A 57671-nucleotide genomic window follows, 5' to 3' on the forward strand; every position below is an offset into this window, starting at 1 on the left:
CGTCGTCATCGGTCGAGGCCCGACGACCGCGCCTGAACTCGGTGGTGTGGCGGATCCTGCCACAGCTCATCGCCCAGCCGGCGGTCACGGTCCCCTGGGTCGGCGAGCGGGGGGTGTCTCGCAGGCTGCGGCGCAGCGGGCCATCGACCAGCCGGTGCAGGCCAGCCTCCTCACGCCCGTGAACTCCCACCGCCACAACCGCGTCTCGATCGCGGCAGGGACCAATCAGGCCATGGACGGTGTCATGCCGGCGGCGCGCAGGCGGAGGGGCATCCGGGCCTGATGTTCCAGCGACACACCCTTCTTTCGCACCTTTCCTTGCATCGGCTCGAATATCTGGTTGTGAACGCTCTGACAAGGGAAGAACCTGGGCAACATGCCTCCCGGATTCCCATAGCAGACGAAACCTGATCACCGTGGTATCGAACGTTGAGGGACCACGAGCGTCGCCCAAGACATGACTGAACAAGTCGTCTGGCAGCGGCACCAACGTCGAGTGCCCCACGGCAATCGTCAGCGGCAACACCGTGGACGATGCAGCGAGCAGCGGCATCAACTTCCATAACGAGGCCGACCGCCCGGGGCGGATCACGATCACTGGCAATGTCGGGCGCCGCAGCGCCAGCCACGGCATCCAGGCTCGCACCGGAGGTCGCGGCGCGACCTACCCCACCGAGTCAATGATCATCACCAGCAACCGGGTGGAGGACTCGGGCGGCAACGGCATCCAAGCCGGGTGGTGGCTGACCGCCGCCGGATGGGCCGCCTACGCGCTCGCGGTGATCTTCGTGTTCCCAGGCTCGGTGATCTCGTGGGGGTCGTCGCTGATGCTCACCATGGTGGGCCTAACCCGGATCGTGACACTGACGCTGATCGAGCAGGACGCGTTGCGGCTGCGGGATCAGGTGCACACGGGGCAGGTGGAGGTGGTCTCCCATGAGTGAGGAGTCGATCGTCACCCTGATCGGCATGATCCTCTCCGCTGGTGTGCTGGCCCCGGGCATCGGCTGGCTGAACCGCCGCCTCGGTGACGGCGAGGCCAAGCCTGCCCCGGTGACTACGGCCGACGCTGATGCTGTGCACGCCCACCAGTCCCAGCAGCTCGTCCTCGCCTCCCTCAACGCCATGGGCGCCGCCCTGGCATCCACGCAGGGGGACCTCGAGGACACCCGGGGTGATCTCGCGCAGGAGCAGGAGCGCACCTCCTGCCTCGAGCGCACCGTGGAATCCCTGCGGCGATCCCAGGGGCAGGACGGCGCGCTGATCCGCACGCTCACGGCGTGGGCGCGGGATGTGCACACGCGCTGGCCGGCGCTGCGCCTTACCCGGCGGGGCCGCACCCATGAGAGGAGTCACCGCATGGTGATGCTCACCGGACTCGCGGACGGGCTGCGCAAGCACGGCCTGACCGTGATCGAGATCGACGGGTGGAAGACCCGCGGCTGGGCCGGGCGTGGGTTCTACGGCACACCCAAGGGCGGGCTGCACCACCACACGGCCACGACCAGCGCTCGCCGCTACAGCACCGGGTCGCCGACGCTGAACATGCTGATCAGCGGCCGCTCCGACCTCCCCGGCCCGTTGTGCAACCTCGCCTTCGGGCGCGGCGGCGCCGTGGCCTTGACCGCCTACTCAAGCGCGACCCGGCCCGAGGCCCCCTGCCCCCGCAGGTCAACGCACTGGCCGACACCGGGGAGTACGCCTCGAACCTCGCGCCCCCCGAGCAGATCCCCTCCGATGGCCTCGTCCTCGCTGAGGACCAGGCCATCACCGACGAACCCGCTCCCAGCTCCACAGACCTCGACGACCCGGTCGCCCGCCTGCGCTCGCAGGTCGGCGGGTCCTGACCCCGGCACGAACACGGCCCCCCTCTCGCTGCTCAGCGGGAGGGAACCGTTTCGTCGTGTCCGGAGGCACAGAGCGGGCTCACTGGACGGCCGTGACTACGATGAACTTGCCCTTCCCCTGGTGCCCCCCGTCCCGAAGGCCCCCCAATGAACCTTGATCCCAGTCGCCTCGATCTCGCTGCTGCGGCGCGGCAAGCTGCCGGCAAGGCCTACGCGCGCCCAGTGGATCTGGCGCAGCGTCTGGAGACCCATCGTGCTGGCGTGCTGCGGTTGCCGCCGCATCCTGACTGGTCCGGTGACGTGCTGGACTGGGCGGCTGATCCGTTCAGCGATCGGAACTGGCAATTCCAGCACCACACGTTGCGCTGGCTCGCGCCCGTGCTGTGGGCTGCGCTGGATGGGGACGAGCAGGCGCGCGCCGAGTGGCTGGCAACAGCCCAGTCCTGGTTCGAGGCCAATGTGCCCGCGTCGAAGGCGGCGTCGTCCTTCGCCTGGAAGGACATGGCAGACGGGAATCGGGCGATCAACCTGTCTCTTGGTGCCGCGCTGGTCGGCCAGGAGGATGCCTGGTTCGTGGAGCTGTTGGAGGCCCATCGGGATTGGCTGATGGACGAGTCCCACATCGTGGGCAAGAACCATGGCCTGCACCAGCATGCGGGGCTGTTCGTGGTCGGAGCCGTCCTGCGTGATGGTGCCGCGATGGATACGGCGGTGGAGCGGATGACGGCGCAGTTCACCACGACGTTCGACGAGCAGGGGTGCAATGACGAGGGGTCGGCGGCGTACCACCAGATGAATCTGGCGTGGTGGTCGCAGGCTTGGGATCGTGTGGCGCTTGAGGGACGGCCTATCCCTGAGGCGGTGCGGGCCAGCATGGCCGCCGCTGAGGACGTCTTGGTGCACCTGGCTCAGCCTGATGGTCGGATTCCTCAGATCGGGGACTCTGCTCGCGGGCCTCTGCGCCCCGGGCATGGGCCGCTTGCCGAGTTCGTGGCGAGTCAGGGCAGGCGAGGCACCCGCCCGGAGGGCACGGTGCGGGTCCTCGACGGAGGGTACGTCCTGTCCCGTAGCGGGTGGGGCGAGTCTCGGCCGATCGCTGATGAGTCCCACATGGTGCTGCGTCACGGGCGAGACGTTCGGGCGCATGCGCACCACGATTTGGGCAGCGTGCACCTCTACTCGCAGGGCACGCCGTGGCTGGTCGATGGGGGGGTTCCATAGCTATCAGCCGAAGGATCCCACCCGGAAGTACCTGCATTCGCGCGCGGCCCACAACGTGGCCGTGATCCCTGGCCTCGAGCACGACGACAGCGCCGATGTGCGACTGGAGCGCGCTGAGGTCACGGGCGAGGCGCACGACTTCGTTCTGGCGGACCTCGGCTATTCCGAGGTCTCTCTGCGCAGACGTGTGACGTATCTCGTCGAGCTCGACTGCTGGATCGTGTGGGACTCCGCGGACAGCCCCGAGCGTCGCTTGGTTCAGCAGTGGCAGGTCGAGCCGGGGGTCACCGTGCAGCTGCGAGATCGCGGGTTCAGGCTCCGGTCGTCGCGCAGCGCGCTGAACATGACGTGGCTCGGTGCCGCGCCGCGACTGCGTCGTCATCAGGCTGTCGAAGGCGATCAGCACGGGTGGATCGGGACCCGATGGAAGACCTCGGTGCCGAGCAATCTCCTCACGGCAGAGGCCGTAGCTGGCCCTCGAGGTGCTGCGGTGCTGGTCGCCCCTGCTGGGCGGGAGCCTCTGGGGGTCGTGGACTCCTATGTCACGTCTCAGGGCGCCCTGACGGCAAGCCTCATCCGTGGCAGGCACGTCTGGGCCCTGAGCATCGACGAAGATGTCTCGGTCCGCGAGTCCTGACCGGGCCTAGTCCAGCTAGGCCGCCGCCAGGGCGTCGGGGTCGTCGGCGAGGTGGCCGTAGCGGTCGCTGGTGGTCTTGATGGACTCGTGCCCCAGTCGTCGCTGGATCACGGTCAGCGGCACCTCGGCGGCGATCAGCCATGAGGCGTGCGTGTGCCGCCGGTCGTGGATCCTCGGCCGCGCCCGCAGCTGGTCGCCGAGCTCGTCCAGCGCTGGCCCCCGGGCACGGTGCAGCTCCTGGATGGACAGCCGCCCGCCGTGCACGGATGGGAAGACCAGGCCCCTGGGCCCGATCTCGTGGTGCTCGAGGTGCTCGGCCAGCCGCTGGGCGAGCCGGGACGGCAGAGTCACGGTGCGGCGGCCGCGCTGGGTCTTGGGCGCACCGACGACGAACCGCCCGTCGGCGGCCGGGTCGGTCTTCCATGCCTTCGACACCGACACCACTCCCCTGCCACCGCCATCCCCTGCGCCGGCGCTCGCGGCGTCGGGCAGGGTGAGGTCGGCGCCGCGCAGTGCGGTGGCCTCGCCGAAGCGCAGCCCGATGCCGGCCAGGAAATCGACCAGCGTGGCCGTGCATGGCGGCAGCGCCGCGGTCATCTGCTCGAGCTCGGCACGGGTGAGGAACACGGGCTCGCGCACGACCTCGCCGCGGGGTGGCTGCACGCCCTTGGCGACGTTGCCGGGGATCAGGCCGTCGACCACAGCGGTGCTCAGCGCCGCGGAGAGCAGCGCCTGGATGTTCTTCTTGGTTCTTGGCCGCCCCGGCCATCCCGTTGAGCCAGGCGGCGACGTCGCGCCGCGTGAGGGTATCCACGGGCACGGCCCCGAGCACGGGCACGATGTGCCGGGCGGCCATGGCCCTGTAGCGGGCCCGGGTGTCGGGACCGATCGCCGTGAGCTGGTCGATGTGCGCGGTGAGCACCGCGTCCACGGTCGGCGAGCTCGGGCGCAGCCGTGAGGCGGCCTGGGCGGCCAGCGCGAAGCTGTTCCCGTTGGCGTTGAGGAAGTCCGACAGCTCTTCGGCGTCGCGGCGGGTGGCCAGCGTCCTGGTCGTCCGCTTGACCGTCTTGGGCTCGACCCACCGGACGACGAACGCGGTCGTGCCGTCCTTGCGCGGACGCTCTCTGACGAAGGCCACGGCACCAGAACCTGGACGCCGTGCCAGTGAAAAAGCCCCTCGTGCCAACTGGCACGAGGGGCTTCCTGCCCTGACTAGGGCGAACACTGTGCGCGGAGGGGGACTTGAACCCCCACCCTCTAATACGAGGACTAGCACCTCAAGCTAGCGCGTCTGCCTATTCCGCCACCCGCGCGGGTGACTCACGATCCTGCCGGGAACCGGCCGGTCGCTGAGCAACGCGGACTACTTTAGCACAGCCTGGGGCTCTCCAGAGACGCGAACGGGCCGCCGGCTCCCCCGAGGGGAATCGGCGGCCCGCGAGCCGGAAGCGATCAGTTCCGCTCGATCGCGGCCCGGTAGACCTCCAGGGTGCGCTCAGCGATGGCCTCCCAGGCGAAGTGCTCCTCGGCGCGCTTGCGCCCGGCGCGGCCCATCTCCCGCGCCCGCTCGGGATCGGAGAGGACGTCGGTCAGCGCGGCGGCGAAGTCCGAGACGAACTTCTCGGGATCCAGCGGGGTGCCGGAGCCGTCGTCGACCTGCTCGATCTCGACCAGGCGGCCGGTCTCGCCGTCCACGACCACCTCGGGGATGCCGCCGGTGGCGGTGGCCACCACGGCGGAGCCGCAGGCCATGGCCTCGAGATTCACGATGCCCAGCGGCTCGTAGATCGACGGGCAGGCGAAGGCGGTGGCGTGGGAGAGGATCTGGATGACCTCCCGGCGCGGGAGCATCTTCTCGATCAGGACCACGCCGTCGCGGGTGGACTTGAGCTCGTCGATCAGCTGGTTGACCTCGGCACCGAGCTCGGGGGTGTCGGCGGCACCGGCGCACAGCACGAGCTGGACGGACGGATCGAGCTGCTTCATGGCACGCAGCAGGAAGGGCACGCCCTTCTGCCGGGTCACGCGCCCCACGAACGCCACGGACGGCCGGGACGGGTCGATCCCGTAGGTCTCCAGGACATCGGTGGACTCGTCGCGGTCCCACTGCTCGACGTCGATCCCGTTGTGGACGGTGTGCACCTTCTCGGGGTCGACCTCCGGGTAGGAGCGCAGGATGTCGCGACGCATGCCGTCCGACACGGCGATGATCGCGGAGGCGCCCATGTACGCGGTCTTCTCCACGAACGACGACAGCGCGTACCCGCCGGCCAGCTGCTCGGCCTTCCACGGGCGCAGCGGCTCGAGCGAGTGGGCGGAGACCACGTGCGGGATGCCGTGCATGAGCCCGGCCAGGTGCCCGGCGAAGTTGGCGTACCAGGTGTGGGAGTGGACCAGGTCGGCGCCGGCGATGTCGTCGACCATGGTCAGGTCCGTGCCCAGCGTCTCGAGCGCGGCATTGGCGCCCTCGAGGTCGGCGGGCACGGGGTAGGCCTTCACGGTCGCGCCGTGGAAGTCCGGCTCGCGAGGCTCGCCGAAGCAGCGGACGTTCAGGTCCACCAGCGGGGCCAGGACCCGGGACAGCTCGGCCACGTGGACGCCGGCGCCTCCGTAGATGGCGGGCGGGAACTCTTTGGAGATGATGTCGATGCGCACGTGATCGACACTACAGTCCCCCGCCCGCACTGCCCATATGCGGACGCCGGATTCACCCACGTCGCACCGTCACGGAGACCTTCGCGCGTCCAGCCGTCGACCGACGCGAGAATGCGCGTGCAAATTGCGGCAAGGCGGCTTCCCATCGGCCCCGATTCAAGGTTGAGTAACCCCGGGTGCGCGGACGTGATCTGCGCCTCCTCTGGGGGCGGGGCCCCTGGGACGACGACGTCTTCCACACGAGAGGTTCCATCATGGTGCGACCGAATGTCCTTGCCATCGTTCTGGCTGGCGGCGAGGGCAAGCGCCTGATGCCGCTGACGGAGGACCGGGCCAAGCCCGCGGTCCCGTTCGGCGGCTCGTACCGGCTGATCGACTTCGCGCTGTCCAACCTGGTGAACTCCGGCTATCTGCAGGTGGTCGTGCTCACCCAGTACAAGTCGCACTCCATGGACCGCCACCTCTCGGAGACCTGGCGCCTGTCCACCCTGCTGGGCAACTACATCGCCTCGGTCCCGGCCCAGCAGCGCTCCGGCAAGGACTGGTTCCTGGGCTCGGCCAACGCGATCTTCCAGTCCATGAACCTGATCGACGACGCCCGCCCCGACTACGTGGTGGTCGTGGGCGCGGATCACGTCTACCGCATGGACTTCTCCCAGATGCTCGACTTCCACATCGAGAAGGGCGCCAAGGCCACGGTGGCCGGCGTGCGGCAGCCGATGTCGCTCGTGCAGTCCTTCGGCGTGATCGAGACGGATCAGCAGGACTCCTCCCGCATCACCCAGTTCGTGGAGAAGCCCGAGACCACGCAGCCGCTGGCCGATGACCCGGGCCAGTTCCTGGCCTCCATGGGCAACTACATCTTCACCGCCGACGCCCTGGTGGAGGCCCTGCGCGAGGACGACCAGCGCGAGGACTCCAAGCACGACATGGGCGGCGACATCATGCCGTACTTCGCCGATCGAGGAGAGGCCGCCGTCTATGACTTCACGTTCAACGACGTCCCCGGATCGACCGATCGCGACCGCCAGTACTGGCGCGATGTCGGCACCCTGGACTCCTACTACGACGCCCACATGGACCTGCTGCGGCCCATGCCGATCTTCAACCTCTACAACGAGCAGTGGCGGATCTTCACCCACCAGGTCGTCGCACCGCCGGCCAAGCTGGTGCGCGGGCCGTACCACGAGGGCGGCGTGGCCACGGACTCGATCCTCTCTCCCGGCGTCATCGTGGCCGGCGGACGGGTGCAGGAGTCGATCCTCTCGCCGCGCGTGCAGGTGAGCAATCACGCCCGCGTGGCCGAGTCGGTGCTGATGCACAACGTCAAGGTCGAGGACGACGCCGTCGTGGAGCGCTGCATCGTGGACAAGAACGTCGTGATCCCTCAGGGCGTGCGCGTGGGCGTGAACCTGCAGGAGGACCGCGAGCGCGGCCTCACCGTCACGGAGTCCGGGATCACGGTGATCCCCAAGAACTTCACGTTCTGATCCGCAGGACGGCCTGGCCCGGCCGCTGACGACGAAGGCGCCGACCCCTCGGGGCCGGCGCCTTCGCGCATCCGCGATGGATCCCTCAGGAGACCCGGGTGATCTCCACCGTGACCTCGAGGGACTCGGTGGACGAGCCGCCGGTGAGCATGCCCTTCAGCGGGGGGACGTCGCGGTAGTCGCGGCCGTGGCCGACCTTGACGTGGCTGTCGTCCAGCGCCTTGTGGTTGGTGGGGTCATAGGCCCGCCAGTCGCCGTCCCACCATTCGAGCCAGGCGTGGGACTCCCCCGCCACGGTCTGCCCGATCCCGGCGTCCTCGTCCGGGTGGATGTAACCGGAGACGTAGCGTGCCGGGATCCCGAGCTCCCGCAGCAGCGCGATGGCCACGTGGGAGAGGTCCTGGCACACGCCCTTGGCGTCGCTCCACACGGCGTCGGCGTCGGTGTGCACGCCGGTGACGCCCGATTCGTAGGCGACCCGTTCGGCGATCCGGCGCAGGATCTCCCGGGCTGCGGCATCGGGCGTCTCGGCGGTCTCGCGCACCTGCTCGGCCACGGCCTTGAGCTCCTCGCCGGCCGCGGTCAGCGAGGTCGGCGCGATGTACTCGGCCTGTGTATCCAGCAGGTGCGGGTCCCGCAGCTGCTCCCAGCCCACCTTCTCGACGTCGGTCTCCGCAGCCGCGGAGCGGTCCACGTCCACAGTGGCCGAGGAGCGCACCTCGAGCACAGTATGGCGATGCGGGATGTCGAAGTCCGCCACGCGCGTGCCGAAGTAGTCGACGTAGTTGTGGATCGACGCCGACGACGGCTTCACCGCCAGCTCTGCGGTGATCACGTGCTGCTCGTCGTCGCTGACCGGGGTCATCCGGGCCTCGTTGTGGGAGCGCGAGACGGTGCTTTCGTAGGTGTAGCGGGTGATGTGATCGATCTTGAGCCTGCTCACAGGACACCTCCGAACCAGGACGCCTCCTGGGCGTGGATGAAGTACTTCTCGCTCACGGCCTGGGAGGCCCGGCTGATGGCGGACTGGACGCCGTTGAGCTGCCGCGGCAGGTCCCGCACGATGTCCTCGGCGCTGTCGTACTCGAGCTCCATGAGGGTTTTGCCGATGATGCGGCGGGCCTCGCTGGAGACACCCAGTCGCCCTCCCCCGGGATCGAGGTCCGAGAGCACCTTCTCGGCCCGGCGCAGCGAGTAGATGATCGTGCGCGGGAAGAGACGGTCGAGGACCAGGAAGCGGGTCGCCGACTCGTCGTTGAAGGAGCCGCCGCGCGAGCGCAGGAAGGCCTCATAGGCCCCCGCGCACTCGAGGATCTCGGCCCACGTGGCCTCCCCGGAGCCGCCGCGGGAGGAGGCCCGGGTCCACAGCAGGCGGGCGGTCATGTCTGCGCGCTCGAGCGTGACGCCCAGGGTCAGGAACTGCCAGGACTGGTCGTGGGCCATGGTCATATCTGCCAGGCCGCGGGTCATGGAGATCCGCTCGGAAGTCCACTGGCACATGCGGAAGGTGCCCACGGTGTCCTTGCTGTGATCGGACAGCCCGTAGTTGGTGGCGTTGAGGGTCTGCCACATGGACGAGGAGACGATCTCGCGGGCGCGTCGTGCGTTCTCGCGCGCGGCTCCCACGGAGCCTGCGATCGAGGTGGTGGTCTGCGAGTTCCAGGCCAGTTCGAAGATCATCTCCTGCACGCCGGCATCCGCCTGGGGCTCCACCCCCATGATGGCCATGATCCTGCGGGCCTCCTGGCCCTGCTCGTGGACCGGCAGCTGGGTGATGCGCTCCAGGTGGACCTCGAGGATCCGGGCGACGCCGTCGGCGCGCTCCATGTAGCGACCGATCCAGAACAGCGACTCTGCGATGCGGCTGAGCATCAGCGCTTCCCCTCTCCCGTGGTGCGGACCGCCCCGGCCGGGGCCGCCTGCTGCTGCTGCTCCTGCTGGCGGCGCAGCGCGGAGTCGTCGAAGTCCCCGCCGTGGGCCGGTGCGGTGGCCTCCATGTCGGCCACGGTCTCCGTTGCCTCCGGATCGGCGGCCGGCTCCGGGCGGTGCTGACCGACCACCCAGGTGTCCTTGGAGCCGCCGCCCTGCGACGAGTTCACGATCAGCGATCCCTTCTGCATGGCCACGCGCGTGAGTCCGCCGGGCAGGACGTACATGTCATCGCCGGAGTTCACGCAGAACGGGCGCAGGTCGACGTGGCGCGGCGAGAAGCCCTCGCCATCGAAGGTGGGCACAGTGGACAGCTGCAGCACGGGCTGGGCGATCCAGCCGCGCGGGTCCTCGAGGATCTTGGCGCGCACGTCGTCGATCTCCTCAGCGCTGGCCAGAGGGCCGATCACGATGCCCTTGCCGCCGGAGCCGTCGACCGGCTTGACCACGAGCTCCTCCAGGTGCGCCAGGACGTACTCGCGCGCCTCGTCCTCCTCGAGCCGGTAGGTGTCCACGTTGGACAGGATCGGCTCCTCGTCCAGGTAGTACCGGATGAGATCCGGGACGTAGGAGTAGACGAGCTTGTCATCGGCCACGCCGTTGCCGATCGCGTTGGCGATGGTGACGTTGCCGTGACGCGCCGCATTGACCAGCCCGGGGCAGCCCAGCACGGAGTCGGGGCGCAGCTGCAGCGGGTCGGTGAAGTCGTCGTCGATGCGCTTGTAGATCACGTCCACTCGCTGCTCGCCCTCGGTGGTGCGCATGAACACGCGGTCGCCGCGCACCACCAGGTCGCGGCCCTCCACGAGCTCCACGCCCATCAGCCCGGCCAGCAGGGTGTGCTCGAAGTACGCCGAGTTGAACACGCCGGGGGTCAGCACGACCACGACGGCGTCCTCGCCGGGCTCCGGGGCCGTGCTCTGCAGCGCGTGCAGCAGCTGGCGGGGGTACGAGTCCACGCCCAGGATCGGGGTGGAGACGAAGGCCTCGGGCAGGCCCTTCATCATGGCGCGGCGGTTCTCGATCACGTAGGAGACGCCCGAGGGCACGCGCACGTTGTCCTCGAGGACCCGGAAGGTCCCGGCGTCGTCGCGCACCAGGTCGATGCCTGCCACGTGGATGCGCACCCCGCCCACGGGCTGGAAGCCCCACACGCAGCGGTGGAAGTGCGACGACGAGGTGATCAGCGACCGCGGCACGATGCCATCGGCGATCACCCGCTGCTCTCCGTAGACGTCGTCCAGGAAGTGCTCGAGCGCCTTCACGCGCTGCTTGACGCCGCGCTCGACGACCTCCCATTCCTCCTGCGGGATGACCCGCGGGACGATGTCGAGCGGAAAGGGCCGCTCCTCGCCGGCGTAGTCGAAGGTCACGCCGCGATCCAGGAAGGATCGGGCCATGAGCTCATCGCGGCCGGTGACGGAGGGCAGGTCGAGTCCGTCGAGGACCTCGTGGACCCGGTCGTACGACGGGCGCACGGCCTCAGGAGCGGAGAACATCTCGTCGTAGGCCGCCTGGCCCGACAGGTCCTCCGGATAGCCGCTGAACAGTCTCGTCATGTCGTGGCAGTCGCTTCCTCGTCTGCGCTGGAGCCGCGGGCGCGCCGCGGAGCCGGGCCGATCGCCCGTAAGGAGTCTCACACATCCGGTGCCCGTCCGACGTCTGCCCCGCTGGATGACAGTCCGCGGCGCGGTGTCCATAGGATGGGTCCGTGCCGACTCCCAGCCTGACCCGAGAAGAAGCAGCCGACCGCACCCAGCGCGTGCGCCCGCACCGATGCGAGGTGGACCTCGATCTCACCGGCGCCCCGGACCCCGCGCGCAGCACCTACCCGGTGGAGGTGATCTGGAGCTTCTCCTTCGACCGCGGTGACGGGCCCGATGAGACCTTCCTGGACTTCACGGGGCAGGTCAGCGAGGTCGAGATCAACGGCCGCAGCCTCAGCACCGAGCAGATCGCCGCCGCGTTCTGCCAGGACCGCCTGCGCCTGCAGGGCCTGCAGGCCGAGAACCGGGTGCGCGTGCGCGGCGAGGCCCTCTACTCCCGCTCCGGGGAGGGCATGCACCGCTACACCGACCCGCAGGACGGCGAGGTCTACCTCTACACCCAGTACGAGCCGGCCGATGCCCACCGGGTGATGCCGTGCTTCGATCAGCCGGATCTGCGCGCCGAGTGGATCTTCCGGATCACGGCCCCGCGGCAGTGGGAGGTGCGCTCCAACTCCACGGCGCTGCGCGCCTCTGCGGAGCCGGGCGGCGACTCCCCCGAGCAGGCGGCCGCGACTCACCACGAGTTCGCCCCCACGCTGCCCATCCCGGCGTATCTGACCTCGGTGCTGGCCGGACCGTACGTGAGCGCCGAGTCGTCGTGGGAATCCTCCTCCGCGCAGCGGCCGCAGTCCCTGCCGCTGCACCTGTGGTGCCGGGCCTCGATGGCCGAGCACCTGGATGCCGAGGAGATCTTCACGATCACCCGCCAGGGCCTCGACTTCTTCACCGAGCTGTTCGACCTGCCCTACCCGTTCGAGACGTACGAGCAGGCCTTCGTGCCGGAGTACAACCTGGGCGCCATGGAGAACCCCGGGCTGGTGACCTTCACGGAGGACTACCTCTTCCCGGACGGCGCCAGCCGCCAGCAGCTTGCCGGGCGTGCGAACACGATCCTGCACGAGATGGCCCACATGTGGTTCGGCGACCTGGTGGCGATCCGCTGGTGGGAGGACCTGTGGCTCAAGGAGTCCTTCGCCGAGTTCATGGGCGCCCACGCCTCGGTGTCGGCCACGCAGTTCACGGAGGCCTGGGCGGGCTTCGCCGTGCGCCGCAAGGCCTGGGCCTACCGCCAGGACGCCATGGCGACCACCCACCCGATCGTGGCCGATGTCCCGGATGTGGCCGCGGCCAAGCAGAACTTCGACGGCATCACCTACGCCAAGGGCGCGGCCGCCCTCAAGCAGCTCGTGGCCTTCGTGGGCCTCGAGGATTTCACGCGGGCCTGCCGGGTCTACTTCCGCCGCCATGCCTTCGGCTCCGCGCGCCTGGAGGACTTCCTGGCCGTGCTGCAGGAGTCCTCCCAGCGCGACACCGCCTCCTGGGCCCGCGACTGGCTCACCACCACCGGGGCCACAGTCCTGCGGCTGCAGACGCGCCGCGATCCCGACGGCACCCTGGTCTCGGCCTCCCTGACGCCCGAGGGCACCGTCCACGATCCCTCCTCCGAACGTGATCACCAGCTCGCCGTCTCCGTGTGGGGCACGGACGCGCAGCCACAGCGCAGCCTCGAGCTGACCCTGTCCGGGCGCACCGCCCACGAGCTGCCGGAGCTGGCCGGGGCCGACGGCGTGGTGGTGGTCAACGACCGCGACCTGGACTACGCCGAGATCGTGGCCGATGAGCCCACCCGCGCGGATCAGCTGGCCCGGCTGTCGTCGATCCCGGATCCCATGGCCCGGGCTGTGGTGTGGTCCGCGCTGTGGACCGACGTCCGCCAGGCCCGCCTGGATGCGGAGGACTTCACCGCCGCGGTGATCGATCACCTCTTCGCGGAGACCGACGAGGCCGTGTTCACTACGGTGCTCGGCCAGGCCGAGGAGGCCCTCGAGTCGTATCTGCCGGCACGCCGCCGCCCGCAGATCCGCGGCAGGCTGCTGCGCCGGGTGATCGACGAGCTGCACGGCGCCGAGCACGGCTCGGATCGCCAGCGCAGCCTGGCCTCGTCCTTCGCCCGCCTCGGTCAGCGCGACGGCGCCGCCCACGGCCTGGCCCAGGACCTGCTCAGCGGCGAGGTCGTGCTGCCCGGCCTGCACCTGGGCCCGGCGCTGCGCTGGTCCCTGCTGACCGGGCTGGTGGCCACGAATCACGCCGTGGACAGTTCGATCATGCGCGAGGCGGAGCGCGATGCCTCCCGCGTCTCCCAGATCGGGCGGGCGCGCACGAACGCCGCACGCCCCACCTCACGCGCCAAGGATCTGGCGTGGGCCGAGATCCTGGGCCACGAGCTGACCAACGACCTGCTCACCGCCACGATCGAGGGCTTCCAGCTCGGCTCCCCGGATCTGCTGGCGCCCTACCGGAAGCGCTACTTCGAGATCATCGACTCCGAGTGGTCGCAGCGCTCGATCGGCATGGCCACCCGTCTGGTCCGCGGCCTCTTCCCCGCCGCCGCGGACCTGGCCCCGGGGGCTGATCCCGAGCAGGATCCGATCCTGCGCCGATCGCAGCAGTGGCTTCAGGAGCATCCGCAGGCCGATCCGGCCCTGCGCCGAGTCGTGATCGAGTGCCGCGATGAGCTCGCCCGGAGGCTGCGAGCGCAGGCGGCTGCCCGGCCCTGAGCCCGCGCTGCCATGACGCCGCCTCCTATGGGGTCCACAATCCCCGGCTCCGGTGCCGCCTCGTGACAGACTGGCGGCACCGGGAGACCGATTGTCCCCGGCAGCAGTGGATGGCACCGCGCACAGCGTGCCCCAGAGGCAGAGGACGACGATGGCCGATTACCCCCTGAACGATCGGGGATCTCTGCAGGTCGTGACCGAGAACTTCTACGACGCGGAGATCATCCGCGTCTTCGGCGACCTCCCCCTCGGCACCCCCCGCAGCTACGACGGCCCCGCCGTCCTGGTCCCCGAGCCGGATCATCCCGTGGACCCCACGACCATCACGGTGCGCATCGCCGGCCAGCGCGTGGGGCACCTGGCGCCGCAGGATGCCGAGCGCTACTGGCCGGCGATCACCCGCGTGGTCGCCTCCGGCTACGACGCCGTGGCCGTCGCGCACCTGAAGGCGGCCCTGGTGGCCGCCGACGAGGCCACCGAGGTCGATGCCGACCTGCGCCTGGATCTCTCGGCGCCCGATCTGCTCTTCCCGCTGAACTCGGCCCCGCAGCGGGCCGCCGTGCTGCCGCAGGGCTCCTCGATCAAGGTGCTCGAGGAGTCGCAGCACGCCGATTACCTGCATTCCGTGCTGCCGCGCACCGGCGAGGGCCGGGTCATGCTGACCCTGGAGGTCAATCAGATCCGCACTCCTGCCGGGGAGCACGTGGACATCGTGGAGGTGCTGCATCAGCGCCAGGTCGTGGGGCGGCTGTCCACGCAGATGTCCGAGGTCTTCATCCCGGTGATCCGTCACGCCTTCGATCACGATCTGCTCACCGCGGCCTGGGGAACCATCCGCGGCACGTCCTACGAGGTCTCGCTGACCGTGCAGGCCGCCCGTCCGGACATGATCCCGGACGAGTGGTTCGAGCGACTGCCGCGCGAGTTCCTCCCGCTGGAGCCGGAGGCGGACAGCTACCGCGTCCCGGACGCCTACGTCCCCTCCGAGCTGGAGGCCTCCCGCCCGACGCGCTGGCGGCGTCGCACCGGTTCCGCCGGCACCGCGGAGACCGCGCGCACGGCCTTCCCCGGTCTGGCAGGCCGCGGGGAGCCGGACGAGCCGCAGTCCCCGCAGCGCGGCTCCCGCATCGCCGGCTGGCGCTTGGCACGCGCCGGGCGCGCCGATGCTCGGAGCGCTCGCGCCGCAGGGTCAGGGCGCGAGGACCACAACCGCAGCGCTCGGCCCGACGGCACCTTCCTGGGCCTGCTGGCGATCACCGCCGCCCTGGTGGTGCTCGGGCTGATCTTCGTGGGCCGTGAGCCGCTGGTGACGGGCCTGTGCCTGATCGCCGCGCTGGCGGCCGGGCTGATGGCCTTCTACCTGCGCTCCGTCATGCCCGGGGCCCCGCGCCCCGAGCAGCAGGACAGCGGCGCGGAGCGCACCAGCACGGCCGCGGACACGCGCGATGACATCCCCGCCGCGGCGCCCGAGTCCGCCCGGCGCGACACCGCACCGCACGAGTCCTGATCCTCCCCGGAATGCTCTCGCGGCGCGAACGGCTCTTCCAGATCCTGGAGGTCCTCTCCCAGCACGGCTTCGGCTTCGTGCTGGCGGGGCTCAAGCCCGAGTGGCGCGCCCCGCTGGAGCGCGTGCGCCTGGTGGACCCAGAGAAGGTGCGACCGCAGCCCGTCCACCTGCGTCTGGCGCTCGAGGAGCTCGGGCCCACGTTCGTGAAGCTCGGCCAGCTGGCCTCCACGCGCCCGGACCTGCTGCCGCAGGAGTACGCCCGCGAGCTGGCCCGGCTGCAGGACTCGTCCCCGCCGATCCCGCCGGATCGCATCCGCGAGCTGCTCGAGCAGGAGCCGGACACCGCCGCCGAGGAGATCCTGCGCCACATCGACCCCGTCCCGCTGGCCACCGGCTCGATCGGGCAGGCGCACACCGCGGTCTACGACGGCATGGACGTCGTCGTGAAGATCCGTCGCCCAGGGATCGTGGACACCGTCAACCGCGACCTGGAGGTGCTGCGCGAGCTCGCCGTGCTGATCACGCGCTACTGGCCGGGCGTGGGCGATCAGGACCTGACCGGGCTGGTGGATCAGTTCGCCGCCTCCATGCGCGATGAGCTCGACTACCTGGCCGAGGCTCGCAGCACGGAGCGGATGCGCGAGCTGTTCGCGGGGCATCCGTCGCTGATCGTGCCCGCTGTGGTGTGGCAGGCGACCTCCTCAAGGGTGCTGACCACCGAGCGGATGTCGGGGATGAAGATCACGGATCACGCGGCGCTGGAGGCCGCGGGGGTGGACCGCCACCAGCTGGCCGTGACGGCCACGCAGATCCTGTGCCAGATGATCTTCGACCACGGCTTCTTCCACGCCGATCCGCACCCGGGGAACCTGTTCATCCACTCCGACGGCTCGATCGCCATGATCGACTTCGGCATGGTCGGCAGCCTCTCGGAGGAGTTCCGCGATGCCCTGGTGACCATGCTCGTGGGCGTCTCCCAGGGCAATGCCCGACGCGCCACCACCGGACTGCTCAAGCTCACCGACCGCGCCCCGGAGAACCTGGACCGCGCCGCCCTGGACCGCGACGTCGAATCCATGATCCGCAGCTACGCCGACCGGCCGCTGGCCGAGGTGCGGATGGCGGCGCTGCTGTCCGATCTGGTGGCCTGCCTGCGCCGCCATCGGCTGCGCCTGCCGCGGGATTCGGCGCTGTTCCTGCGCATGGTGATCACCGCCGAGTCCATCGGCAAAGGCCTGGACCCGGATTTCGACCTGATCTCCGTGATCCGCCCGTTCGCCCGCCAGTTCGTGCTGCGCCGCGTCTCGCCCGAGGCTCTGCTGCAGCGGGTGCGCGGGCTGGTGGAAGAGGCCGTCCAGCTGGGCCAGGACTCCCCCGACGTCATCAGGCGGGTCATGTCCGTGCTGGAGAACGGCGGCTTCGACGTCCACCTGCGCGCCGATGAGCTCGAGCCGCTGCTCAACCGCGGCGAGCGCATCGGCCACCAGGTGATCGCCGGTGCGGTGATCGCGGCCACGATCAACGGCATGTCCCACGTGGTGGCCTCGGAGCCGCAGCGCTACAGCCGCTTCCATGTCCCGCTGATGATCGGCGGGACCGGCACGGTCGGCGTGCTCTCGGCGTACCTGGCGGCCTCCACGGCCACTCCCAGGGTGCGCCGGATCGTCTCCTCGCTGCGCGAGCGCAGACGACGCACCCGGTGAGTCCTGCAGCCTTGCACGGTGTCCGTGTCTGCCTGCGCCCGTCTGTGCTGGTGTGTGCTCAGAGGCCCGGCTGACATGCGATGGATCCACGCAGGCAGGCGCGAAACACAGAGCCTCTTTCGCACGATATGGACTTCCGGGAGGACTCCGGTGCTGACCGGCCAGTAACGTCGATACCGCCGTGCATCGGCTGGCGTGATCCCTGGCGTGATCCGCTGTGCCGATGCCGGGTCGTCTTCACCGCGCCAACCGCCGGTTGAAGCGCCCCCCCGCACCTTTGCGGCTCTCACCTGATGCACAAGATGAGGTCTCTGCCATGCCTGACGTCAAGTCCGCACCCATGCTCGTCTCGGAGTTCACCGGCCTGGAGGCCCGACGCTGCGGTCAGCCTCTTGAGCTCAGCGCTCAGCAGCGTGAGCGGGTCCGTCGCGGCTTCGAGGTCCTGGTGCGCGAGGGGCTGGCCTTCGACGGCGTGGCCGTCGAAGGCGTCGAGCCCGTGCGCGTGCGCCTGACGGTCAGCGGACCCGGCGACTGCGCCTTGGTGGCCTCCCTGCATGACGCCAGGCCGCTGCATCGTCGGCTGCTCTCGCCGCGCAGCTTCGAGGAGATCTCCGAGCTGGCGCAGAAGCTGCACGAGGCCGTGGCGACCGTGCTCTCCGGCGTGCAGATGCTGCCGATCATCCTCGCCGCCCGGTCCGTGGTGCTGGGAGCCGTGGCCGATGAGCTGGATCTGGTCCCCATGGTCACGGACGGGCGCTACGTGATGCGAGTACCGCACAACATCTTCGTCATCCTGCGCTCCTCGCCCCAGGCTCAGGCCGCGGCCGAGGATCTCAAGCACCTCTTCGAGCAGGACGACTCCACGATCACCTTCGTGCGCGGCAAGGGCACCACCCAGGGCGAGGGCGCCACGGTCATGGAGCTGCCCGCACACCTGTGGGAGCGCCTCGCTGAGGCGCAGCCGGCCTCGATCTTCGAGTCCGTCCAGCAGGTCGAGGATCCGCTGGAGTCACTGGTCACGCGCATTCCGCGCGAGGACCTGTCGCGGACGGCCCCCAGCGACGTGGGACCTCAGGAGCGCGGCCGGCGCACCGATGAGCGGATACCGCCGCCGGGCCACCTGCTCTGAGCACGCAGCCGCCTCAGGCCGCGCCCGGCTCGGCTTCGCTCGCGCCACCGGGCTCGGGGTCCGGATCCGTGCCGATCCTGTCGAGCGGTCGCTGCGGCTGCGCTCCGTGCACGAACTCCAGGACGCGATCGGTGGCGATCACCATGTGATGGATCTGGCTGCGCAGATCCTCCGCGCCGCGGGACAGGCTGACGCCCCCTACGCCCTCGCGGGTCAGGACAGCGAGGAACTCGCGCATCTGCGCATCGAAGCAGCCGTGCTGCAGCGCGTAGTCGACCTCCGGCAAGACGCGCAGACGCCGACCGTCCTGGTCGTCGGTGAGGTCCACGTGATCGCAGCGCACCTCCCGCAGCGTCTGCGGCGCGGCCAGTACGAACCCGTAGGCGCGCACGAACTCCACGAGCCCGTGGACGCTCAGGCGCAGCGCGTGCTCCGCGCTGCGGGCCGGCTCCGCGATGTCCGGACCCAGCAGCACCGGCTGGTCCCTGGCGCGCAGATGGCCGTCGGCGACCACCTCGGCCTCGAAGACGACAGCACCCGGGCTCGGCTCGTGGAAGCTCAGGCTCAGCGCCTCCTCCGGGAAGCGCTCCGGCGGCCGATGGCGGGCGTAGAAGGCCCGGCCCATGGCCAGCAGCGCCATGTAGGCGCGGCGCAGCACGTCCCGGTCGATCTCGATCGGTCGCCCGGTCGAGTCCTCGACCCTCATCACCATGTCGATCGATGCCCTGTTCAGCGGCGTCATCTCCCCGGCCTCTCATCGATGGTCCTCGCGGGCACCTGCTGCGCTCTCCCGAAGGAGAGCCCTTCAGCGGTGCTGCCACGTGGACTGCGTGGATGCAGACTGTCATCCAGGTCACGGTTCCGCGCGAAAGTCGCAGTCATGTGCAGCTGAACTCTGGCCCCGCTGTCTGCGGCGCCGCGCTGCTGTCGCAGGGGAAGCGGTGTCGCCTCAGGCACGATGATCGGCATCCTGCAGCGGGATGCGGGCCACCAGCTCCCAGGTGTCGAGCTGGCGCCCGAAGCTCAGCTCGCCGCCGAAGATGTCCACGCGCTCGCTCAGGCCCACCAGGCCGAGACCGCCCTCCAGGAAGATCTCCTGGGGCAGGCGCACGCTGCGGCTGCGGGCATCGCGGACCAGATTGCGCACCCGGACCACGGCGATCGAACGCCCCTGCGGGGTGGTCTCCAGGCGGGCGCTGAGGCTCACGGGGGCACTCGGGACGCCATGGCGCACGACGTTGGCGGTGCCCTCGCGCAGCACGCGCTGGCACAGCGAGCGCACGCTCGTGGCGATCTCCTCCCAGCCCTCGCCGTGCTCGAGCTCCACCCGCTCGAACCCGGCGTCCTCGAGCAGCTGCCGACATCTGGCCAGGGCGGTGTCCATGGTGTCGGTCGGCGCGGAGGGACGCTGGGCTCCGTCGGGATCCGTGCGCAGCGCCTGGTGCTGAGGGGCGATGCCGTCCTCGAGGGCGGTGGTCTCCCCCGCCTCCTCCTGCAGGGCCGAGACCATGCGGCGCAGATCCTCGATCGTGCCGGAGGCGCCGTCGGCGATGTCCTGCAGAGCCCTGCGCTGGACCTGCTGGTCGCCGGAGAGCAGCCCGGCGTTGGCCCGCAGGGCCGTGGCCGTGACGTCGTGGGCCACGAGGTCGTGCAGCTCGCGGGCCAGGTCGCGTCGCTCTGCCGAGCGCACCCCGACCATCTCGGTCTCCAGCTGCGCGACTCGCAGCTGGGTCAGCCGTGCCCGGCAGCGGAAGAAGCGGATGCTCCAGCCCAGGGCGGAGGCGGCGAAGATCATGAAGGCCAGCAGGAAGGCCTCCATGCGCACCGGCGCGCTGTCGCCCAGGCCCACGAGGGACAGGGCCGCCATGAGCTGGGCGAGCATCAGCAGCATGCCCACGCCCCAGCGGTTCCACATGCACAGGGTGACGCAGCAGATGATCGCGGTGGGCACCAGCGCGAACGGGTCCTGGCTGAGCAGCACCACGGCATAGGCCACGGTCAGCGCCACGACGCACAGCCCGCGGCTGATCCAGATGCACAGCAGCGGCAGGAAGGTGACGACCAGGGAGAAGGACAGCGGCTGCCCGCTGATCCAGGCCTGCCCCATGAAGCTGCTGAGAACCTGAAAGGCCAGGAAGACCAGGACGATCAGCAGCATGGCCGCACGGAAGAGCACCGGCGGGGCCAGCACCTCCGAGACCGCCAGCTCGGGCCAGCGCCCGTCCACCGCGGCCGTGAAGCGCCGCCAGAAGCGCGGTGGCCCGAGCAGGTCCGATCTCATGGTCCGGGCACCGCCGTCACCAGGATCACTGCCGCAGACCTCCCCAAGAGCCCATGACCAGGCCCGACGCTTCCGATGCTGCCGAGAGGATATTATCCGGCGGTCAGCAGGTGGCCCTAGAGCGCATGGACTTGTCAACATTTGTGCCTGTTCGGCCCCCGCCAGTCACAGCATCCGCGTCGCTACGATGATCGGCGACCTTCGGCCGGCTGATGTCCTGGATCCAGGGCATCCGCCGCTGAGCAGACAGGGAGGGCAGCGATGACCACGGAGCAGTCGCCGGAGCAGGCCTCCGTCGAGCCGCTGAGCGTTCTGATCGCCGATGACGAGGCGGTCGTGCGCGAGACCATCTCCATCTACGTCGACAGCGCCCCGGACATGAAGGTCGTGGGCACCGCCGCCGACGGCCGCGCCGCCGTGCAGATGGCCGAGACCCTGCGCCCGGACATCATCCTGATGGACATCCAGATGCCGCGCGTGGACGGCGTGGAGGCCCTGGCCGAGGTGCTGCGCCTGCTGCCGCGCACCCACGTGGTCATGATCACCACCTTCACCTCCCGGGAGGCCGTCGTGCCCGCCCTGCGCGCCGGTGCCCTGGGCTACGTCCTGAAGTCCGATCCGCCCGAGCGGCTGCTCTCCGCCGTGCGCGAGGCCGTGGCCGGGCGCCCCCAGCTCTCCCCTGAGGCCCTCGATGCCGTCGTGGGACACCTGCGCGAGTCGGACAACCGGGCCAGCCTGCCCGCCTCCGTCACCCTGACCGCCCGCGAGTCCGAGGTTCTCCACCACCTGGCACAGGGACACAGCAACCGGGAGATCGCCGAGCTGATGAGCGTGTCCGAGAAGTCCGTGAAGCTGCACGTGACGAACATGGTCTCCAAATTCCAGGTCCGCGACCGCCTGCAGCTCGTGATCACCGCCCACAAAGCCGGGCTCATCCAGCTGTGATCCGCACGCATCCGGGCACGACGCGCCCCACCGACGCCCGCCGCCACCCCGGAACGGGGGCAGCCCTATGAGACCCTGGTGACGAACCCCATTCGCTGTTGAGTGAAAGAGTCGCCGATGCCGCTGACCGTCATGCCGATCTACGGAACCCGCCCGGAGGCCATCAAGATGGCCCCGATCGTGAAGGCCCTGCAGGACTCCGACGAGTTCGAATGCGTGGTCACCGTGACCGGCCAGCACCGCGAGATGCTCGACCAGGTCAATGAGATCTTCGACATCACCCCGGACCACGACCTCAACATCATCCGCCCCCGCCAGACCCTCAACGGCGTGCTCACCCGCACCGTCGAAGGCCTCGACGCCATCTTCGAGAACAACGCCCCCGACGCCGTCGTCGTCCAGGGCGACACCACCACCTCCACCGCCGGTGCGATCGCCGCGTTCTACCGCGGCATCCCCGTGATCCACGCCGAGGCCGGTCTGCGCTCCTTCGACCTGTTCTCCCCCTTCCCGGAGGAGGCCAACCGCAAGATGACCTCCCAGATCACCTCCCTGCACCTGGCACCCACCGACATCTCCCGCAGGAACCTGATGGCCGAGTCCATCAACGGCGAGGACATCGTCGTCACCGGCAACACCGTGATCGACGCCCTGCACCACACCGTGGCCCGCCAGCTGCCCTTCACCGACCCGGCCCTGGAGGACCTGGCCGCCTCCGGACGCCGCGTCCTGCTGGTCACCACCCACCGCCGCGAGAACCAGGGCGATGCCATGCGCGGTGTGGGCCGCGCCCTGGCCCGCATCGCCGCCGACGAGCCCGAGCTGACCATCGTGCTGCCGGCCCACCGCAACCCCGTGGTGCGCGAGGCCGTGCTTCCGGCCCTGGAGGGCCTGGACAACGTCCTGGTCACCGAGCCGCTGGCCTACGGCGAGTTCACCCGCATGCTCGCCGTAGCCGACGTGGTCCTCACCGACTCCGGCGGAGTCCAGGAGGAGGCCCCCTCCCTCGGCAAGCCCGTGCTCGTGATGCGCGAGAACACCGAACGCCCCGAAGCCGTCACCGCCGGCACCGTCAAGCTCATCGGCACCGACGAGGAGCGCATCGTCGAAGAAGTCACCACCCTGCTGCACAACGAGGCGATCTACACCTCCATGGCCAACGCCGTGAACCCCTACGGCGACGGCCGCGCCGCCGAACGCACCGTAGCCGCCATCGCCCACATGTTCGGCCTAGGCCAGCGCCTCCCCGACTTCAACCCGGAGACGCAGGCCTGAGTTCCGAGAACTGCCGCATGGAACACGACCCGGAGGCGGTCGCACGGGAGTATCCGAGCCTCGAGCACTTCGCCGCCGCGCTGGACTCGGAAGTCTTCCCTGTCGACACGCAGGTGAGACTCACCATCCGGCGCGGTGAACGTGCCGCGCTGCCGCTGCTGGTGGTGCGCCGCCCGGAGGCCGAGCGCGTCACCATCCTGTTCAACGGGGCGGTCGATCTCGAGCGCACCGGCGGCGAGCCGGTCTTCCAGCGCTCCAGCTGGTGGCGCTCGATCCCGTCGCATCAGATCTATGTCTGCGATCCCGGGACCGCGGGCGAGGATGCGCTGTCGCTGAACTGGGGGCAGGAGTCGCTGGCCCACGACGCCCTGCCGGACATCGGCTCCGCCGTCCGGGCTCTGTGCAGCGCCCTGGGAGTGCACGACTCCCGCCGACGGACCTACTTCGGCTCGTCGGCGGGAGGGTTCCTGGCCCTCATGGCAGCAGCCCAGGACGAGGATCCGCACGTAGTCGTCAACAACGCCCAGTTCGACTGGACGCGATGGATGGTGGGCGGGGTGAAGGCCATCTGCGCCCGACGGTTCCCAGGCAGTTCACCAGCCTCCCTTCGCCGCGCCATCCCGTGGCGGACGAGTGCGCTGCGACGGCTGTCGCGGCGCGGCCAGCCTCTGAACGTCGACTACTGGGTGAACACCGCTTCCCCTCATGACCTCAAGGTCGACCTGCCCCAGGCCATGAGCTTCCTGCGCAGCGAACGGGCACTCGCCGAGCGGTTCAGAATCCACCGCTACAGCGACCCCGTGGCCCTGCACAATCCGCTGGGACGCGAGGAGACCCTGTCCTTGCTCTCCGGGCAGCCCGAGCTGCCGCCGCAGGACGCACACACCGAGACGGCCGGGCTCCATCCGGCACCTGGAGATCCTCGGATCAGATACGCGCCGGCCGCCTCCGAGGCCGCCTATGCATACCCGCTGACCGGCGGGAGCCCCTGCCAACCTTCCGTGCGCCTTCGGCCGGACCTCGGGCCGCGTGGAGCCCTCCTGCTCGCCGAACTGATCAGCGAGACCGGCGAACGACGCCCCGTGCCCGGCTGGTCCTGGTCGAAGGGGAAGCGTCGCAGCTTCCAGTACCTATCCGGTGAGCATCCGGTGCGCGATGGCTGGGTGGAGCTGCCCGAGGTGAGCACCGAAGCCACCGATATCGGCATCGTGCTGAGCCTGTGCCCCTGGACCACTCAGGAGAAGGACCCTCGCCGACTGGTCGAGGCTCTGGGCCTGAGGTCGCAGGACCAACTCCGGAGCGATGTGGTGACCGAGACGAGCTTCCGCGAGCTGCAGTGACCGGGGCCGTCAGCGCCGACACCCGACGTCGCACCATCGATATGGGGACATCTGTGTGAGAATCTCCTGAAAGTTTCCACATTTCGGCGAGGGGAACCAGGAGCGATGCCGCTGTCTGCCAAGTCGGCCTTGGGCACCTGCCCGGAGGGCGAACCGCCGGTATAAGTCGAACGCAGCGCAGTGGTGTTTCCTCCGTCGCCCCGGACCCCAAGGACGCCCCTTGAGCTATCTCGTCACAGAGGAACACGCGCCTCGGCTGAGGCTCGACGAGCTGTCGACACTGCCACCCACCACAATCCCCTCCGACGAGCCGTATCGGTTAGATGTGCACCTGGGAGACGTGGATCTCCCCCTCCTCGTGGTGCGGCGCGAGGGAGCAGAACGGCTCGTGGTGCTCAGCAATGGCTCCGTGAACCTGCAGCGCTCGGCACACGTCGACCCGTCAACGGCTGTACTACGGCTCATCCGCCGGCGGCTTCGCTGCACTGCTGGAACTGGCCTACGACAGACAGGCCCGCGCCGTGGTGAACAACCCGCAGCTCGACTGGACCCGCTGGCACCCGCATCAGGTGAAGCCCGTTCTGGAATCTCGATTCCCAGGAAAATCCGCCAAGCAGGTGCGGGAGCGCATGCCGAAGCGGGCGATCTGCCTGCAGAATCTCGCCGACAGGGGCACGCGAGCCCGAGTTGACTACTGGGTCAACATGGCTTCAGCGCACGATCGAGACATCCAGCTTCCCGTGACACAGAAATTCCTTCGCGAGAATCCCGAGATCGGCGCACATTTCGCCTCGCATATGTATTGCGACGAAGAGCAAGGGCACAACCCAATGTCAAAGGCGAACACCCTATCCTTAGTGAATGGAGATTGACATGCCAGCGCATTCTCCATACAGAGGTCGACCAGAATCCGCACTCTGGAAGACGGCAGTCTCAGGGCGACACCCAGAGCACCTGAAGGAGGTCGTCGAGACTGCGCCTCAGATCACGACCAGCACCAAAATCATGACTGCCGGGAGCTGCTTCGCACAGCACATTGCGACAAGACTTAAAAGCTCGGGATTCACCGTGCTGGATCACGAGCCAGCACCAGCAGGAACCAGCAGAGAGTGGCAGCTACAGCACGGCTTTGGCACATATTCCGCTCGATATGGGAATATCTATTTCGTGCGCCAGTTGCTACAGCTCCTGCAGGAGGCAGAAGGTGTCTTTACGCCCCAGGATTGGATCTGGAAGAGCGGTAGTAGATACTACGATGCTCTGCGACCATCCGTTGAAACCGCCGGACACCCCACTGCAGATAGCGTGCGGCAGCACCGTGCAGAGCATCTTTCCGCTGTACGCAGATTGGTACGCGATGCCGATCTGTTCGTGTTCACGCTTGGGACTGCCGCACGGAGAGGTGACATCTGATCTGGCTTGCCCGTTGGGCGGCCTGGAAGGATGTGCATCATGTCCGCTACCTACCCCCAGGAGTTCCGTGAAGACGTCGTGCGAGTGGCCCGGCCCCGTGAGGACGGCATCACGATCGCGCAGATCGCGAAGGACTTCGGAGTCCACGAGATGACGCTGCACAAAGGGATCCGCCAAGCCGACATCGACGACGGCAACCGCCCCGGCAGGACCCGGGAGGAATCGACCGATCTGCGCGAGGCCCGCAAGCAGATCCGGCTGCTCCAGCAGGAGAACGAGGTCCTCGGCCGTGCCGCGGCCTACCTGTCCTAGGCGAACCTGCCGGGAAAAGGTTCTACCCGCTCGTGAGTGAGTTCGCCGCTGACGGCATCCCCGTCGCGGTGTCCCTGCGGGTCCTGAAGCTCTCCCGCCAGCCCTACTACCGCTGGCGCCACCAGCAGGTCACCCAGGCTGAGCTGACTGAGGCCTACCGCGCCAATGCGTTACTGGACGCCCACGTCGACGACCCCGAGTATGGCTACCGGTTCCTGGCCGGCGAAGTGATGTGCGAGCGGACGGCATGGAGCATCTGCCGGGACAACCAGTGGTGGTCCGTGTTCGGGAAGAATCGCGGCAAGAACGGAAAGCGTCCCGGGCCGCCGCTTCCCTCCGCGGTGACGTCGCTGGCTGCATCGTGCATTCGGACCGAGGATCCCAGTTCCGGTCACGCAAATTCGTGCAGACGTTGAACCGTCATCACCTCATCGGGTCGATGGGGAAAGTCGGTGCCGCTGGGGACAACGCCGCGATAAAGTCCTTCTTCGCCCTGCTGCAGAAGAACGTCCTGGACCGGAAGCGGTGGCGGACCCGCGACGATCTCCGGATCGCGATCGTTACCTGGATCGAACGCAAGTATCACCGCCGCCGTCGACAGGCCCGCCTGGGTCGATTGACCCCCATCGAATACGAGACCATCATGAACCCCGCCGTGAGCCTCGCGGCCTGACACCCCAACTGTCACCTATTCGTGCGGCAGTCCCGCGGGCCTGGATCGCGCCGTGGATTGGGCCTCTCGTCTCATGGGCGGAGACCTGGCCGCTCTCTGGGTGATCGAAGGCGTCGCTACATATGGCACGCGGCTCTCACGAATCGTGACAGATGCAGGCTACGAGGTGGCAGAAGCGCCTCGTGTGGGTGCCAGGGGGCATCGCCGCGTAGGCAAGTCAGACTTCCTCGATGCACACCGCATCGGCGCTGCAGTCCTGCCGCTCGAGAACGACCGACTGCACCGCCCCCGTTCCGATGACGAGGTGCGTCCTGCCTTGCGCGTACTGACGACCGCGAGGGAGCAGATGAGTACTGAGCACACTGCAAACATCAACGCTCTCACGGCCCTGCTGCGCACCGCAGAGCTCGGGCTCGACGCCCGAAAGCCTCTGACCAGTGCTCAGAACAACGAAGTTCTCGCGCTATCGACTGCACGAGCCGAGGCGCGCCGGCTAGCCAAGCGCGTTCGTGCGCTCGATGCCGAGCTCGCAGAGAACCGCTCCCACCTTGAAGAAGCCCTGCGCCAGAGCAAAGCAAGTTCGCTACTGGAGTTGGCCGGCGTCGGGCCAGTGACCGCTGCAGTCGCCTAGTCAGCGTGGTCACACCGCGGGCGCTTGCGCGACGAAGCCGCCTTCGCAGCAATAGCGGGAGTCAGCCCGATCCCCGCATCATCGGGCAACACGACTCGTCACCGGCTCAATCGCGGTGGAGACCGACGGCTCAATCGCGCGCTCCACATCGCCACCGTCACCCGAATGGTTCACGATCCTGAGACACGCGCCTACGTCGACAGGAGGCGGGCTGAGGGGCGCACGACAAAAGAGATCCGACATTGCCTGAAGCGCTACCTCGCCCGCCGGATCTACCGCACCCTCGAAGCCCTCCAGCGGCCGACCGCGCTGGCTTGACAGACATAGAAGAGTCCATCGCCCGCATACCGCCTGTGGTGATCAGCCCCCGGCCTCACGCACGCCGAAGCGCGTCAACAACATCATGCCCTCCTACACCTAATTCCAGTTAATGTCATTTCAAACGTATCAAAATGCTTCCTCGAAGGCCTCCAAGGCCCTTCTTGTATCGTCGATCTGAGCATTGAGGTCGTCAACGTACTCTTCAAACGTCAATTCCCATAGAACCCGATGCATAAGCACCTCTTCGCGCTTTCCTGCAAGGCCATCAGATACCCTGCTCAATGCGTCGGATATTGCACATGAGTCAAATGAACTAATTTCGCCCGCTTGCGCTCGGATCAGGCCCTGGATAGCGTGCCAGTTCTCAAGCTCCCATATGAACGGAACTTTCCGGGATGTGCGCCCACCCTTGTAGAAGGGGATGTCCAGCCACTGCGGCATGCTCGCAGCAATCAATTCCTTCTGACTTGTCCCATCGGGCACGGGGGAGCCAATCCTCTGCACACCCAGAGCGATAAGGGCCGCACTATAGTAGGGGGTCAATGTGTGAGGGGTGGCGTATGGAGTCGACCAGTTCGGCATTCGGTCCCAGGCATAGATCAGGTCCAGGACCTGATGCGCTGTGGACAGGCCCAGGTCTCTGGCCGCTTCTCCCCACTCAGCAAGAAGTTGCTGTACGTGCTCTCTCGCCAACCTCGATGTGCCACCAGAGCTACGCCCTATTGAATTCATACGATCCAGACCTGCGTCGATCTCCTGGCCTGTCAAACGCCTTGCCCAGCTGTCCAGGAGATTCCCGCCATTACTGACTTCTCCCCCGAGGCCATTGAATCGCGCTGCCTTCGCAAGCCTGAAGCCATTGAACCCACCTGCATTGAAACCAGTAGGTGCAAGATAACGCCCCTCCCACGCGCAGTGCTGCGAGACCAGATTGGAGCTCATCACCTCCACTGGTCGCGGTCCCGGCTGTTTTCCCTCAACCTGATGTTCCAAAGGACCGTGCACCCGCGATATAAGCTCGCGGGCAACTCTAGCTTCCTCTGGATCCGTATCGATCGTCCTCAACCGTGAAATGGAACCGCTCGCGATCCCGACAGCCGCGATAGCACGCGAGTCCTTTCCACCCGACAGATCTGCCGTCGCCCGCAGGGGCCAACGTCTAGCGACATCTATGTAGCGACCCATTTCCGCTGCCATCGTATGGGGACCCGGCAGTTCTCGAGAGCGAGCATTATAGAACCATTCACGGAAATCGTTCAGATCCTTGCTCTCCACCCGGCCTTCGGCTGCGTGCCAGGCTCTAAGTCGGGTGCCTGGCGGCACCTGACGTCCACTTCCCAATTGCGTCTCACCGCGCAAGGCCCACCCCAAAGCCGCCATGCTCGACCAGGCAACTTCATTCTTACGAGCCGTCTCGGTCATGAATATGTGAGCCATGCCTGCGCGGGTCGTCCAAACTTCTCCGCCCGCTAGACTGAACCGAAAAATTCGCGCCAGTCCGTATACGTCATTGGCAATGCTCAAGCTTCCCTCTCGCCAACTTAGAACGGCAAATGGGCAACCTAGATCCTCTGCTGCAAGCTCCCCGGCAAGCACTTGTCGGCCCAGTTTGAAAGCATCCACCTCATTATCTGGTCCACCAGCGACCCCGGGGACGCCGATCCACATCACAGCTTCGTCACCGCGACGGGCGAAGAACTCCCAATGAATGTCCCTCTCAGTCGTGCTCCAATAGACTATGCCGCTGCGCTCGTCACCGATCCAGTGACGATCGACCGGACATCTGTAGATGCTGGACAAATGGCGTTCAACTGCATCGAGACGTATGCGAAGCTCTTCGACCGACTGAGGGCTCTTCAGCACGTAGCCCATCGCAGCCATCGATGACGACATTTCATGTCTCCTGTCTTCCGGTGCCCTGAAACAGATTCATCTGAATTCGTTTAGAGAAGTTGATAGCCGAGCTCTGCCCAGCGAGGACTACTCCAATCCTCCTGCACTGAGACATTGAGGACGGCAGTGATCACGTCAGCGGGCGGGGGCTTGTGCCCCTCCCCCCCCAATCATCTAGCAGACAGCGCATATGACCAGTACTTTCGAGCGCCTGTTTCAGCGGACGAAAGTGCGCATCAATATGATCCGCGTCACCAATGTTCTGCAGGATGACGACCCGGTTGGACACCCCGATACCACGCTTCTTTACATAGGCAGAGGCGACGTCCGTCACAGCGGGGATGCAGACAAGAGCTTCGTCTAATACCGGAGCGGCATTGGGCCAGCGTGCACGCTGCCGCTGCTGGACGAGCGGCCTGTTGTAGTAGCGCAAGTCGGTCTGCGGATTGGCCGCGATCGAAACCACATCATCCATCTCAAGCCCCACCACGAGTGACGCGCATCCGCCGGCCGATCCACCGTAGAGCAGCGTCGGTGTTCGATGCCCCAGCCACTCGCGATACTTCTGAATAACCTTGCGGATCACCGAATCGAGCCTCTGCGTTTCCCAGCCCGTGTACCACGCAAGAAATATCTCTGGGGTGAGAGTTACCGCAGGGCCTGCGAAATTAATCGTATTCATGCTCACATTGCGGCTCACGGCGAATCCGGTGAAGCGCGGCGCGAGCGAATCATTCGGAACTGCTGCCGTGAAGAACACGCCTAGCGCGGATTCCCCCTTATCAAGATACCGGAAGTCCAGCGGTGGTCGGTTCAGCGCGATCCGCACGTAGCCAGTCGGCGGCGCGGGCGCAACAAGAAACTCTTCCACATCCGAGAACTCGTGATCTGGTGCGAACTCCTGGTCGATTTGAACCATCAGGCGTCCCATTCTGCGAGGGCGGCTTCGAATTCGAATACCGTCACATTTTCAACTGAGCCCCGGAATGGCATCCCATACTCCAAGGACCAGGCGGCTTCGAGTTCACGATCCCGCCGCGACCGTACTCCCCGGATCGTGCCCTCACGCTGGTCGCGCCTGATCAGGAGGTCCTCTTCGCCACCGCCTGCCGTCTCACGGTTCAGACGCAGTGCTGCCTCCCATTGGGGGCTCCCGAGCACCAGTCCGCCCTCCGCCTCATGCAGTGAGAGGCCGCCATCCAGAAGGAACCAGGTGTGGAGCTTATGCTCATCTTCGTCAGCCATGATTACCGTGTCTCGGACCTCGAGCCGGCGACCGGGCGTGTAGTTCACCTCGCGACGGGCCGTCCATCCGTTCTGCGGCACTTCGGTTTGGATGGTGAAAGAACCGTCCTCGTGAGCGATCATATCCTGCAGGCCGCTCCCGTAAGGCGTTCTGCGCCTGTCCTGCATGTCGCCATCGACGCTCAGCGTGGAGTGAGCCGCGCAGGATTCCATATACTGGCGTATCGGGTCCGCGTAATAGAATCCCTTCCGACGCAGCTCGGAGTCCTGCGGGAGCAGTTCGCCATATCGGTAGCGCCCACCATCGACAAGGATCTCCTGCCCGTTCTCCATCCAGACCAGAGACTGATCATCACATTGCTTATGTGTCCGGGAATGAAAACCAGCAGTCATCGCCAGATACGAGGCCTTGGACAGAGCGTCGGCATCGCCGCCCTTCAACGGCCGGACGAACGCGTAGCCGCTATCAGGGAGCATCAGTGCATCGTGTGCGGGAGCAGTCCCCTGCCGGCCCCTGGTGAGAACCCAGTTCGTATTGGGCGAGATCGCGCTGCGACCACCCCGCATATCTCGTTCAGGAGAGTCGCCCATCTGCAGGATCTTGCCGCTGGGCAGCACCATCCAGCCCAGGACGTCGGCAGCCCTGCGAACCCGGGCCAGCACCTCGGGGTCGTCGATCGCATGGACAGCGATTGCACCTTCGAATGAGCTGAGGAGCATTCGATGGTAGTCGGGAGAATGCTCGACGTGACCGCCATCCGTGTTGAACTGGGTTTCTGCCATCAGCCGCAGACGGCCAGTCCCCTGGTGGCGAAGTGCTTCCATGCCCTCCAGGCCCGGAAGTCCTCGAGCCAGCACTACCTGACTGACTGCGCTGTAGTAGCCGTGGTTGTTCCGAGGATTGAACGACCAGCCCTCCCAGTGAGCATCCCTCTGCTTCAGAGCAAGTCGGATGAGCGAGGTGAAAGCCTCATCGCTCACGGCGGAAGACTGCGCAGCGCCGCGAATCAGACCCTGAAGGGTGGTGGACCGATAGGCCAGGGCCATGTCATACCAGGCCATCGATTCTGAATCGATGTGGTTGAATGCGTCACCCCAGCGCAGCGCCCTGTGGACGGCCCACTCCATATAGTGATCAGAACCGGTCAGATTCCAGGCGCCGAGGACCGGGACCATGAACTCCCAGCTATGCATATGCATCTGCCATGTCCTGTCCTGGTCGGCGATGGCCGACCAGTCGTAGTCGGCATCGATGACCTCGCGATCGAATCCGTGACCGCCCCACCCCTCAGACATCACGGCCTCGGCCGACTTCACCTGGTCATTCTGGCCTGCCTGCCCATGAACATACAGAAAGTGCAGCGCCTCGTCCCGCGAGAGCTTCTTCAGCTCGGCGCGCAGCTGCGCGCACTCAATGAAATGGACCGTGCCGACGGGGTCGAAGAAGCGCACTCCAAGGCTTCGATAGGGCGCGTCGTAGCGATCGGCGATGGAGCGCCAGGACCGCTCCGCACGGACCCAGGCAGCGCCCTTCTCCGACATCTCCGCTCGTGCCTGCGGATCCTCGAGCAGACGGCTCAGCAGCTGTGCCAGATCATTGGGATCCTCTGCTCGGAAGGTCGCGGCCGCGCCGGACTGCCCGGCGATCTCCCGCAGGGCGTCGACGTCCGAGACCACCACGGCTCGCCCGGTGGAGAACGCCTCGAACGGCTTGAGCGGCGTCACCAGGCGGCAGACCGCCCGGTTCTTCCGCGGCACCACGAAGAGGTCGATGATGCTGTAGTAGTCGAGAACCTCCTCGTGGGGGATGCGACCGGTGAAGCAGCACTTCGCGGCGATGCCCAGGTTCTTGGCCTGCTCCTGCAGCGCCTTGCGGACGGGTCCGTCTCCGACGAGCAGAAGGCGTGCGTCCACGCCCTGGTGCATCATCTGGGCGAAGGCCTCGACGAGCGTGTCGATGCCCTCGTACTCCACCACGGAGGTGATGTAGCCGATGACAGGGACCTCCCTCGGGATGTCCAGTCTGTCCTTCAGCTCCAGGTCCGGCTCCACGACGGGGAAATCGGAGGGCAGCACGCCGTTGGGCGTCACGGAGATGCGCTCCGGGTCCTCACCGCGGTCGATGATGTGCTCGCGCATGACCTCGGCCAGCGTCGTCACGTGGTCGCTGCTGGCTCGGGCCTGGTTCTCGCGCTCATGCCGCAGCGTGTAGGCATCGGGGTATCCGTAGCGCTGGTAGTCGGCCTCCAGGGGACGGCCGACGGAGGTCTCGACGCGGGAGAGCCAGGACTCCTCCCAGAAGCCGCGGCTCTCGTAGATCAGAGGCAGCCCATACGCGTCGGCCACGGGCCTGGCGATCAGCTGGTTGATGTAGTCCGAGTGGCAGTGCAGCAGCGACGGCCGCACCTCCTCCACCACAGCGCGCAGGGCATCGGTGTTCGCCTGCAGCCACGTGGCCCAGGTCTCGGTGCCTCTGGCCGGCCCCTCCGGCAGGTGATAGGTCACCCCGTCCTGGACGACGGGCGATTCGCCGAGGGCATCGACGGAGGCGCCGGCCTGACGCATCACATGGACGTCATAGCCCTTCTCGGACTGCGCCTGAGCCAGGTAATGGGTCCGCAGCGTGTAGCCCGTCTGCGTCTCGGGAAGGGCCTTCCCCACGACGTGAAGGATGCGACCGGTCTCCGCGACGAAGGAGCCCTCCGCGGGGGCCGCGCACTCCGTGACGAGCTCGCCGCTGAGCATGGCCAGCTCCGAGGCTCGGACCTCCACGGCCCGCCGGTCGCTGTCCTTGCCCGAGGCGACGGCGATGCCTCGCAGCATCTCCAGGCTGTGCGCGTAGTAGCCGCGCTGGTAGAGGGCCCGCGACAGCTTGCGCCGCTGGCCGAGGTTCATGACCAGCCCCGGGTCCCCCGACGTCCACAGCTCGTAGAGGAACATCGGATCGTCGATGTACGCGACCACATCCTTGAGCGTCAGGCTTCCGAGAACCGTCTCGCGAGGCATCCCCTGGGGAAGATGCGGGAGGACCTTGCCGATGCGCTGCCTCTGCTCGGTCACAGCCGTGTCCAGGGCCTTGGACGTCGTGGACAGTTGCTTCTCCAGTGCCTCCACACGCTTGGCCAGACCAGCGGCGGGCTCCGTCGACACGTCGGCCGCCGGCGGCTGCTGGGCTCGCGCGGATGCGCGCGCCACCCGATCCTCGAGATCCGCGAAGCGCTGACGGATCCACCGGTCGTTCCGACCGGAGACCACAGCGGGGCTGACGGCTCCCTGGCCGAGCAGTGCGGTCCGCTGCTCGTCCTCCGAGATCACGACCTGGTCCTCGGAGATCGTGATGCTCCAGACCCGTCCGAATCGAAGGATCCTCATCCAGGCGGACTTGGGGGTGGCTCGGCTGGACACCACGCTCCAGGTGTCCTTGGTCGACTCCCCGAACACCGCCGTGAAGACACCGGAGCGCGCCGACTTGGCGACCTCCGCGACGCCGCCGGGCTCCTTCTTGCCCCACGCGCGGGAGACCCAGCCGCGCGGAGAGCTGTCGTCGGCGTACCTGACCACCGGACGCTCTCCGTTGCCGAGCCAGGCGAGGCTCAGGCTGCTGTCGCCGTCCTGCAGCTCGACGGCGCTGTCGCGCAGGCGGGCGCGCACACCCGGGTTGAGCTGCCACAGCTGCCTGGCCGTGACCTGCTTGTCGGCGTCGAAGTGATCGATGACGATTCCGAGGTCCAGGCCCGGCAGGTAGACCAGGCGCCGACGCAGAGCCACGCCCTCGTAGTTCCGATCGACGACGGCATAGTCGTGGGCGTGGTCGGAGACCTCGGCGCGCTCCAGACGAACATGTCCGGCAGGGGCGTACTCGCGATCGTTGACGACCACCAGGTTGTGCGCCTGCCGGGAACGGAGATGCCTCCGGAACGGGTCCTTCGGCTCGTAGTTGTACGACCCCGGGTCCGTGATCCAGTCGCGTCCGCCCGAGAAGAACGTGATGCCGCCCCGGTCCTCGTGCTGGTGCGACCTGATCTGCGGGCCGTAGCGGAGGCTGTAGGAGGTCTCCTCCGCGTAGCTGCGCCCCTCGCCGCCCCAGCCGGATCGGCCCAGGATGAAGCCGTTGGGCGCGACGACGGTCGTCGACGAAGGCGGCTCGCCCTCGTCGCCGAGAGTGGCGACGTAGTCGATCTCCGGTCGGCCTGAGGCCTCGACCCTCTTCAGATGCGTGTCGCCGATCGTCATCATGAAGCCGTCGGGCCTGGTCGCGTGCGCCAGGAAGTCAGCCGCACGGGTCAGCGTCTGGTGCACTTGCCGCGGCACTTTGACGCCTTCCATCGCCACCCGGTCCCACGCTGAGGTCCACCACGCGAGATTGAGCCGGTGATACTCCACGGCGCCTTCGTCATTCGCCCCGTTCTCGTCGAAGGAGCCGTCGAACAGCTCCGCCAGACGCCGTACAGCAAGGTCCTGCCACTGCCCCCGACGAAGGAAGCTGGCCAGCACGAAGAGGCCCAGATCCTGGTGCAGAGCGTGGTTCCCCTCGGAGAGGTGCTCCGGATCGGCCAACCAGGTGCCATGCGTCTCGAGAGCGGCCAGCAGCGCCCTCTGCTCGTCCGGGGTCTCGGCGAGAGGCCATCCGAAGACCATCTCCTGGGCGCGCAGACCATCCGCCATGTCAACCCACGAGAACTTGGACGCCGGGGCCTCCGGCGGATTCTGCTCGATCCATGACATGACCGTGGCCATCCAGAAGTCACGGGCCTGCCTGTCGCCATCCATAGCCAGATGACGTGCTGGCGAGATCCATCGCAGAGCATGGTGCTGGAACTGCCAGTTGCGGGAGGAGAACGGATCGGCTGTCCAGTCGGTCAGGTCGTGGGCGACCCATTCAGGGTGCGGGGAGACGCGCATTCGTCCATCGATGAGCTTCCGTCCACGCTCCCCGTAGTCGTCCTGCCGGATGAATCCGACTCCGAGGCACTGTCTGCTGCTGACTCCGCTATCGATGCCAAGTTCGTCGTCCGACATCGCCGAAATTCCGTCGCGGTCCTGGGTGGAGCCGTCTGAGGTGGACATAGGTTGGCCTTTCGCGGACAGGATTAGGTGCTGGATGTGCTGAGAGGTCGGGGCCGCTGTGTCAGAGATGCGGGTGGCGCGAGGCGCCGAGCTCCATGTAGATCTCCGAGACTCGCTCGGCCATGTCATTCCACTGGCGATGCTCTCGCACCCAGGTGAGGCCATTGCTGGAGAGCTGCTGGCGCAGCTCAGGCCGTTCGACGAGCTCGGCCAGCTTGGACGTCAGGTCGTCCACGTCGCCCTTGCGGTGCAGCAGCCCCGTGACGTTCGGCTGCACGATCTCGGCCAGGGCCGCCACGTCGGAGGCGACGATCGCCTTGCCCATGGCCAGAGCCTCGAAGGGCTTGAGCGGGGAGACCATCTCGCACACCGGCAGCGGCAGCCGCGGGAACGGGGCGATGTCCACGAGCGAGTAGTAGCGCTCCACGTCCTCGTGGGGCACCCGGCCGAGGAAGCGCACGACGTCGCTCAGCTCGCGCTCCTCGACCTCGGAGCGGAAGCGCTCCAGCTCGGCGCCGTCCCCCACGATCACGACCGCGAAGTCGTTGCGCTGGGATCGCATCCGCTCGGCGGCCTCGATCAGCAGCCCGAGCCCCTCGTAATCCAGAACGGAGCCGATGTAGCCGATCACTGTTCTGTCTTGGAAGCCGAGCCGCGCCTCCAGCTCGGCATCGCGAGGCTGCGGGGTGAAGCGCTCTGCATCGACCGCATTGGGAACCACCGTGATCTTGTCCCCGTCCACTCCACGCTTGATGAGCTCGTCCTTCAGAGCCTGCGTGATGGCCAGGACGTGAGTCGCGTTGGCGGCCGCATCGGCCTCCATGCGCGCCATGAACCGGTACATCCCGCCCTTCGCCCATTCGAAGTCCCTTGAACCGCGCGTGACCTCCCAGAGCCCGCGAACCTCGTAGATCGACGGAATGCCGAGCCTGTTGGCCGTGGACACCGTGGCCAGGCCATTCCAATGGTTCGAGGCGCCGTGCAGGATCTGCGGCCTGTCCTCCATAGCCTTGGCCTCCAGCGCAGAGACGTAGCGCTTGATGTACTCCGTGATGGGGCTCTTCTTCTCGATCCCCGGCGTGGTGCTCAGCCGGTGGTACGGGACGCCGTCCACCAGGTTGGACGGGGCGATTTCCCCGAGCTTGTCCATCTTGGGCATGTCGTAGGGGTAGCCCAGCCGGGTGACGCCCTGGACATCCCAGCCCTGGCCGCGCAGCCCGGAGAGCAGGCCGTGGGTGCGCGTGCTGTAGCCGGCCGAGTGGAAGGGCAGGGAGTTGTGCAGCATGTAGAGCACGCGATCGGGGATCGGCTCGTACGCAGCCTCCTTGCGCCGACGCGGAAAGGGGAACCCCTTCTCTGCCAGCTGGTACTTCGTGGGAGCTATCGAGATGGCCAGCCGCTCGCTCTGCTCCTTCCCCCACGCATCCGAGGGCTCCAGTCGCGTGTATTCCGCGAGCAGTCGCTGGGCCCCTTCTGTCCGATTGGCGCGCAGATCACGACGGATAGCCTGCCGCAGGCTCCAGCGAGGCACCGCCCGATCCGGCAGCTGGCGCATCAGCTCGATGGCCCGCGTACGCCGTCCGTGCTGCAGGCAGAACAGCAGCCGCGCCAGGATCCACTCGTCGTCCGCCAGCCACGCCGGCTTCTCACGGGTGGTGGCATCCTCATCGCGATGATGATGAAGATCGACCACGGCCCGAGTCACCCGATCCGGACTCGCGCCCAGGATCTCCAGGGCATCAGAACGTCGAACCGGCACGAAGAGATCGAGGGCGCGACGATGCTGATCGGGGCGCTCGGGCAGCACGGCGATCAGCTCATCCATCGCCTCAGACACCGACGACAGCCGGTCGGTGTCCTCTCCTGCGGCGACCACCAGCATCTCCACCGCATCCAGGTTGGCCGGATTCACCGCCACGCTGTTCTTGAAGGCCTCGAAGGAGGCGTCGAAGGCCTTCAGCTCCATCAGGCGCATGGCGAACAGGAACCACGCCGAGCTGTCCTGCGGGTCCTGCAGGGTCAGCTTCCGAAGCTGGTCAGCGGCCTGGTACGCATCGTCGGCAGCCCGAGCCGCGGCTGAGGCCTCACGAAGACGCCGACCGACCTCCTCCGTCCGTTCCTCCGCGCGCCGGGGGTCCTCCCCCACGGACTCGGTCTCCGGGATGGCCCGGCATTCGTAGCCGCGGGGGGCGAGTCGCTGCGCGGCCTCTCCCCTGGCGTGCCAGAGACGACGGCGGAGTTCCTGGACGGTGACGAAGGGCATGCGGTCTCCTCTGCGGGGGCAGTCAGCGATGTGTTCGGTTCTCGGTGCTCAGCGCCAGAGGCCCTTGGTATCCACCACAGCCTTACCCACCAGAGCAGTCGCAGCCACCGACTTGAACTCATCGTGATCCACCAGCACCAGCACCACATCAGCACGCTCGATCGCATCCGCAGTCTCCGCCAGCTCCACATTCACCAACCCAGCCAAAGCCTTCGGCAGCTCAGACACATTCGGCTCCACCGCCAACACCGAGGCCCCCGGCAGCGCCTCCGCCAGATCCCGGGTGATGTTCAACGCCGGCGACTCCCGCAGATCATCAATATTCGCCTTGAACGCCAACCCCAGCGCCGCCACCACAGGCCTCTGGCGACCAGCCAGCGCCTCACGCACCTGGCCGATCACCCACTTCGGCTTCCCATCATTGACCTCACGCGCCGTGCGGATCAGATTCGAGTTCTCCCGATCCGAGGACACGATGAACCACGGATCCACCGCAATGCAGTGCCCACCCACACCCGGACCGGGCTGCAGAATATTCACCCGCGGATGGTGATTCGCCAGCTCGATGAGCTCCCACACATCGATGCCCAGCTTGTCCGAGATCAGCGACAGCTCATTCGCGAAAGCGATATTCACATCACGGAACGAGTTCTCCGTCAGCTTCGCCATCTCCGCAGTCACATCATCCGTGACCAGCAGCTCACCCTCACAGAACGTGGCATACACAGCCTTGCCCCGGGCGGCCGCCTCCGGAGTCATGCCCCCGATGATCCGATCATTCGTGACCAGCTCCTCCATCGCCTTGCCCGGCAGGATCCGCTCCGGGCAGTACGCCAGATGGATCAGCTTCTTCTCACCCTTCTCCGCCTCGGCCGGATCCACCGTCAGATCCGGACGAGCCTCGGTGAGCACACGACCCAGCAGACGCGTGGTCTGCGGCGGCGACGTCGACTCCAGAATCACCAGCTCATCACCCTCAAGCAGCGGAGCGATGCTGCGCCCAGCCGCCTCGATATACGAGGTATCCCCCACGTAGTCATCCTTGAACGGCGTCGGCACCGCGATCACAAACGCATCACCATGCTGCATCTGCGTCGAAGCCGTCAGCTGACCAGACTCCACCGCACGACGCAGCTCCTCCTCCAGACCCGGCTCCACGATCGTGACCTCACCACGAGCCACCCGCTCCACCACCGACTCATTGACATCCACACCCTTGACCCGCACACCGCTGTTCGCCAGCGTCACCGCAGTCGGCAAGCCGATATACCCCAGCCCCACGAACACGACGGTCTGATTGGTCTCAGTCATAACTACTCGTCCTTGATCTCCGCCGACCTCAGGACCGCGCCGACTCCCGTCGGCTTCCTCAGGCTGTGGGCTGTTCTGGTGTTCGAATCAGCAGTCATCCTATGCATAACAGGGGTCATGTCCCCGAAACTGCGCACGTCATCGTTCGGTCATCTTCTCTGCGCCGCGTAAGGATCAGTCACGCGTCCGGGGCCCGCCACGCCGGAGATGTTGCGGCAGACTGCACGATCCGACGTATTCGCAGCCTCGTCCTGCGGGTGAAGACCTGAGACCATCGTTCAGCACACCGTCGCACTCCTGCCGGAAGGTCCCACTAGCCCATGCCGATCGAGCGCCCCTACCCCCGAGGCTTCCTGCTGCACGAGACGAGCAGGCAGGTGGACATCCCCGCAGGCTGGACAAAGACCCCCCTGCACCCTTCCGGCTGGACGCTGTCCCACGATCCGGAGCTGGCGCTCGATCTCCGGGAGGCCGACGACGGCTCCTCGGCGGTGCTGGTCCTCGGCATGTGCCTGTACGCCGGTGACGACGAGAAGGAGATCGCACCGGCCGCCCGCCTGGCTGAGGCATGGCGTCACTCCACGACCGCCCTGTTGGACGAGCTCGACATGCTCGGCGGGCGATTCGCCGTGCTCACCGTCGAGCCGGATCAAGTGGTGATCCGGCAGGATGCCATGGGCGTGCGCACCGTGTACTTCTCCCCCGTGACTCGACTCGTGGGAAGCCATGCGAATCTCCTGCAGGAGATCACGCTGCTCGAAGAGCGCACCGCGCACGGCGGACGTTCTGCCGTGCTGGTCACGTGGTCGAGAACCCCGTATCTCGGAATGGATGCGCTGCTCCCGAATCACGAGCTGCGCCTGCCGGAGTGGTCCGTCCACCGGTTCTACCCGCGAGAGGCCAACCGGTACGCGCACATGAGCCTCGCCGAGCGGCTGCAGCTCTTCCGGAGCCGCTGGAACAGGGAACAGGATGATCTTCGGGCCCAGGACGCCGAACTGGTGATGTCCCTGACCGGCGGTGCAGACAGCAGGACCGGGCTCGCCCTGAGCTGGAAGCATCGTGAGGACATCACGATGTTCACCTACACAGCCAGCACACAAGGCGGCGGACGGTACCGGAAGAGCCTCGCGAAGGATCGGGTGATCGTCAACAGCCTGCTGGAGATCATGCCTGAGGCCAGACACCAGTACTTCTACCTCGACGACACCACTACGGAACTGACCGAGACGCAGCAGGAACTGGTGCGTCGGAACACCATCGGCCGCCACGGCGCATGGCTGCTCCCGCACTATCTGCGAGAGTTCTCCAGTGGGCGGCACATCCACCTGCGAGGTGCCGGTTATGAAGTGGGACGAGCCTACTGGGACGTCCGAGCGGAAACGGACAACCTGACGTCTCTGCGCTCACTGTTCCTCGCCAGGACGAAGAAGGCCTCGTCACAGGAACCGCAGACGGAAGCGCTGGCGTACTTCGACGAAGGCATCCGACGCTGGGAGTACGACGGCGACCTCCATGGCTATCACCTCCGCGATCTCTACTACTGGGAGATGCGCATGGGCCGCTGGAGTGCGGAAATCATGAATGAGACAGATATCGCCTTCGAGACGTGCATCATGATCAACTCCAGATCGCTTCTGGAGATCGCCCTGTCGTTCCCTGTGGAAGACCGTCGCTCCGGGTTCTTCTTCGCCGAGCTGATCAACGACTCCTACCCCCTGCTGAATTTCTTCGGGAAGAATGATCTGCGCAATCTGTACGAGATCACCCGGGATCAGCAGCGCAAGGAGCAGGCTTCCGCGAAGACCGAGGAAGTGTCACTCACGCCCGAGGTCCTCATCGTCACGTCGGAGGAGATGACAACGATCCCCGCCCACGAGAACCTCCTGCAGCTGCCGCAGAAGGACTTCGCCCCCGGGACGGCGGCACTGCGCAGCTTCTCCCCGGCCAGAGTCGATGGAGAGCTGCGCTTCACGGTCACCTCGAGATACGCCAATCCGAGGTCGGGCGGCTACTGGCACTGCCAGATCTGGGTGAACGACCGCTTGCATGTCAGCTGGCCGGCGGGAACCTCCGATTCACCCGTTCATGTCACCGTCACCGACCTGCGCGCCGGCGACATCGTCTCGATCGGCAATGCGGCGCTCGTCGATCGCCGCAGCACGACATCCTGGTCGAAGGCCAGCCGCGCCTGGATCGAGGACGTGGTGTTCGAGCCGCGGGCACCGATCGGTGAGGCCTGTGTGGGAATAGATGCCCCTCGAGCCACCAGGCCGTGAGAGGCCCTGTCCCTCGGCGACGGGGTCGCCGAGGGACAGGGCCTCAGTGAAGGAGTCGCTGAGCCGAACGCGGGTGGCGCCTGAGCCTCACCTGCTCAGGCGCAGCGTCCTGCGCAGCAGCACCTTGCCGAATCCATCGCTGAGCACCACATCGGCATGATCCGCACCCTCCAGGGAGGGAATCACCCAATCCCCGGGGATCTCGGTGGGCGTCGACCGGCTCAGCTGCTTGTCCTGCGCATCCCGGACCACGGCTGACCAGCGCATCCGACCGAACCCCGACGGAAGCCGCTTGGACTCCGCCACGATCCTGCGACCCGTGACGCGCCAGCTGAGCAGCCCGGAGAGCAGCTCGGCCTGGGCCTCGAAGGACTCGGGGCGCTCGGCGACGGCTCGCCCGTCGAAGGTCGGGGCCTCATCCAGCTGCTCCACCCGCTCCAGAACTGTCGCGTCGTCGGAGGCCAGGAGCCTTGTCAGGATCCCGCGGATCGCTGCTGCCGACGGCGGGGCATGCCCGATGCCCGTCTCTGCCTGCCAGATGACCTGATTCTCACCGCGAGTCCACAGGCCCGCAGAGTGCCGCCGGTAGCCGTGCTGGCGCAGGTACGGCACACAGTGGCCCTTCAGATGGGAATCGGTGATGCTCTGCAGGTACAGCAGACGGCGCGGCGACTGCGCGGGGATCGTCTCGCGCACCAGGTCCACGCACCTGTGCTGATCGCGGGCTTCCTTCCGAAACAGGGACTTCCAGTACTTGCCGCCCAATCGGCCTGCCAGCTGAGGGAAGGCGATCTGCCCGTACCGGCGTGCATACAGCGGCATATAGCTGGCGATATCCGTCTGCGGATTCCAGACGAAGGCCGAGCAGAAGCGCCCGAGACGGTGAGCCGTCTGGAGAGCGCCGAATCCGCCGGCAGATCCGCCGATCAGCCACAGGTCGCCGTCCAGCCGAACCGCCAGCGGCCGCAGCAGCTCCTCCACGGCTCGCTGCACGTCCTGGAAGACCGATCCCGCGTACCAGGCGATATTGAGATCCCCACGCAAGGCGAGGGTCGGGTCCGAGATCGCGATCAGCGGCACCCCCAGCTGGGGCCCCAAGGAGCGTCCGGAGACGAAGGGAGGCTTGCGCGCCTTGCGCTTGCCGACCGCTCCCGAGAAGACGACCAGGACCGCACCGGAAAGCTGCTCGAACGGCTGTCCGATGGTCAGCAGCTCGAGCGGGGCGCCATGGGCCCGTTCGATGACGTGGTAGCCGTCGCCGTGCTCCGAAGAGGCATGGAATGCCTCGAGGTCCGCCCAGCGGTGCACCGCCTCGGAGCCGTAGGCGGACTCCTGGCGCTGCGGTGCGGACGTCTGCTCCGCCTCGCTCATCGCTGGTCCTCCTCCCGGCCGCGCTCCGTCGTGGTCTCTGCCGCATGCTCCCCCGCGTCCACTTGGGCCCCGCCGCCGTCGTCGAAGCTCAGCAGGTCCTCGACAGAGCCGACGTGATGCGTCGCGAAGGTGCGGGTGATCCGGCCGCCGGCTTCGAGCGACTCCTCTTCTGCCTGCACGGCAATCAGTCCCGGTCGAGCAGCAGCCGTCGCCTCGACCGTCTCAGGACCAGAGGCCCGCGCCTGCCACGAGGCGAGCTCTTGCAGACCAGAACGGCCAGGCTGGCGCAGCACCAGTGCGGTGCTGCCCGTCACGGGCTCCAGGGTCTCCACGTCCAGCAGCTCGATGCCGTCCTGGCCGACGACAGCCGTGTAGGACCGCGACAATGCCACGGGCACCACGCTCGCCTCGGGCGCCAGGTCCAGCGCCGAGGCTGCGGCCTCCACCATGGTGTTCACGTGCCAGGGCAGGACCAGCTCGTCCTGTCCGATCACCATACGGACCACCCGGTCGTAGGCCTCCAGGTTGAAGCTGTCGTGCGCGGTGCGGAAGAGAGCATCGGGGTCGGCCTCGGCAGCCGCGTCGAATTCGGCAACCCGGAAGCGCAGCGCTCCATCCCGGCCGCTTCGCAGCCCCTCCAGGGCGCTGTCGACCGCGCGTCTGGACTCCGCGCTGTCCGACGGGACATGGACGGTGATCACCACCTCCGTCTCAGCCGGGACCGTCAGCGCGTTCAGAGCCGCCAGGGAGAGCTCGATCCGCGAGGAGTGCTGCGCCGAAGGGCCCTCGGTCGAATCGAGGATGGTGTCGATCAGCACCAGGGTGCGCGGCTGTGCCGGCTCCTCCTCCCAGAAGCCCGCCGGCGGCGTCGTGATCCTCGCGAACCGGTCCGATCCCCGGGCGCGCGTCGGCAGCGGCTCCGTCGATTCGGTCTCTGCGGGATCCGCAGGAGCCGAAAGCTCAGCATCGCCGGCGGGCTGAACCATGCGCAGATCGCCGTCCGGTGCCTGCGGATCGACCGGCTCCAGCTCGATGCCGTAGACGGCGGCGAGCTCATGGATCAGCGGAGTCGCCTCCGCCCGATGCTCGGCGCTGACGAAATTGTTGAACTTGTGCAGCAGCCACTTCTCGAAGAAGGGACGGGCCCTGCGCTCCCGGTAGACCTCGAGCAGATCGTTGTCCTGCAGCCAGCGCATGCGTGCAGCCTCGAGGGGCACGTACTTGCGGAAGAAGCCCGGTGTGACCGTGTTGACCATGGAGTTGGCCACCGCTCCGTAGTACACGTGGATGGGCTTGCGCAGCGTGGCGATCCTGCGCGCCGCGTGCAGCATCTCCTGGAAAGCCAGCGAGTCCTGGCCCAAAGCGCCGACAGGCTGCTCGATGCCGGTCGAGCGCAGCCACGCCGTATCCGCCACGAGGGCCTGGATGCTCATGGGCTGGAAGTTGATGGCGGCGATCGCCCCTTCCGGCACGATCTTGCCGCCGTCGTCGTCCTTGACCAGGACAGTGTCCAGCAGCTTGGCATTGCCCACGCGACGGGACTTGTTCGAGAACTTGATCATGTCGCCGATGGCGAAGTCCAGATCCGAGGCCTTCACCATTTCCAGCAGCCGGGCGTATCCGTCGTTGACGGCCTCGTTATCCGGGTCCAGGTACGTGATGTAGGGCGCCGAGGCCAGCTCCAGACCCTGATTGCGGGGACGCGAGGCGCTTCCCGACCCGCCCTTCGGGTTGGAATGCGTGCGGACCTGCGGGAATCGTCGGGCGAGGTCCCTGATCACCTGAGGGGTGACACCATCGGTCGAGCCGTCATCGATCAGCAGGATCTCCATGTGATCGAAGATGGACGAGCGCTGCAGCGAGCGGAAGCACTTGTCCTCGAGGTGGCGCCCGTTGTTGTAGACCGGCACCACGACCGTGAGCTCCGGGGCCGCGTGCTCCCCCGCCGGCGATGCGGCAGAGCGCACGGCAGCCGGCTGGACGTCCACGCCGAACGGGTCCGCGCCGTAGCCCGAGCCGTCGATGCTCCCGGTCTCGAGCCAGCGGCTCGTGACCTCGGAAGCTTGCCACAGGGCGCTGCGGAAGGGATCGTCCGCGTGGGAGATGGGCTCGTGATCGCCCTTCGAGACGACCTCCCCGGCCGCCTCCCAACCGTTCTTGGCCACGAAGTCCACGTCCGCATAGGCGAAGGCGCTGAGCTGGGAGCGGGCGTAGTCGTGGTGGTACAGGTAGTCCTCCCGGACCGGCAGCACGACGGTGTGCTCGAGCTGACCGGCCGCTCGGGCCGATCGAAGCTGCTGCGTGGACAGGACATCCACCTCGATCGACTGCTCCGCCGCGATCCGCTCGACCTTCGGCGTCACCTCGTCGGCCACCATCAGCGCCCGACCGTGCGCGGGCACGCTCGGCAGCCCCACGGTCTCCAGCATCTCGGCCATCCGCTGATGCGACGTGTGCTCGTAGAAGGCCCGGTGCACGCCCTGCGACTGCAGGCGGTACAGCTCATCACCCTGCAGCTGCTCCAGCATGGCCCGCGTCTCGAAGGCGGAGTCCGCGATCAGGATGTTCGGGAAGAGGTTGTTCAGCGCCATGTTGTAGTTGGAGATCACGGCCGCACCCATGGCCTGCAGCTCCACAGCGCGGTTCGCGAACATGGTGTTCGAGCCGACGACCGAATTCAGGTTGATCTGCACATCCACCAGCCGCTGGATGCGCATCAGATCAGCGTGCGGGACTCCGGGGCCCACCTGGTCCAAGTACTCCAGCGGGTAGAAGTACTTGGAATCGCCGAGGGTGGAATTGCGGTCCATGATGAGCAGGTCGCGCTCGGCGTTGAGGACCCCGTCGAAGATCTTCCGCGCGGCGGCCTTGCGCTGCGGGTACTTGTGATCCAGCCAGGAGCCTGCGAAGAGCACCTCCCGACGACGATGCCGCCGGGAGCCCACGGGATTGTGCACCAGAGGATTGACCCCGAAGGTCAGGGCTCGGATCGCCTTCGCGTCGGGGCAGTCCCTCCGATAGTCCGGGACGACCTCTTCGGCAGAGGTGAAGATGTAGTCCGCTTCCCTGGCCAACGGCAGGAAGCGAGCGTAATTGGGCGGATCCTCCTTGGAGTAGAAGGCGATCGGGACACCGGCCTCGCGGAAGGCGGGGAGTACCTCCGAGCGCACGTGGCCGTTCGACGCCGTGGTGCCCAGCCACTCGTTGTCGAGTCCCCGCCACGTCGAGGCGACGATCAGCAGATCCGACTCCCGGGCGACCTCACGGAAGTTGTCCTTGCGCAGATAGGTGATATGCGCCGAGTCGCGCAGCGAGTCGTAGAGGAACTCGTCCGCGATCATGGCGATGCGCACCGGATGAGGCGTCAAAGACCTTGATCCCAGGTTCTGCGGCAGCTCAGCAGCCAGCTGCTGCAGCTCCTGGACGCGCTCGGTGCGCAGCACGTCAGCCATCAGGGCGGCCATCGCCTCAGGGTCGCTGATGGGCTCCAGACGGTCCCACCGCCCATCGCGGACCGCGCGGGCGAAGAAGGGCGACTGGAACCACCTGCGGTAGCCCTGGGCCTTGTCCCGCGTCTCCTCGAGCTCCTCGAGGCGCCGATCGATCGCCTCCCGACGCAGCCTCACCTGCTCCAGGTTCATGCCCTGCCACCCTTCAGAATCTTCTTGCGCGCCAGCCAGTACGTGCTCTTCAGCTTCTTGCCTCCGGCCCAGTAGGCCCTCTGCGCCACCCCACCAGGGGAGCTGCGCAGCGCCTGAAGGTTCTGGTTCTGCCGCTCGAGCTTCGCCAGCCTGCGGTCGCGCTGCTCGAGGTTGTCGAAGAAGATCAGCTCCTTGCGATAGCTGGCAGCCAGCTCCTTGGAGAGCTTCTCGATCTCACGGGCCTGGCTGGCCAGCAGCCTCTGCAGGGCGCGGACGTCCTGCTCGTCCTGCCCCGCTGCCCCGTTGTCGGTCTGCGTCATCGCGCGCGCACCTCTCCTTTTCTCAGAGTCCTGTCGAGTGCCCCGTGGACTAGCGGCTCATCCATCGTCCTGATCACGAATTCGCCAGCGCGGCAGACGAGTGCTTCTCGCTGCTGATCGTCCGCCTGCAGAGCGCTGATGCGCTCCGTCATCTCCGCCAGGCCGCCGACCAGCCACTCCCGCGGATAAATCAGGTCGGCCCCAGGCCATGCCAGTGACACGGGCGCCGCACCCGATGCGGCTCCATCGGGAAGCGTCAGGTGAAAGGATTCTAGATCGCTCACCGACAGCGCGTATCCCACGCCCTGGAACCACTGCGGGATGTCGTCGCCGTGCGGGTCGAAGACCACGCTGCGCCGGCCCGTGTCCTGGTGGAGCTGGTCGATACGACGGAAGCAGGCCTGGTACCAGGCCATCTCCGTCTTCCGGCGCTTCATCCAGGCGTACTCCTCCGGGCGCTTGCCCTTCACCCGCAGGCACCAGCGCGGATCCTCCCGGGCCAGGGACTCGATCACCGACACGGCCCGGTCCAGGCGCTTGATCTGGGGGACCATGCCCACCAGTCCCACAGTGAAGCGAGCCTCCTCGGTCTTGGGAAGCCGCAGCTCAGAAGTGTGGACTATATTCGGGATCACCCGGGTCTTCTCCCGGGGGATTCCATGGCTGCGCACAGCGGCATCCCGGATCAGCTCCCCCACGAAGACGAACTCGTGCACGGCCTCGTGGCGGATCCGACGCAGATGGGGAAGGAACAGCTCCTGCTTGTGGATCCGGATCACCAGCCGCTGGTCGGGCCGGACGTGGTGCGAGTACCAGACCGCGTTGCCGAGGCCCCATTCGCAGAACACCGAGGCGGCTCGCTCCAGCAGCTGAGCAGAGCGCTGCTCGTCGTGTCCTTCATGCCCGGACCATTCGTCCAGCAGCACCTCGACGCCCTGCGCCTCGAGGTGCGCGATCCAGGAGCCGGCGAATTTGAAGTCGTGTCCGGCGATGAGCACCGGTCCCTGTCGAGGCTGGAGCTCCAGCGTGCGCTGCGGCTGCTCCGTCCGCTTCGTCTCCTCGCTGAGCTGCTCGGGTGCGGGAAGCTCCAGGGTGAGGCACTGTGCCTCCCACGCTGCACCCGCTCCTCCACCGCGGCAGCGGCGCATGGTGCCGGTGACGTCCTCGGAGAGCCGGCCTGCACGGGCCAGGGGCCGTCCGTCGGCCTGGGTGGAGGCCTGCGTGCGGGAGCCGACGGCGTCCCACCGGCCCCACATCGTGGCCCAAAGCATGTCCTCGGCCCAGGTGCGTCCGGCATCCGGGGGCAGCTGTCCCCACCAGACGAGATCCGCTGGCAGCGGCTCACCGGGTTCCAGCACGGTCATGCCTGCGGCCTCGGCTCGTCGACGCAGCCCCTCATCGCCCTCCGCGAGGCGCACCGCCGTCGGCAGCGCGGACTGAGCGAGCACCCGCTCGGCGCTGCAGCTGTCCAGATTGCAGGCCCACGCCGGCAGCCGCAGACCCTGCACCGGGACACCGGCCGTTCTGGCAAGCAGCACCAGCGCGCAGTGCACCGTATGACTGCGCAGGACCGTGCGCAGCTGCAGCCACGCCTCCTGCAGACGGATCCGGGGGTCGTGAACCCACGCGTGCACATGGGCTCCCCACCGGAGCCGGTCATCCGTGGACGGGATCCGATCGTCGAAGGTCTCCTGGATCCCGCGGGAGCGCGACGAGATCACCACTCGCCCTGCCGCGGCCCCCTCCACGACGCTGCGGCAGAAGGCGCTCGGCGAGTCGGTCGACGGCTCCAGGTGGAGGCTGGCGATGCCGTCGACGCCGGAGGCTGCGCGCAGGAGCCGTCCATCGGCTGCGCGTTCGGCGGTGCTCAGCAGGGACTCGAACCTCGGGCTGTGCTCGGCGAGAACAGCGCTGGAGCACACCACCGCGTCCTCGTGCCGAGAGCGCCCGGGCAGCGGGTTGTCCACGGCCGGATCTGCGAAGATCGGCATGGCTGATCCCGTGACGGCCACGCCCTCCTGGGCACCGTGCGCCCGTCGCAGGTGCTCGCCGATCCTGTCGGCATCGATCGTCAGCACATGATCGAAGGGCAGGTCGCTGCCACCGGAACCGTCCGAGTCCCACAGCACGGAAGGGACTCCGGCATCCCGACAGGTCGCCAGCAGGTCGGCCAGGGACCCGCCCTGCGCAGTCATCGCCGCGGAATCCACCAGCACCAGGTCGAGCTGCTGCTCGCGCACCTGGGTCTGCCAGCGCTCACGGTCCAGGTCCACCGCCGCGACCGCCTCCTGAAGGGCATCGGGCTGCTCGGCGAGGAACCCGATCCGCAGCGCGGACAGCTCCCTACCCGGCTGCGCCGCAGTGCGATAAGACTCCTGCGCTGCACGGTGGGCCTCGAGGACCCTGCCGGCGAGATCCGGCCACTGCCGCTCATCGACGACCCACAGCCGAGCGGCGCGCCCCATGGCGGTGCGCAGCTCCGCGTCCTTGATCAACCGGTGCAGGGCGTTGGCCAAGGACCTGGCGTCGCCGGGCTCGAACAGCAGGCCGCGCTCCTGCTGCTCCCCCGCCAGAGCCCGGTGGGCCGGGATGTCGGAGAGAACCGTCGGCTTGGAGGCCGCATAGGCCTCGAGCGGCTTGAGCCACGAGACAGCCGCCGAGTCAGGCACCGAGACCCGAGGGGAGACGACGATATCCGCGCAGGACAGGAACCGCGGGACATCTTCCGGCTCCAGACGGCCCAGCAACCGCATGCGCGAGGCGAAGGCGTAGCGCTGCACCCCGGCGCGCAGCCGTTCGTGGGCGGCGCCGTCGCCGGCCAGCGCGATCTGGAACTGGGCCTTCCGGCCGCGCAGGATGTTCGCAGCCTGCAGCAGAAGCTCCAGGCCCTCGTGCTCGGCGAAGGTGCCCGCGAAGCCGATCACCGGGACCTTCGCGCTCAGAAGGTGCTGCCTGGCGAAGCCCGTGTCCCGAGTCAGGGGCAGCAGTGCTGCGGCATCCACGCCCTCGGGCAGCAGAGTGATCCGCTCCTGGGCAATGCCCCGCCGGAGCAGCTCGTCCCGGATCTGCGGTGAGATCGCCAGGACAGCATCTGCCTGCGAGGCCACGAAGACCTCCATGCGGATCTCCCACGCACAGCGCTCGGTCTCCTCCCACCCTGGGCGTCGAGCGGCGTCGTCGATCTCCCACAGGCCGCGGACCTCGTGCACGAACGGCAGTCCGAGCCGGCGGGCGGCGATCAGCGAGGGAAGGGCGGTGCGGAAGTTCGAGGCCGCGTGGATCAGCGACGGTCGCTGCAGCCGGGCCTCACGCACGAAGGCATCCGCCGCCACCTGCACGTAGTCGTCCACGCGCATGCTCTGCAGGTCGCCCTCCGGACGATGGACGCAGTCAATGCCGTCGATGGAGGTGACAAGGCGGCGAGGACTCGGTGCCCCGCCTGCGCTCACCGCGCAGTCCCAGGGGTAACCTCCGCGGGCCATCACGAAGACCTCGCCGCCCGATTCCCTGAGTCCGGAGACGAGGCCGCGGGTGTGCGCGCCCCAGCCGCTGGTGTCGTAGACCGGGGTGGTCGGTGCGCAGTACATGATCCGGCCGCGCTCCGGAAGATAGGCGGGGCCCTGGGACCGGACCGGCACGATGCGCGCCAGGCCGTCCTCGAGCGTGGCCGCACCCCAGATGTGCTGGGCCAGCTGCTGCGCCTCCGACGGCATCCGAGCGACCAGTTCCGCGTGGCGCACCAGCAGCGGCAGGCATTCCTCGAGCGCGCCGTGGTCGTGCCATAGAGATCTCAGGCAGGCGGCCAGCGCCTCCGGTTCGGGGTTCTCCGCGAGCCGGGCGAGAAGCTGCTCTGAGGTGGCGGGGTCGTCTCCCTCTGAGGATTCCGCGCTCCGCCCGGCATCGCGGTGAGAGAGCCGCGCCACCCGGTGTCCGGCCCGTCCATGCGAGTCCGGTTTCGAAGCTGTGAGCTCGAGCTCGTGGAGCCTGCGCTGCTGCCCGGCCAGGGCCTCGAAGGCCGCGTCCGGTGCACGTCGGATCTCGGCCGTGAGCAGCTCCCGGAGGAGGGACTGCGAACGGCGTTCGTCGTCGTGCATTCTGTGGTCCTGTCCGAGTGAGGGGGATCGAGAGGACGCGAGAACCCGGTGACGCGCGGGTCCGACGGCCTGCCCTCATAAGGCAGGCCGTCGGAGCGGATCAGCGCCAGAGGCCCTTGGTATCCACCACAGCCTTACCCTTCAGCGCCGCAGCAGGAACACCCTTGAACTCATCATGATCCACCAGCACCAGCACCACATCAGCACGCTCAATCGCATCCGCAGTCTCCGCCAGCTCCACATTCACCAACCCAGCCAAAGCCTTCGGCAGCTCCGACACATTCGGCTCCACCGCCAACACCGTGGCCCCCGGCAGCGCCTCAGCCAGATCCCGGGTGATGTTCAACGCCGGCGACTCCCGCAGATCATCAATATTCGCCTTGAACGCCAACCCCAGCGCCGCCACCACAGGCCTCTGGCGACCAGCCAGCGCCTCACGCACCTTGCCGATCACCCACCGCGGCTTCCCATCATTGACCTCACGCGCCGTGCGAATCAGATTCGAGTTCTCCCGATCCGAAGACACGATGAACCACGGATCCACCGCAATGCAGTGCCCACCCACACCCGGACCGGGCTGCAGAATATTCACCCGCGGATGATGATTCGCCAGCTCGATCAGCTCCCACACATCGATCCCCAGCTTGTCCGAGATCAACGACAGCTCATTCGCAAACGCGATATTCACATCACGGAACGAGTTCTCCGTCAGCTTCGCCATCTCCGCCGTCACATCATCCGTGACCAGCAGCTCACCCTCACAGAACGTGGCATACACAGCCTTGCCCCGGGCGGCCGCCTCCGGAGTCATGCCCCCGATGATCCGATCATTCGTGACCAGCTCGTCCATCGCACGCCCAGGCAGGATCCGCTCCGGGCAATACGCCAGATGAATCAGCTTCTTACCACCCTGGGCCGCCTCCGCCGGATCCACCGTCAGATCCGGCCGAGCCTCCGTGAGCACACGACCCAGCAGACGCGTGGTCTGCGGCGGCGAGGTCGACTCCAGGATCACCAGCTCATCACCCTCGAGCAGCGGAGCGATGCTGCGCCCAGCCGCCTCGATATACGAGGTATCCCCCACATAGTCATCCTTGAACGGCGTGGGCACCGCGATCACGAACGCATCACCATGCTGCATCTGCGTCGAAGCCGTCAGCTGACCGGAGTCCACCGCACGCTTGAGCTCCTCCTCCAGACCCGGCTCCACGATCGTGACCTCACCACGAGCCACCCGCTCCACCACGGACTCATTGACGTCCACGCCCTTGACCCGCACACCGCTGTTCGCCAGCGTCACCGCAGTCGGCAAGCCGATATACCCCAGCCCCACGAACACGACGGTCTGGTTGGTCTCAGTCATAACTACTCGTCCTTGATCTCCGCCTCTTCGACGAAGCGGTGGTCGTCCACTGAATCTCGTGGTGCTGCGGCCCCGATCTGCAGGCCCGGGCATCCCCACATCATAGGCTCAGGTGAGCGGTGTCCGAGCCGAAGAACACGACGTCGCCCGTGGAGATCACGTGCTGGTCCGTCACGTTCCAGGTGTGCCCGTGACCGCCGCGGAACTGCCGGAAGTTGAAGCGGTCGGTGGCATAGACGCGCCCTCCGCCGTCCACGACGTCCTGCAGGAATCCGGTGTCCTCGCCGGTCGTCCGGTCACGGAAGGGGTGAGCCAGGAAGACCTGTCGGGGCGCCATGAGGGTGGGCCCCAGCACGAAGTCTGTCCAGCGGTGCTCCCGCTCGCCGAAGCGCAGCAGCGTGGTGTCGTAGGACTGGACATAGAGGTAACTGGCCTGCTTGCCCACCACATCCGCCTGGGTCACCCGCAGCATGGCCAGCTGATCGGCCAGGTACTCGGGGCCGTACCAGTCGTCGTCGTCCATTTTGGCGATCACCTCTCCGGAGGAGGCCTCCACGCCTGCGTTCAGGCAGGTGCCCAGCGTCCACTCGCTCGGAGCCTGCACGATCACGACGTCCTGGAGCCCCCGCTGCTGCGCGAGCTCCTGGACGCGGAACGCGGCCGGGTCGAAGCCATGACAGACCACCACGAGCTGCGGGTCCACCCCGCGCTGTGCGGCCACCGAGTCCATGGCCTGGCCCAAATTCTGCGGGCGGTTCGTGGACAGCAGCACCGAGACGGACGGGGTCGACGGCAGCCAGGAGCCGTCCTGACGCGGAAGCGCCAGGTCCAGCACAGCAGCCACACGGTGCGTGTACGTGTGATCCGCCCACACGCGGCGCTGAGCCTTGCGCACGGTGCGATCCCGCAGCTGCTTGGAGCGCACCAGCGCCCGGATAACATCGGCCGCCTGCTCGCGCGTGGCGACCACGGGCAGCTCCTCCTGCGGGAAGTACTCCCCCACGGCCGCCGAGGGCGTGGAGACCACGGCGGTGCCGCGCGAGAAGATCTCGAAGACGCGACGGGCGCACATGGACGGCGAGTCGACTACCGAGTTCACGTTGAGGAAGACCTTGTAGGACTGATAGGCCGTCAGCATCTGGGCGTAGTCCAGGGAGCCCGCCACGCGCCCGTCCAGCGGCGCGGGGAACTGATAGCGCTCGTCGTCGCCCAGGTAACGGGAGAAGATCTCCAGACCCATGCGCATCTTGGGCGAGACGTCCATGGCCCCGCCCAGCAGCAGGTCCATCTGCTCGCGGCGCTGCGGGAACTTGTGCGCGAAATACATGCCGCCGAAGGCGACCTCCCGGGAGTCGAAGCCCCGGTCTCGGCGCACCGGCGAGTGCACGGCCGGCTGCGCGGCGAAGGCCAGGACCCCCACCCGGTCGTGGCCCAGGTCGCGGCGGTAGTGCTCGATCCGGTTGGAGTCGCTGGTCAGGACGACGTCGAAGAGCCCTGCGCACTCCAGGAAGTCGTCGTAGTGCGGCGGATCCTCCTTGTTCCAGAACACGGTGGGGATCCCTCTCCGCCGGAACTCGGCGACCATCTCGCGGAAGGGCTCCTTCACGCCCGAAGCGCCGGTGAGCTGATACTGCCATTCGTCCTGATTGCCGTGCCAGGCGGATTCCACGAACAGCAGATCCGGCTGGTGCTGCTCGAGCTGCTCCCGCCATCCGGCCCGCGTCAGCGGCACCTGATTCCACTCGCAGTCGAACGCCCGGGAGGAGAAGTCGTCCAGGATCGTGGCCGCCGTGACATCGCCGAACGGGCGGTTCCACTGCTCCGGCCAAGGGCTCGGGGGGAAGCTGAGCCGGCCGTCGCTCAGGCGGATTGCCCCCGTGCTCCCACCCGGGAGACGACGGCGGCGCAGGCTCTTGCGGGCCTGCTGCATGCCGCCTCGGCGCAGGTGCCACGCCAGGAGGCGCAGCCGCCGGGCGGACTCCGCCAGCGAGGCGGCGGAGACTGATCTCTGGGGGGACTTGCTCACGGACAAGGCGGGGGTCCTCTCACTCACATGCCTCCGGGGGCGGGGCACGACCGGGGCGGGGCAGGCAGTATCAGGTGGAGCGCACCAGCTGCAGGGGTGCCAGCTGCTCCTTGGCGTCATCACGGAACTTCTGGGCGCTGTTCAGATTCCCGTCCGCCAGCTTCTTCATGTAGCTCTCGTAGTCCTTCAGGACCTCCGGCACGGGACCGTCGGCGATGACCTCTCCGGCGTCGATCCAGACCAGGCGCGTGCACAGGTTGCGGATCTCCGACATGGAGTGGGAGACGAACAGCACGCAACCGGCGTTGTCGCGGATCTCGGTCATGCGCGCCTTGCCGCGGGCCTGGAACTGGGCGTCGCCGGTGCCCAGCGCCTCGTCGAGGATCAGCACCTCCGGGTTGGTGGCCGTGGCCACAGCGAAGCGCAGGCGCGCGGCCATGCCCGAGGAGTAGGCCTTCATGGGCCAATGCAGGGCCTTGCCCAGTGCTGCCACATCCACGAGCTCGTCCATGACCTCGTCCACCTGCTGCGGGGTCATCCCCTGTGCCAGGCAGCCGAGCCGGATGTTGCGCTCCCCCGACAGGGCGGGCACCAGGGAGACGCTCACGCCGAGCTTCGACGGACGGTCGATGGCCCAGACCCGTCCGGAGGTGGGGTTCATCTGCCCGGCCACGATGTTCATCAGCGTGGACTTGCCGGAGCCGTTGCGACCCACGAAGCCCACGAACTCGCCCTGCTCGATCAGCAGGTTCACGTGCGTGAGCGCCTGGTTGTCGACCTGCGGCGGGCGACCCAGAGCGCGCCTGGCAAGGCGGGTGGGAAGAGGGAGCTTCTGCTCATCCTCCCCGCCGGTGCTGGTCACCCGGTAGACCATGGTGACGTCGTCGACCACGACGGCGGGATCGCGCACGACCCCGCCCCGTGCCGAGGCGCCCGCGGGCACCTCGACGGCGGCCTCATCGCTTCTCATCGGCATAGCTCTCCTCGTTCCACCAGAACACCAGCAGGCCGACCACCAGGGCGAGTACTGCCCACCCGATCAGGATGAGCCACGAATTCAGCGACGGCGCGGTCTCGTACAGCACGGCATCGCGGGTCATGTCCAGCACCTGGTACAGCGGGTTGAGATGGAACAGCGCCAGGATCCGCGGATCGTCCGTGAACCGCGACGGGTCGTAGAACAGACCCGAGGCGTAGAGCCACAGTCGCGTGCCCAGCGAGATCAGGTTCGCCACGTCCGGGATGCGGTGCACGAGCGGGGCGAAGAGCATGCCCGCACCCCAGTTGAACGCGGTCTGCAGCGCGAAGATGGGGATCACCAGCAGCCACAGCGGCGTGATCGCCTCCGACGGCGGGGCCAGCATGATGAACAGGAACATGGCCACCAGCACGTACAGCTGGCTCAGGGCCTCGCGGACCACCACGCCCAGTGGCAGCGCGGCACGCGGGAACGAGAAGCCGCGGATGAGGTTCTTGCCCCCGGAGATGCTCTTAGCGCCAGCGGTGAAGGACCGCGCCGTGTAGAGGAACATCATCAGGCCGATGATCAGGTAGCCCAGGAAGTTCTCGATCCCGCGACTGGTGCCCAGCAGCAGTCCGAAGATCAGGTAGAAGGTGAACCCCAGCAGCATCGGATTGAGGATCAGCCAGATCTTGCCCAGGAACGTGTGCTCCTGGCTCACCGACAGCCTCACCCGGGCGTCGTAGAGCACGAAGTGCCGGGCTCCCCACAGCTCGCGCAGGTACCTGCCCAGCGGAGGCCGCACGCCGACGGCTTCCAGGCCGGAGGGGTCGTACTGCACGCGCCGCTGCCGCGGCTCAGCTGGCGAGTCCACGAAGAGGTCGTCAGTCACCCCTCTCATCCCGCCTCCTTCGTCCGTCTCGTCTGGTGTCCATGGGCCGTGAGCTCGTCGTAGCGCGCCAGCGTGCTGGCAGCCACGGCCTCCCAGGTGCGTTCGCGCAGCACAGCCTCGCGACCGGCCCGACCGAGTCTAGATCCCGTACCCGGTTCGGCCCACAGCCGCCGCACCGCCTCGGCCAGGGATTCCGGATCCTCCGCAGGCACGAGCACCCCTGTGACGCCGTCATCCACGAGCTCGGCCAGCGCGGGCAGATCCGAGGCGATCACGGGCACGGCGCTGGCCGAGGCCTCGGCCAGCTTCAGCGGCGTGACCGAGCGGGTGACCTCGCGGTCCTGGCGGGGCACCACGAAGACATCGAGGGCCCGCTGCCAGGCCCGGGCCGCGGCGCGATCCACTCGTCCGGGGAAGACCACCCGATCCGCCGCGCCCAGCTCGCGGGCCAGCGACTCGAGCCCGGGTCGGGCTGCGCCGTCGCCGACGATCACCGCGGTGATCTGCTCAGGCAGCAGCGCCACCGCACGGACCAGCTCATCCAGGCCCTCGTAGTCCACGACCGAGGAGACGGTGCCGACCAGGTACTGGCCCTGCGCAATCCCCAGGGCCTCCAGGCCCAGCCGGGCCCGGGCCTGCTCGACCGGCTCCGGCTCGGCGGCATGATCGGCGCCCACCGCGTTGGGGCACAGGCGCACGCGGGAGGCGGGCACCCGGCCCTCGGTGACCTCCTCGACGCGCTGCGCCATGGCCGCGCCCAGGGTCGCGACGTCGTCGGCGGAGATCATGGCCTCCGCCTCGCGCTGCTGGAAGCACGTGTAGCGCTCCGAGACCCCGGAGACCGGCGGGCGGCGCGAGGCCCACGTGTCCGCGAGCTGACCGCGCACCTCGTAGACCCACGGGATGCCCAGGGTCTCGGCGACCTCACGGACCACCATGGCGTTCACGTAGTGCGTGGTGGTGTGCAGCACCGCGGGGCGCACTCGCAGGCACAGGGCGAGCAGCTGCTCGGCCTGCAGCTGCAGGCGCCCGGAAGCCGTGCGCGGCAGGCTCGCCGGGCTGATGCGGTGGTAGTGCACGCCGTCGATCACCTCGAGGTCGCGCGCCCCGAGCCGGCCCACCTGCGCCGGATAGCCCGGTCGGGTCTGGGCGTGGACGCTCCATCCCGCAGCCGCCTGGGCACTGAGCAGGGCGTGGGAGCGCACTGCGTACCCGCTGGCGGTGTGCGGCAGGGAGTTCGTGAGCACGTGCACGACCGTTCGCGGCTGCGGCCGGTACGGCTGCGACAGCTCCGGCAGGCTCGGCGACC

At 67.6% G+C, this 57671-nt stretch carries 41 protein-coding genes and 1 tRNA gene (1 of these 42 running past the window's edge); 20 read left to right on the forward strand and 22 right to left on the reverse strand.

Going from position 1 to position 57671, the window contains the following annotated elements; all coding sequences use genetic code 11:
• Positions 1-527: 527 nt before the first annotated feature.
• Genes M3E84_RS03410 through M3E84_RS03425 form a run of 4 tightly spaced genes read left to right on the forward strand, consistent with a single transcriptional unit; the run spans position 528 to position 3705 of the window.
• The gene (locus M3E84_RS03410; RefSeq protein WP_259894589.1) at positions 528-944 is read left to right on the forward strand and encodes a hypothetical protein; all 417 of its coding nucleotides are present in this window, start codon (positions 528-530) and stop codon (positions 942-944) included.
• Positions 937-1998, forward strand: coding sequence for a hypothetical protein (locus tag M3E84_RS03415; RefSeq protein WP_259894590.1), 1062 nt, complete (start codon positions 937-939; stop codon positions 1996-1998). The genes M3E84_RS03410 and M3E84_RS03415 overlap by 8 nt, the downstream gene beginning before the upstream one ends.
• Positions 1995-3068 carry a heparinase II/III family protein gene (locus M3E84_RS03420; protein WP_259894591.1) on the forward strand — a complete coding sequence of 358 codons (1074 nt, stop codon included), beginning with the start codon at positions 1995-1997 and terminating at the stop codon, positions 3066-3068. The genes M3E84_RS03415 and M3E84_RS03420 overlap by 4 nt, the downstream gene beginning before the upstream one ends.
• Complete coding sequence (locus tag M3E84_RS03425; RefSeq protein ID WP_259894592.1) at positions 3052-3705, forward strand: hypothetical protein; 654 nt, start codon at positions 3052-3054, stop codon at positions 3703-3705. Before M3E84_RS03420 ends, M3E84_RS03425 begins: the two co-directional genes overlap by 17 nt.
• A gap of 15 nt (positions 3706-3720) precedes the next feature.
• Here the strand turns inward: M3E84_RS03425 and M3E84_RS03430 are convergent, their stop codons facing one another.
• The 3 genes from M3E84_RS03430 to glgA all read right to left on the reverse strand — a co-directional run bounded on the left by M3E84_RS03430 (position 3721) and on the right by glgA (position 6360).
• Positions 3721-4407, reverse strand: coding sequence for a site-specific integrase (locus tag M3E84_RS03430; protein WP_259894593.1), 687 nt, complete (start codon positions 4405-4407; stop codon positions 3721-3723).
• Positions 4408-4932: 525 nt separating this feature from the next.
• Positions 4933-5018 (reverse strand) — tRNA-Leu (locus M3E84_RS03435).
• A gap of 139 nt (positions 5019-5157) precedes the next feature.
• Complete coding sequence (glgA, locus tag M3E84_RS03440; protein ID WP_259894594.1) at positions 5158-6360, reverse strand: glycogen synthase; 1203 nt, start codon at positions 6358-6360, stop codon at positions 5158-5160.
• A 254-nt stretch (positions 6361-6614) separates the two neighbouring features.
• Between glgA and glgC the strand changes: the two genes are divergently transcribed.
• Positions 6615-7850, forward strand: a complete 1236-nt coding sequence (gene glgC, locus M3E84_RS03445) for a glucose-1-phosphate adenylyltransferase (protein ID WP_259894595.1) — start codon at positions 6615-6617, stop codon at positions 7848-7850.
• Positions 7851-7935: 85 nt separating this feature from the next.
• Here the strand turns inward: glgC and M3E84_RS03450 are convergent, their stop codons facing one another.
• Genes M3E84_RS03450 through M3E84_RS03460 form a run of 3 tightly spaced genes read right to left on the reverse strand, consistent with a single transcriptional unit; the run spans position 7936 to position 11338 of the window.
• Positions 7936-8793, reverse strand: coding sequence for a transglutaminase family protein (locus M3E84_RS03450; protein WP_259894596.1), 858 nt, complete (start codon positions 8791-8793; stop codon positions 7936-7938).
• Positions 8790-9722: an alpha-E domain-containing protein gene (locus tag M3E84_RS03455; RefSeq protein ID WP_259894597.1), complete on the reverse strand. Its 933-nt coding sequence runs from the start codon at positions 9720-9722 to the stop codon at positions 8790-8792. Before M3E84_RS03455 ends, M3E84_RS03450 begins: the two co-directional genes overlap by 4 nt.
• Positions 9722-11338 carry a circularly permuted type 2 ATP-grasp protein gene (locus M3E84_RS03460; RefSeq protein ID WP_259894598.1) on the reverse strand — a complete coding sequence of 539 codons (1617 nt, stop codon included), beginning with the start codon at positions 11336-11338 and terminating at the stop codon, positions 9722-9724. The genes M3E84_RS03455 and M3E84_RS03460 overlap by 1 nt, the downstream gene beginning before the upstream one ends.
• A 152-nt stretch (positions 11339-11490) precedes the next feature.
• Here M3E84_RS03460 and pepN point away from each other — a divergent pair, with 152 nt between their 5' ends.
• The 4 genes from pepN (at position 11491) to M3E84_RS03480 (ending at position 18445) form a co-directional block, all read left to right on the forward strand.
• Positions 11491-14106 carry an aminopeptidase N gene (pepN, locus tag M3E84_RS03465; protein ID WP_259894599.1) on the forward strand — a complete coding sequence of 872 codons (2616 nt, stop codon included), beginning with the start codon at positions 11491-11493 and terminating at the stop codon, positions 14104-14106.
• 151 nt (positions 14107-14257) lie between these two features.
• Positions 14258-15613, forward strand: a complete 1356-nt coding sequence (locus M3E84_RS03470) for a hypothetical protein (protein ID WP_259894600.1) — start codon at positions 14258-14260, stop codon at positions 15611-15613.
• 11 nt (positions 15614-15624) lie between these two features.
• Positions 15625-17316 (forward strand): AarF/ABC1/UbiB kinase family protein, encoded by a 1692-nt coding sequence (locus M3E84_RS03475; RefSeq protein WP_259894601.1) that lies wholly within the window; start codon positions 15625-15627, stop codon positions 17314-17316.
• Positions 17317-17632: 316 nt separating this feature from the next.
• Entirely contained in the window at positions 17633-18445 is an 813-nt protein-coding gene (locus M3E84_RS03480; RefSeq protein WP_259894602.1) for a hypothetical protein, read from the forward strand.
• 13 nt (positions 18446-18458) lie between these two features.
• Here the strand turns inward: M3E84_RS03480 and M3E84_RS03485 are convergent, their stop codons facing one another.
• On the reverse strand, positions 18459-19187 hold the full coding sequence (locus M3E84_RS03485) for a hypothetical protein (protein ID WP_259894603.1): 729 nt from the start codon (positions 19185-19187) through the stop codon (positions 18459-18461).
• A gap of 207 nt (positions 19188-19394) precedes the next feature.
• Positions 19395-20726 (reverse strand): sensor histidine kinase, encoded by a 1332-nt coding sequence (locus tag M3E84_RS03490; protein WP_259894604.1) that lies wholly within the window; start codon positions 20724-20726, stop codon positions 19395-19397.
• Positions 20727-20987: 261 nt separating this feature from the next.
• Here M3E84_RS03490 and M3E84_RS03495 point away from each other — a divergent pair, with 261 nt between their 5' ends.
• The 10 genes from M3E84_RS03495 to M3E84_RS03530 all read left to right on the forward strand — a co-directional run bounded on the left by M3E84_RS03495 (position 20988) and on the right by M3E84_RS03530 (position 27633).
• On the forward strand, positions 20988-21671 hold the full coding sequence (locus M3E84_RS03495) for a response regulator transcription factor (RefSeq protein ID WP_259894605.1): 684 nt from the start codon (positions 20988-20990) through the stop codon (positions 21669-21671).
• Positions 21672-21788: 117 nt separating this feature from the next.
• Positions 21789-22946 carry a non-hydrolyzing UDP-N-acetylglucosamine 2-epimerase gene (gene wecB / locus M3E84_RS03500; RefSeq protein WP_259894606.1) on the forward strand — a complete coding sequence of 386 codons (1158 nt, stop codon included), beginning with the start codon at positions 21789-21791 and terminating at the stop codon, positions 22944-22946.
• A 17-nt stretch (positions 22947-22963) separates the two neighbouring features.
• The gene (locus M3E84_RS03505) at positions 22964-24286 is read left to right on the forward strand and encodes a S9 family peptidase (RefSeq protein WP_259894607.1); all 1323 of its coding nucleotides are present in this window, start codon (positions 22964-22966) and stop codon (positions 24284-24286) included.
• A gap of 521 nt (positions 24287-24807) precedes the next feature.
• A complete protein-coding gene (locus M3E84_RS03510; RefSeq protein ID WP_259894608.1) occupies positions 24808-25158 on the forward strand; it encodes a hypothetical protein in 351 nt (116 codons plus the stop codon).
• Entirely contained in the window at positions 25148-25699 is a 552-nt protein-coding gene (locus tag M3E84_RS03515; protein ID WP_259894609.1) for a GSCFA domain-containing protein, read from the forward strand. The genes M3E84_RS03510 and M3E84_RS03515 overlap by 11 nt, the downstream gene beginning before the upstream one ends.
• A 39-nt stretch (positions 25700-25738) precedes the next feature.
• Positions 25739-26011: a transposase gene (locus M3E84_RS12450; RefSeq protein WP_259907233.1), complete on the forward strand. Its 273-nt coding sequence runs from the start codon at positions 25739-25741 to the stop codon at positions 26009-26011.
• Positions 26012-26043: 32 nt separating this feature from the next.
• The gene (locus M3E84_RS12455; RefSeq protein WP_396415552.1) at positions 26044-26427 is read left to right on the forward strand and encodes a hypothetical protein; all 384 of its coding nucleotides are present in this window, start codon (positions 26044-26046) and stop codon (positions 26425-26427) included.
• Positions 26428-26450: 23 nt separating this feature from the next.
• Positions 26451-26684, forward strand: a complete 234-nt coding sequence (locus tag M3E84_RS12460) for an IS3 family transposase (RefSeq protein ID WP_396415553.1) — start codon at positions 26451-26453, stop codon at positions 26682-26684.
• Positions 26685-26736: 52 nt separating this feature from the next.
• On the forward strand, positions 26737-27315 hold the full coding sequence (locus tag M3E84_RS03525; RefSeq protein WP_259894610.1) for a transposase: 579 nt from the start codon (positions 26737-26739) through the stop codon (positions 27313-27315).
• Between the two features lie 24 nt (positions 27316-27339).
• Entirely contained in the window at positions 27340-27633 is a 294-nt protein-coding gene (locus M3E84_RS03530; RefSeq protein ID WP_259894611.1) for a transposase, read from the forward strand.
• A gap of 129 nt (positions 27634-27762) precedes the next feature.
• Here the strand turns inward: M3E84_RS03530 and M3E84_RS03535 are convergent, their stop codons facing one another.
• From M3E84_RS03535 to wecC (M3E84_RS03555), 5 genes are all read right to left on the reverse strand, one after another.
• Positions 27763-29529, reverse strand: coding sequence for a hypothetical protein (locus M3E84_RS03535; protein ID WP_259894612.1), 1767 nt, complete (start codon positions 29527-29529; stop codon positions 27763-27765).
• Positions 29530-29659: 130 nt separating this feature from the next.
• Positions 29660-30448 (reverse strand): hypothetical protein, encoded by a 789-nt coding sequence (locus M3E84_RS03540; RefSeq protein WP_259894613.1) that lies wholly within the window; start codon positions 30446-30448, stop codon positions 29660-29662.
• A complete protein-coding gene (locus M3E84_RS03545) occupies positions 30448-35676 on the reverse strand; it encodes a heparinase II/III family protein (RefSeq protein ID WP_259894614.1) in 5229 nt (1742 codons plus the stop codon). Before M3E84_RS03545 ends, M3E84_RS03540 begins: the two co-directional genes overlap by 1 nt.
• A gap of 226 nt (positions 35677-35902) precedes the next feature.
• Positions 35903-38104, reverse strand: a complete 2202-nt coding sequence (locus M3E84_RS03550) for a glycosyltransferase family 4 protein (protein ID WP_259894615.1) — start codon at positions 38102-38104, stop codon at positions 35903-35905.
• A 48-nt stretch (positions 38105-38152) separates the two neighbouring features.
• The gene (gene wecC / locus M3E84_RS03555; protein ID WP_259894616.1) at positions 38153-39415 is read right to left on the reverse strand and encodes a UDP-N-acetyl-D-mannosamine dehydrogenase; all 1263 of its coding nucleotides are present in this window, start codon (positions 39413-39415) and stop codon (positions 38153-38155) included.
• A 491-nt stretch (positions 39416-39906) separates the two neighbouring features.
• On the opposite strand from wecC (M3E84_RS03555), the gene M3E84_RS03560 reads away from it, so the two are divergent.
• Entirely contained in the window at positions 39907-41694 is a 1788-nt protein-coding gene (locus tag M3E84_RS03560) for a hypothetical protein (protein ID WP_259894617.1), read from the forward strand.
• Positions 41695-41781: 87 nt separating this feature from the next.
• On the opposite strand, the gene M3E84_RS03565 is transcribed toward M3E84_RS03560, so the two are convergent.
• The 9 genes from M3E84_RS03565 to M3E84_RS03605 form a co-directional block, all read right to left on the reverse strand.
• A complete protein-coding gene (locus tag M3E84_RS03565; protein ID WP_259894618.1) occupies positions 41782-43065 on the reverse strand; it encodes a hypothetical protein in 1284 nt (427 codons plus the stop codon).
• Positions 43062-46706 (reverse strand): glycosyltransferase, encoded by a 3645-nt coding sequence (locus M3E84_RS03570; protein ID WP_259894619.1) that lies wholly within the window; start codon positions 46704-46706, stop codon positions 43062-43064. Before M3E84_RS03570 ends, M3E84_RS03565 begins: the two co-directional genes overlap by 4 nt.
• Positions 46703-47026 carry a hypothetical protein gene (locus tag M3E84_RS03575; protein ID WP_259894620.1) on the reverse strand — a complete coding sequence of 108 codons (324 nt, stop codon included), beginning with the start codon at positions 47024-47026 and terminating at the stop codon, positions 46703-46705. Before M3E84_RS03575 ends, M3E84_RS03570 begins: the two co-directional genes overlap by 4 nt.
• Positions 47023-51120 (reverse strand): glycosyltransferase, encoded by a 4098-nt coding sequence (locus tag M3E84_RS03580; RefSeq protein WP_259894621.1) that lies wholly within the window; start codon positions 51118-51120, stop codon positions 47023-47025. Before M3E84_RS03580 ends, M3E84_RS03575 begins: the two co-directional genes overlap by 4 nt.
• A gap of 100 nt (positions 51121-51220) precedes the next feature.
• A complete protein-coding gene (gene wecC, locus M3E84_RS03585; RefSeq protein WP_259894622.1) occupies positions 51221-52483 on the reverse strand; it encodes a UDP-N-acetyl-D-mannosamine dehydrogenase in 1263 nt (420 codons plus the stop codon).
• 100 nt (positions 52484-52583) lie between these two features.
• A complete protein-coding gene (locus M3E84_RS03590; protein ID WP_311200423.1) occupies positions 52584-54509 on the reverse strand; it encodes a glycosyltransferase in 1926 nt (641 codons plus the stop codon).
• A gap of 70 nt (positions 54510-54579) precedes the next feature.
• Entirely contained in the window at positions 54580-55479 is a 900-nt protein-coding gene (locus M3E84_RS03595) for an ABC transporter ATP-binding protein (protein ID WP_259894623.1), read from the reverse strand.
• Positions 55466-56371 carry an ABC transporter permease gene (locus M3E84_RS03600; RefSeq protein ID WP_259894624.1) on the reverse strand — a complete coding sequence of 302 codons (906 nt, stop codon included), beginning with the start codon at positions 56369-56371 and terminating at the stop codon, positions 55466-55468. Before M3E84_RS03600 ends, M3E84_RS03595 begins: the two co-directional genes overlap by 14 nt.
• Positions 56368-57671, reverse strand: partial view of a glycosyltransferase gene (locus M3E84_RS03605; RefSeq protein WP_259894625.1) — the 3' portion only. Its footprint extends 538 nt past the window's final position; the window shows 1304 of its 1842 coding nt (coding positions 539-1842); its start codon lies beyond the right edge, outside the window; its stop codon occupies positions 56368-56370. The genes M3E84_RS03600 and M3E84_RS03605 overlap by 4 nt, the downstream gene beginning before the upstream one ends.

Origin of the sequence: Kocuria sp. p3-SID1428 (assembly GCF_025149945.1) — a bacterium.
Classification (GTDB): Bacteria; Actinomycetota; Actinomycetes; order Actinomycetales; family Micrococcaceae; genus Kocuria.

Coding starts and splice junctions, on each gene's coding strand:
- M3E84_RS03415 (WP_259894590.1), top strand. CDS start 937: ATGAGTGAGGAGTCGATCGTCACCCTGATCGGCATGATCCTCTCCGCT.
- M3E84_RS03420 (WP_259894591.1), top strand. CDS start 1,995: ATGAACCTTGATCCCAGTCGCCTCGATCTCGCTGCTGCGGCGCGGCAA.
- M3E84_RS03425 (WP_259894592.1), top strand. CDS start 3,052: ATGGGGGGGTTCCATAGCTATCAGCCGAAGGATCCCACCCGGAAGTAC.
- glgC (WP_259894595.1), top strand. CDS start 6,615: ATGGTGCGACCGAATGTCCTTGCCATCGTTCTGGCTGGCGGCGAGGGC.
- M3E84_RS03455 (WP_259894597.1), bottom strand. CDS start 9,722: ATGCTCAGCCGCATCGCAGAGTCGCTGTTCTGGATCGGTCGCTACATG.
- M3E84_RS03460 (WP_259894598.1), bottom strand. CDS start 11,338: ATGACGAGACTGTTCAGCGGCTATCCGGAGGACCTGTCGGGCCAGGCG.
- M3E84_RS03470 (WP_259894600.1), top strand. CDS start 14,258: ATGGCCGATTACCCCCTGAACGATCGGGGATCTCTGCAGGTCGTGACC.
- M3E84_RS03475 (WP_259894601.1), top strand. CDS start 15,625: ATGCTCTCGCGGCGCGAACGGCTCTTCCAGATCCTGGAGGTCCTCTCC.
- M3E84_RS03480 (WP_259894602.1), top strand. CDS start 17,633: ATGCCTGACGTCAAGTCCGCACCCATGCTCGTCTCGGAGTTCACCGGC.
- M3E84_RS03485 (WP_259894603.1), bottom strand. CDS start 19,187: ATGACGCCGCTGAACAGGGCATCGATCGACATGGTGATGAGGGTCGAG.
- M3E84_RS03490 (WP_259894604.1), bottom strand. CDS start 20,726: ATGAGATCGGACCTGCTCGGGCCACCGCGCTTCTGGCGGCGCTTCACG.
- M3E84_RS03495 (WP_259894605.1), top strand. CDS start 20,988: ATGACCACGGAGCAGTCGCCGGAGCAGGCCTCCGTCGAGCCGCTGAGC.
- wecB (WP_259894606.1), top strand. CDS start 21,789: ATGCCGCTGACCGTCATGCCGATCTACGGAACCCGCCCGGAGGCCATC.
- M3E84_RS03505 (WP_259894607.1), top strand. CDS start 22,964: ATGGAACACGACCCGGAGGCGGTCGCACGGGAGTATCCGAGCCTCGAG.
- M3E84_RS03515 (WP_259894609.1), top strand. CDS start 25,148: ATGGAGATTGACATGCCAGCGCATTCTCCATACAGAGGTCGACCAGAA.
- M3E84_RS12450 (WP_259907233.1), top strand. CDS start 25,739: ATGTCCGCTACCTACCCCCAGGAGTTCCGTGAAGACGTCGTGCGAGTG.
- M3E84_RS12460 (WP_396415553.1), top strand. CDS start 26,451: ATGGGGAAAGTCGGTGCCGCTGGGGACAACGCCGCGATAAAGTCCTTC.
- M3E84_RS03535 (WP_259894612.1), bottom strand. CDS start 29,529: ATGTCGTCATCGATGGCTGCGATGGGCTACGTGCTGAAGAGCCCTCAG.
- M3E84_RS03540 (WP_259894613.1), bottom strand. CDS start 30,448: ATGGTTCAAATCGACCAGGAGTTCGCACCAGATCACGAGTTCTCGGAT.
- M3E84_RS03545 (WP_259894614.1), bottom strand. CDS start 35,676: ATGCGCGTCTCCCCGCACCCTGAATGGGTCGCCCACGACCTGACCGAC.
- M3E84_RS03550 (WP_259894615.1), bottom strand. CDS start 38,104: ATGCCCTTCGTCACCGTCCAGGAACTCCGCCGTCGTCTCTGGCACGCC.
- wecC (WP_259894616.1), bottom strand. CDS start 39,415: ATGACTGAGACCAATCAGACCGTCGTGTTCGTGGGGCTGGGGTATATC.
- M3E84_RS03565 (WP_259894618.1), bottom strand. CDS start 43,065: ATGAGCGAGGCGGAGCAGACGTCCGCACCGCAGCGCCAGGAGTCCGCC.
- M3E84_RS03570 (WP_259894619.1), bottom strand. CDS start 46,706: ATGAACCTGGAGCAGGTGAGGCTGCGTCGGGAGGCGATCGATCGGCGC.
- M3E84_RS03575 (WP_259894620.1), bottom strand. CDS start 47,026: ATGACGCAGACCGACAACGGGGCAGCGGGGCAGGACGAGCAGGACGTC.
- M3E84_RS03580 (WP_259894621.1), bottom strand. CDS start 51,120: ATGCACGACGACGAACGCCGTTCGCAGTCCCTCCTCCGGGAGCTGCTC.
- wecC (WP_259894622.1), bottom strand. CDS start 52,483: ATGACTGAGACCAACCAGACCGTCGTGTTCGTGGGGCTGGGGTATATC.
- M3E84_RS03595 (WP_259894623.1), bottom strand. CDS start 55,479: ATGAGAAGCGATGAGGCCGCCGTCGAGGTGCCCGCGGGCGCCTCGGCA.
- M3E84_RS03600 (WP_259894624.1), bottom strand. CDS start 56,371: ATGAGAGGGGTGACTGACGACCTCTTCGTGGACTCGCCAGCTGAGCCG.